General features: G+C 45.1%; 48 protein-coding genes (2 of these 48 only partly in view). 38 read left to right on the forward strand and 10 right to left on the reverse strand.

Annotation, left to right across the window (positions count from 1 at the left end; translation table 11 throughout):
- The 8 genes from ACSQ8O_RS10810 to ACSQ8O_RS10845 all read left to right on the forward strand — a co-directional run.
- Positions 1 to 2,537, forward strand: partial view of a DNA polymerase III subunit alpha gene (locus ACSQ8O_RS10810; protein WP_436241564.1) — the 3' portion only. Its footprint begins 1,063 nt before the window's first position; only the last 2,537 of its 3,600 coding nucleotides appear in the window; its start codon lies off the left edge, out of view; it ends in the stop codon at positions 2,535 to 2,537.
- A gap of 121 nt (positions 2,538 to 2,658) precedes the next feature.
- Positions 2,659 to 3,159 (forward strand): phosphatidylglycerophosphatase A family protein, encoded by a 501-nt coding sequence (locus ACSQ8O_RS10815; protein WP_056624067.1) that lies wholly within the window; start codon positions 2,659 to 2,661, stop codon positions 3,157 to 3,159.
- 263 nt (positions 3,160 to 3,422) lie between these two features.
- On the forward strand, positions 3,423 to 3,611 hold the full coding sequence (locus tag ACSQ8O_RS10820) for a hypothetical protein (protein WP_028554922.1): 189 nt from the start codon (positions 3,423 to 3,425) through the stop codon (positions 3,609 to 3,611).
- Between the two features lie 66 nt (positions 3,612 to 3,677).
- Complete coding sequence (gene accD, locus ACSQ8O_RS10825; protein ID WP_056624064.1) at positions 3,678 to 4,544, forward strand: acetyl-CoA carboxylase, carboxyltransferase subunit beta; 867 nt, start codon at positions 3,678 to 3,680, stop codon at positions 4,542 to 4,544.
- A complete protein-coding gene (locus ACSQ8O_RS10830) occupies positions 4,534 to 5,514 on the forward strand; it encodes an acetyl-CoA carboxylase carboxyltransferase subunit alpha (RefSeq protein WP_056624060.1) in 981 nt (326 codons plus the stop codon). The genes accD and ACSQ8O_RS10830 overlap by 11 nt, the downstream gene beginning before the upstream one ends.
- Positions 5,507 to 7,261, forward strand: a complete 1,755-nt coding sequence (gene pyk / locus ACSQ8O_RS10835; RefSeq protein ID WP_436241565.1) for a pyruvate kinase — start codon at positions 5,507 to 5,509, stop codon at positions 7,259 to 7,261. Before ACSQ8O_RS10830 ends, pyk begins: the two co-directional genes overlap by 8 nt.
- Before the next feature lie 220 nt (positions 7,262 to 7,481).
- The gene (locus ACSQ8O_RS10840; RefSeq protein WP_436241566.1) at positions 7,482 to 7,925 is read left to right on the forward strand and encodes an acyl-CoA thioesterase; all 444 of its coding nucleotides are present in this window, start codon (positions 7,482 to 7,484) and stop codon (positions 7,923 to 7,925) included.
- Between the two features lie 4 nt (positions 7,926 to 7,929).
- Positions 7,930 to 8,325: an FxsA family protein gene (locus tag ACSQ8O_RS10845; protein ID WP_056624051.1), complete on the forward strand. Its 396-nt coding sequence runs from the start codon at positions 7,930 to 7,932 to the stop codon at positions 8,323 to 8,325.
- Positions 8,326 to 8,357: 32 nt separating this feature from the next.
- Here ACSQ8O_RS10845 and ytvI read toward each other — a convergent pair whose 3' ends face one another.
- Entirely contained in the window at positions 8,358 to 9,494 is a 1,137-nt protein-coding gene (gene ytvI, locus ACSQ8O_RS10850; protein WP_436241567.1) for a sporulation integral membrane protein YtvI, read from the reverse strand.
- 186 nt (positions 9,495 to 9,680) lie between these two features.
- On the opposite strand from ytvI, the gene ACSQ8O_RS10855 reads away from it, so the two are divergent.
- The gene (locus ACSQ8O_RS10855) at positions 9,681 to 11,822 is read left to right on the forward strand and encodes an RNA degradosome polyphosphate kinase (RefSeq protein ID WP_436241568.1); all 2,142 of its coding nucleotides are present in this window, start codon (positions 9,681 to 9,683) and stop codon (positions 11,820 to 11,822) included.
- Here the strand turns inward: ACSQ8O_RS10855 and ACSQ8O_RS10860 are convergent.
- Entirely contained in the window at positions 11,788 to 13,329 is a 1,542-nt protein-coding gene (locus ACSQ8O_RS10860; protein ID WP_436241570.1) for a Ppx/GppA phosphatase family protein, read from the reverse strand. The two genes, ACSQ8O_RS10855 and ACSQ8O_RS10860, sit on opposite strands and share 35 nt — an antisense overlap.
- A 299-nt stretch (positions 13,330 to 13,628) precedes the next feature.
- Here ACSQ8O_RS10860 and citZ point away from each other — a divergent pair, with 299 nt between their 5' ends.
- The 7 genes from citZ to ACSQ8O_RS10895 all read left to right on the forward strand — a co-directional run bounded on the left by citZ (position 13,629) and on the right by ACSQ8O_RS10895 (position 21,144).
- The gene (gene citZ / locus ACSQ8O_RS10865; RefSeq protein ID WP_436241571.1) at positions 13,629 to 14,741 is read left to right on the forward strand and encodes a citrate synthase; all 1,113 of its coding nucleotides are present in this window, start codon (positions 13,629 to 13,631) and stop codon (positions 14,739 to 14,741) included.
- Positions 14,742 to 14,898: 157 nt separating this feature from the next.
- Positions 14,899 to 16,197: an NADP-dependent isocitrate dehydrogenase gene (gene icd / locus ACSQ8O_RS10870; RefSeq protein ID WP_056624036.1), complete on the forward strand. Its 1,299-nt coding sequence runs from the start codon at positions 14,899 to 14,901 to the stop codon at positions 16,195 to 16,197.
- Positions 16,198 to 16,248: 51 nt separating this feature from the next.
- Complete coding sequence (mdh, locus tag ACSQ8O_RS10875) at positions 16,249 to 17,190, forward strand: malate dehydrogenase (RefSeq protein WP_236286046.1); 942 nt, start codon at positions 16,249 to 16,251, stop codon at positions 17,188 to 17,190.
- A 177-nt stretch (positions 17,191 to 17,367) separates the two neighbouring features.
- Complete coding sequence (locus tag ACSQ8O_RS10880) at positions 17,368 to 18,942, forward strand: DNA-binding protein (protein WP_436241572.1); 1,575 nt, start codon at positions 17,368 to 17,370, stop codon at positions 18,940 to 18,942.
- Between the two features lie 272 nt (positions 18,943 to 19,214).
- Positions 19,215 to 19,655, forward strand: a complete 441-nt coding sequence (locus tag ACSQ8O_RS10885) for a hypothetical protein (protein ID WP_436241573.1) — start codon at positions 19,215 to 19,217, stop codon at positions 19,653 to 19,655.
- A gap of 287 nt (positions 19,656 to 19,942) precedes the next feature.
- Positions 19,943 to 20,269, forward strand: a complete 327-nt coding sequence (locus ACSQ8O_RS10890) for a transposase (RefSeq protein ID WP_436241574.1) — start codon at positions 19,943 to 19,945, stop codon at positions 20,267 to 20,269.
- 11 nt (positions 20,270 to 20,280) lie between these two features.
- Positions 20,281 to 21,144: an IS3 family transposase gene (locus ACSQ8O_RS10895; RefSeq protein WP_436241980.1), complete on the forward strand. Its 864-nt coding sequence runs from the start codon at positions 20,281 to 20,283 to the stop codon at positions 21,142 to 21,144.
- A gap of 139 nt (positions 21,145 to 21,283) precedes the next feature.
- On the opposite strand, the gene yfbR is transcribed toward ACSQ8O_RS10895, so the two are convergent.
- Both yfbR and ACSQ8O_RS10905 read right to left on the reverse strand, forming a co-directional pair.
- Positions 21,284 to 21,880, reverse strand: a complete 597-nt coding sequence (gene yfbR, locus ACSQ8O_RS10900) for a 5'-deoxynucleotidase (protein ID WP_056624026.1) — start codon at positions 21,878 to 21,880, stop codon at positions 21,284 to 21,286.
- Between the two features lie 52 nt (positions 21,881 to 21,932).
- A complete protein-coding gene (locus tag ACSQ8O_RS10905; protein ID WP_436241575.1) occupies positions 21,933 to 23,075 on the reverse strand; it encodes a polysaccharide deacetylase family protein in 1,143 nt (380 codons plus the stop codon).
- A gap of 117 nt (positions 23,076 to 23,192) precedes the next feature.
- Between ACSQ8O_RS10905 and ACSQ8O_RS10910 the strand changes: the two genes are divergently transcribed.
- From ACSQ8O_RS10910 to ACSQ8O_RS10925, 4 genes are all read left to right on the forward strand, one after another.
- Positions 23,193 to 24,743 (forward strand): fumarate hydratase, encoded by a 1,551-nt coding sequence (locus ACSQ8O_RS10910; RefSeq protein ID WP_056624020.1) that lies wholly within the window; start codon positions 23,193 to 23,195, stop codon positions 24,741 to 24,743.
- A gap of 135 nt (positions 24,744 to 24,878) precedes the next feature.
- Entirely contained in the window at positions 24,879 to 26,675 is a 1,797-nt protein-coding gene (gene pnpS / locus ACSQ8O_RS10915; RefSeq protein WP_236286039.1) for a two-component system histidine kinase PnpS, read from the forward strand.
- A 120-nt stretch (positions 26,676 to 26,795) separates the two neighbouring features.
- Entirely contained in the window at positions 26,796 to 27,512 is a 717-nt protein-coding gene (locus ACSQ8O_RS10920; protein WP_236286038.1) for a response regulator transcription factor, read from the forward strand.
- Between the two features lie 190 nt (positions 27,513 to 27,702).
- Positions 27,703 to 28,785 (forward strand): Gfo/Idh/MocA family protein, encoded by a 1,083-nt coding sequence (locus ACSQ8O_RS10925; protein ID WP_436241576.1) that lies wholly within the window; start codon positions 27,703 to 27,705, stop codon positions 28,783 to 28,785.
- Between the two features lie 71 nt (positions 28,786 to 28,856).
- On the opposite strand, the gene ACSQ8O_RS10930 is transcribed toward ACSQ8O_RS10925, so the two are convergent.
- Entirely contained in the window at positions 28,857 to 29,735 is an 879-nt protein-coding gene (locus ACSQ8O_RS10930) for a helix-turn-helix domain-containing protein (RefSeq protein ID WP_436241577.1), read from the reverse strand.
- Between the two features lie 174 nt (positions 29,736 to 29,909).
- Here ACSQ8O_RS10930 and ACSQ8O_RS10935 point away from each other — a divergent pair, with 174 nt between their 5' ends.
- Positions 29,910 to 30,752, forward strand: coding sequence for a phytanoyl-CoA dioxygenase family protein (locus ACSQ8O_RS10935; protein WP_436241578.1), 843 nt, complete (start codon positions 29,910 to 29,912; stop codon positions 30,750 to 30,752).
- Positions 30,753 to 30,849: 97 nt separating this feature from the next.
- Here ACSQ8O_RS10935 and ACSQ8O_RS10940 read toward each other — a convergent pair whose 3' ends face one another.
- On the reverse strand, positions 30,850 to 32,664 hold the full coding sequence (locus ACSQ8O_RS10940; RefSeq protein WP_436241579.1) for a family 43 glycosylhydrolase: 1,815 nt from the start codon (positions 32,662 to 32,664) through the stop codon (positions 30,850 to 30,852).
- A gap of 265 nt (positions 32,665 to 32,929) precedes the next feature.
- On the opposite strand from ACSQ8O_RS10940, the gene ACSQ8O_RS10945 reads away from it, so the two are divergent.
- Complete coding sequence (locus tag ACSQ8O_RS10945; protein ID WP_436241580.1) at positions 32,930 to 34,084, forward strand: family 43 glycosylhydrolase; 1,155 nt, start codon at positions 32,930 to 32,932, stop codon at positions 34,082 to 34,084.
- 48 nt (positions 34,085 to 34,132) lie between these two features.
- On the opposite strand, the gene ACSQ8O_RS10950 is transcribed toward ACSQ8O_RS10945, so the two are convergent.
- Positions 34,133 to 34,918: a helix-turn-helix domain-containing protein gene (locus ACSQ8O_RS10950; RefSeq protein WP_436241581.1), complete on the reverse strand. Its 786-nt coding sequence runs from the start codon at positions 34,916 to 34,918 to the stop codon at positions 34,133 to 34,135.
- A 409-nt stretch (positions 34,919 to 35,327) separates the two neighbouring features.
- Between ACSQ8O_RS10950 and ACSQ8O_RS10955 the strand changes: the two genes are divergently transcribed.
- Both ACSQ8O_RS10955 and ACSQ8O_RS10960 read left to right on the forward strand, forming a co-directional pair.
- Positions 35,328 to 35,795 (forward strand): CBO0543 family protein, encoded by a 468-nt coding sequence (locus ACSQ8O_RS10955; protein WP_436241582.1) that lies wholly within the window; start codon positions 35,328 to 35,330, stop codon positions 35,793 to 35,795.
- Positions 35,796 to 35,943: 148 nt separating this feature from the next.
- Complete coding sequence (locus ACSQ8O_RS10960; RefSeq protein ID WP_436241583.1) at positions 35,944 to 36,444, forward strand: shikimate kinase; 501 nt, start codon at positions 35,944 to 35,946, stop codon at positions 36,442 to 36,444.
- A gap of 112 nt (positions 36,445 to 36,556) precedes the next feature.
- On the opposite strand, the gene ACSQ8O_RS10965 is transcribed toward ACSQ8O_RS10960, so the two are convergent.
- On the reverse strand, positions 36,557 to 37,417 hold the full coding sequence (locus ACSQ8O_RS10965) for an effector binding domain-containing protein (protein WP_436241584.1): 861 nt from the start codon (positions 37,415 to 37,417) through the stop codon (positions 36,557 to 36,559).
- Between the two features lie 742 nt (positions 37,418 to 38,159).
- On the opposite strand from ACSQ8O_RS10965, the gene ACSQ8O_RS10970 reads away from it, so the two are divergent.
- On the forward strand, positions 38,160 to 38,609 hold the full coding sequence (locus ACSQ8O_RS10970; RefSeq protein WP_436241585.1) for a hypothetical protein: 450 nt from the start codon (positions 38,160 to 38,162) through the stop codon (positions 38,607 to 38,609).
- Between the two features lie 371 nt (positions 38,610 to 38,980).
- Here the strand turns inward: ACSQ8O_RS10970 and ACSQ8O_RS10975 are convergent, their stop codons facing one another.
- Positions 38,981 to 39,871: a helix-turn-helix domain-containing protein gene (locus ACSQ8O_RS10975; protein WP_436241586.1), complete on the reverse strand. Its 891-nt coding sequence runs from the start codon at positions 39,869 to 39,871 to the stop codon at positions 38,981 to 38,983.
- A 109-nt stretch (positions 39,872 to 39,980) separates the two neighbouring features.
- Between ACSQ8O_RS10975 and ACSQ8O_RS10980 the strand changes: the two genes are divergently transcribed.
- From ACSQ8O_RS10980 to ACSQ8O_RS11030, 11 genes are all read left to right on the forward strand, one after another.
- Positions 39,981 to 43,322, forward strand: coding sequence for a DUF5107 domain-containing protein (locus tag ACSQ8O_RS10980; protein ID WP_436241991.1), 3,342 nt, complete (start codon positions 39,981 to 39,983; stop codon positions 43,320 to 43,322).
- Positions 43,323 to 43,333: 11 nt separating this feature from the next.
- Positions 43,334 to 44,269: a hypothetical protein gene (locus ACSQ8O_RS10985; RefSeq protein WP_436241587.1), complete on the forward strand. Its 936-nt coding sequence runs from the start codon at positions 43,334 to 43,336 to the stop codon at positions 44,267 to 44,269.
- A 355-nt stretch (positions 44,270 to 44,624) separates the two neighbouring features.
- Entirely contained in the window at positions 44,625 to 45,593 is a 969-nt protein-coding gene (locus ACSQ8O_RS10990) for a lysylphosphatidylglycerol synthase transmembrane domain-containing protein (protein ID WP_436241588.1), read from the forward strand.
- Between the two features lies 1 nt (position 45,594).
- Complete coding sequence (locus tag ACSQ8O_RS10995) at positions 45,595 to 47,055, forward strand: alkaline phosphatase family protein (RefSeq protein WP_436241589.1); 1,461 nt, start codon at positions 45,595 to 45,597, stop codon at positions 47,053 to 47,055.
- On the forward strand, positions 47,048 to 47,797 hold the full coding sequence (locus ACSQ8O_RS11000) for a glycosyltransferase family 2 protein (RefSeq protein WP_436241590.1): 750 nt from the start codon (positions 47,048 to 47,050) through the stop codon (positions 47,795 to 47,797). Before ACSQ8O_RS10995 ends, ACSQ8O_RS11000 begins: the two co-directional genes overlap by 8 nt.
- Positions 47,794 to 49,323, forward strand: coding sequence for a hypothetical protein (locus tag ACSQ8O_RS11005; protein WP_436241591.1), 1,530 nt, complete (start codon positions 47,794 to 47,796; stop codon positions 49,321 to 49,323). Before ACSQ8O_RS11000 ends, ACSQ8O_RS11005 begins: the two co-directional genes overlap by 4 nt.
- 71 nt (positions 49,324 to 49,394) lie before the next feature.
- Positions 49,395 to 50,483, forward strand: coding sequence for a hypothetical protein (locus tag ACSQ8O_RS11010; protein ID WP_436241592.1), 1,089 nt, complete (start codon positions 49,395 to 49,397; stop codon positions 50,481 to 50,483).
- A 53-nt stretch (positions 50,484 to 50,536) separates the two neighbouring features.
- The gene (locus tag ACSQ8O_RS11015) at positions 50,537 to 52,027 is read left to right on the forward strand and encodes a copper amine oxidase N-terminal domain-containing protein (RefSeq protein WP_056623849.1); all 1,491 of its coding nucleotides are present in this window, start codon (positions 50,537 to 50,539) and stop codon (positions 52,025 to 52,027) included.
- Between the two features lie 90 nt (positions 52,028 to 52,117).
- The gene (locus tag ACSQ8O_RS11020) at positions 52,118 to 53,041 is read left to right on the forward strand and encodes an FTR1 family iron permease (protein ID WP_436241593.1); all 924 of its coding nucleotides are present in this window, start codon (positions 52,118 to 52,120) and stop codon (positions 53,039 to 53,041) included.
- Positions 53,042 to 53,095: 54 nt separating this feature from the next.
- Positions 53,096 to 53,860, forward strand: a complete 765-nt coding sequence (locus ACSQ8O_RS11025; RefSeq protein WP_436241594.1) for a hypothetical protein — start codon at positions 53,096 to 53,098, stop codon at positions 53,858 to 53,860.
- Between the two features lie 21 nt (positions 53,861 to 53,881).
- Positions 53,882 to 54,496: a fumarylacetoacetate hydrolase family protein gene (locus ACSQ8O_RS11030; protein WP_436241595.1), complete on the forward strand. Its 615-nt coding sequence runs from the start codon at positions 53,882 to 53,884 to the stop codon at positions 54,494 to 54,496.
- Here ACSQ8O_RS11030 and ACSQ8O_RS11035 read toward each other — a convergent pair.
- A complete protein-coding gene (locus ACSQ8O_RS11035) occupies positions 54,491 to 56,080 on the reverse strand; it encodes a PucR family transcriptional regulator (RefSeq protein WP_436241596.1) in 1,590 nt (529 codons plus the stop codon). The two genes, ACSQ8O_RS11030 and ACSQ8O_RS11035, sit on opposite strands and share 6 nt — an antisense overlap.
- 273 nt (positions 56,081 to 56,353) lie before the next feature.
- Between ACSQ8O_RS11035 and ACSQ8O_RS11040 the strand changes: the two genes are divergently transcribed.
- Complete coding sequence (locus ACSQ8O_RS11040; RefSeq protein WP_436241597.1) at positions 56,354 to 57,232, forward strand: transporter substrate-binding domain-containing protein; 879 nt, start codon at positions 56,354 to 56,356, stop codon at positions 57,230 to 57,232.
- Between the two features lie 30 nt (positions 57,233 to 57,262).
- Positions 57,263 to 57,671 carry the 5' portion of an amino acid ABC transporter permease gene (locus ACSQ8O_RS11045; RefSeq protein WP_056623832.1) on the forward strand. 242 nt of this gene lie beyond the right edge of the window, so the window shows 409 of its 651 coding nt (coding positions 1–409); its start codon is at positions 57,263 to 57,265; its stop codon lies beyond the right edge, outside the window.

Below are 57,671 nucleotides of genomic sequence, written 5' to 3' on the forward strand. Positions count from 1 at the left end.
GATTCGCGCATGAGAAACGGATCATGACAGGGCCAGGGCGGGGATCCTCTGCGGGAAGCTTAGTAGCGTATGTCCTCCGCATCACGAATGTCGATCCGCTGCAATATAAGCTGCTATTCGAACGATTTTTGAATCCGGAACGGATAACGATGCCCGATATTGATATCGATTTTAGCGACGAACGTCGGGATGAAGTTATTGATTATGTCGTTGCCAAATATGGTCATGAACACGTTGCCCAAATTATTACCTTCGGAACGATGGCAGCGAAAGCCGCAGTTCGGGATGTAGGGCGTGTCCTCAATGTGCCCTATGGGGATGTGGATCGTGCAGCTAAAGCAATTCCGAATCAACTTGGGATGACTTTGAAGGAAGCACTTCAGGTTAGCTCAGATTTGAAAGGGATGGTAGCCAGACAACCGAAGACCGCAGAACTATTAGAGATGGCTATGCGAGTTGAGGGGATGCCGCGCCATGCTTCAACGCATGCTGCCGGAGTCGTCATTTCGCGAGAGCCGCTGACTCATTACGTACCTCTACAAGAAGGAACGACACAGACGGCACTCACCCAATATACGATGGAGCATTTAGAGGCCATCGGACTCCTCAAGATGGATTTCTTGGGCTTACGGACGCTATCCATTATTGAACGAACGGTTGATTGGCTTTCCGAAATGGAAGAGGTTCAGATTAACTTCGATCTCCTGAATATGGATTCGGATGATATCACCTATGAGATGCTCAGCAGAGGGGAAACAACAGGCGTATTCCAATTGGAGTCAACAGGCTGTCGCAAGGTCCTCAAGGACTTGAAGCCATCCGAATTCGAAGATATTATTTCCGTCTTAGCCTTGTATCGTCCAGGTCCGATGGAGTTTATTCCCAAATATATTGCCGGTAAGCACGGACAAGTGGAAGTTGTTTATCCGCATCCAACGCTTGAGCCCATTCTTCGGGACACATACGGCATCATCGTGTATCAAGAGCAAATCATGCAAATTGCCTCGTCTATGGCTGGTTTCAGCTTAGGAGAAGCGGATCTATTACGTAGAGCTGTTTCCAAAAAGAAGCGGGAAGTCCTCGATGAAGAGCGTACACATTTCGTTTCGGGAAGTTTACGTCAAGGCTTTAACGCGGATGAGGCGAACCATGTGTACGATATGATCGTGCGTTTTGCCGATTACGGCTTCCCACGAGCGCATGCAACAGCCTATGGCGTCCTTGCTTTCCAAACGGCTTATCTTAAAGCGCATTATCCGATCTACTTCATGGCCTCGATGCTAACCGCCGTTATGGGGAATCATCGCAAGGTCGCTGAGTATGTGGACGAATGCAGACGAGTGAAGTTAGCTGTCCTGCCACCCGATGTGAACGGCAGTGGAACGGTATTTACGCCGGATTCGAGTGCTGGCGCGATCCGATTTGGACTGGCTGCTATCAAAAATGTCGGAACACAAGCCATCGATGCCATTCTTAGTGAGAGAAAGAAAGCTCCGTTTGAGAGCTTGCTTGATTTCTGTCGCAGGGTCGACCTTCGTGTTTGTAATAAAAGGGTGGTTGAATCGCTGATTCAAGGCGGAGCTTTCGATTCGCTTGGCGGTCATCGTGCCCAACATCTCGCTATCCTAGATGAAACCATTGCTTCTGCTACGAAATGGCGCAAGGAACGGGACGATCTGCAGCTTCACCTGTTCGGATTCGTTGAAGAGCCGAACTGGGAGGTGGAGGTGCCGAATATCCCTCCAATGCCGCAATCCAAGCAGCTGGAGCTCGAGAAAGAGCTGCTCGGTATGTATATCTCTGGTCATCCACTGGATGCCTACACGGAACAGCTAGCAGAGCTGGATGCCGTAATGCTGCATCAGTTAACAGAACTTCCAGATCATAGCGATGTTCTGGTTGCGGGGATGATCCTCTCGAACAAGACAATCGTCACCAAAAAGGGTGACCCGATGGCGTTCATGGAGCTGGAGGATCGCATTGATAAGGTCGAGGTGGTCTTGTTCCCCGAGACCTGGAAGAAGTCGGCTCCGCTCGTGCAGAAGGGCAGACTGGTCCTCGTCCGTGCGAAGCTGCAGCTTCAGGACGAGGACCCGCCCAAGCTGCTCGCGGAGCAGCTTGCTGCGCTGGACGACCCGGAGGCCGTCCAGCGGCTTCGCCGGCAGCCAGCGGGCAGACGATCCCCTGACGACGTCAGGGATCGTGCACCGCGCCCGGCTGCCTCACAGAGCGGCGCGCGCAGCGCCGCTCCAGCACCGCAGGCGGCCCCGGCAGCGGGCCGCCCACAGCCTACCGCTGCTGAGGCGAAGCCGCAGCGCGTGTTCGTCAAGATCACGGCTGACTGCGAGCAGCCGGATAAGCTCCTGCAGCTTAAGGCGCTGTTGAAGCTGCATAAGGGTCAGCTTGCGGTTGCGCTATTCTATGAGAGCAGCAACAAGCTCTTGGCCTTGAGCGACCAGTACCGGGTCGATCCGAACAAGGATCTTACGCGCATGATCGAGACGATTATGGGCAAAGATTCCGTCCGAGTAAAATGAGAAAATATTAATCGTTGTTTTTCTCTTGTCGTTCTTGTGGTAAATATGACTTCCTCCGCATATGAATAGGAACCCGGCTTTTCTTATTCATATAAGCATCCCATTGCTAGGAGGAGGATTTATGACCGAACAACACATGATCCAGCTACTCCAGAAACGCGGCGTGTCCGTGGATCAAGTCTCAGAAATTGTATACAAGCTGCAGAAGCCGTATAATGATCAACTCACGATTGAAGAATGTGTAGACAGTGTAATGGCCGTACTTTCTAAGCGTGAAGTGCAATACACCCTCTATACAGGGATTGCACTGGATGAATTAGCCGAGAAGAAACTGCTGCCAGAGCCGCTGCAATCGATTCTTGAGGTGGATGAACCACTCTATGGGGTAGACGAGACTTTAGCTCTAGGAATTGTTCATGTTTATGGGATGATCGGTTTAACCAGCTTCGGCTACTTGGATAAGGAAAAAATTGGAATTATTCGCGCTTTGAATGATGATCGTAGCGCTGTTCATGTGTTTCTAGACGATTTAGTTTGTGGATTAGCGGCAGCAGCCTCAGCCAGAATCGCTCACCAAAATGAGCATGCACCTGATTATAGCTCTAAACACCGTCTGGACTAAGCCTAAATAGTTCAGGCTTTATTTAACATATAGAAATGATATGTTTCACGCGATAAATCTGCTATATTTCTAGATAAACGCTCACGTCCAAAGTGGACTGTGTAGTCGTTTATTTTCGTTTCATCGATGTGCTCTGTTGCGGGCAAAAGTGGAATTATGCTATCATTATTGCATTGTGTGTTCCTATGCGTATAAAGGATGTTATTATCGTCATTGCTTAGTTGCCTTAGTGGTTGTAGTTGCACGTCATAGGAGGTTTATTCATGTGGACGGTGATCTATATAGCTCCTACTGCGAAAATTGCAGAGCGGATTAAACAGAGACTGACGGAAGAAGGTTTTCTAGTTCAGGTACGAGGCATCTCTTTATCCAAAAATCAGTTTGAAATTGTTGTTCCCGAAGGGGAGCTAGAAGAAGTACAAGAAGTGCTCAATTCTATTTTACATAGATAAATAAAGTAGAACTAAGAAACGTGGCTTGTCAGGGAATATAGATCATAGCCAAGTAGAGGTGGAAATGTGCTAAAGGATTTATTTCAAAAGCGAAAATATGCAACGATTCCTTCCGAGAGAACGAAAAGGGATATTCCTGAGGGTTTAATGAATAAATGTCCGAAGTGTGGCACGATTCAAACAAGCAAAGAGCTTGAGAAGAATCTAAAAGTGTGTACGTCTTGCGGTTATCATTATCGTTTAAGCGCATCTGAACGAATCCAACTTACGCTCGATGAAGGTCAATTTGTAGAATTTGATGCGGATATGATCTCCGAAGATCCATTGCAGTTTCCTGATTATGTCGAGAAATTGGACAAAGCCAAGAATGCAACGAAACTTCAAGATGCGATTATGACGGGTCAAGGAACAATTGGCGGTTTTCCGGTTATCGTTGCGGCGATGAGCTTTGATTTTATGGGAGGCTCGCTAGGTTCCGTTGTCGGTGAGAAAATGACGAGAGCCGTCGAAATTGCGATTGAGAAAAAGCTTCCGATTCTCATTTATTCCACATCTGGTGGCGCACGTATGCAAGAAAGTATTCTTAGCCTTATGCAAATGGCCAAAACGAGTGCAGCATTGTCCAAGCTCAGCGAGGATGGCGGATTATTCATATCTATTATTACCGATCCGACATTCGGCGGGGTTTCGGCGAGCTTTGCGATGCTTGGCGATATTATTATTGCAGAACCGGCTGCTTCGTTTGGTTTTACGGGCCGCCGTGTTATCGAGCAAACGATTAAGCAGAAGCTTCCGGATAATTTCCAAACATCTGAATTCAATCTCGAGCATGGTCAGCTCGACAAGGTCGTCTGCCGCAAGGATATGAGACCGACGTTAATTAAGCTGCTCGACATGCATGGAACGAAGGAGGAGGCGACTTATGGCGGGTGAAATGCCGTTTGAACAGCCACTGGCGGAACTAAAAAGCAAAATTGCAGAGCTGCGTAAATTTGGGGCAGAAAAGCAAATCGACTTTTCAGAGGAAATTCGCCGTTTGGAAGAAAGATATGCTCAATTAGAGGATGAACTGTATACAACGATGACGTCTGCGGAGAAAATGCAATTAGCACGTCATCCTCAAAGACCGACGACGATCGATTATATTAACACAATTTTTACGGATTTCATTGAGTTTCATGGTGATCGCTTATATGGTGATGATCTAGCTATCGTTGGTGGACTGGCGAAACTTAACGGGGTACCCGTGACGGTTGTTGGTCACCAAAAAGGGAAAGATACGAAGGACAATATCGCACGTAATTTCGGATGTCCGCACCCTGAAGGGTTCCGTAAAGCGCTGCGTTTGATGCGTCAAGCTAACAAATTTAAGCGTCCCATTGTGACATTTATTGATACCAAAGGGGCATTCCCTGGGAATGCTGCGGAAGAACGCGGTCAAGGAGAAGCGATTGCCAGAAATCTACTGGAAATGGCCTCTTTTCGTGTGCCGATCATTTGTATCGTTATCGGAGAGGGCGGCAGTGGCGGCGCTCTTGCATTAGGTTTAGGTAATAAGGTGTTAATGTTGGAGAACGCGATCTATTCGGTTATTAGTCCCGAAGGCGCGGCTTCGATTCTTTATAAAGATGCTTCTAAAGCATTACACGCGGCAGAAGCTATGAAAATTACGGCTGATCACATCCTTGAACTCGGTGTCATCGATGGAATCATACCGGAGCCCAAGGGCGGCGCTCACCGGGATTTACCAACACAAGCCGAACATATTAAATCAGCGATCTGGGAACAGCTTCAGCAACTGCTAAGTTTGAACGAACAGGAGCTGCTCGAGGACCGTTACCGGAAATTTAGAGATATCGGTCGGTTCACATTCACTCAGGAGGGTAACAGTAACCATGCGTAAAACCAAAATTGTCTGTACGATTGGACCAGCAAGCGAATCACAAGAAAATCTTAAAAAGCTTCTAGAAGCGGGCATGAACGTAGCTCGTCTTAACTTCTCCCACGGAGATTTTGAAGAGCACGGTGCACGTATCCGCAACCTTCGCGCTGCATCCGCCGAGACTGGTAAAGTAGCTGCAATTTTGCTTGATACCAAAGGACCGGAAATCCGTACAGGTAAGTTAAAAGAAGAGCCAATTGAGCTTGTTCAGGACAAGCATATTATTTTGACAACCGAAGAAATTCTTGGGGATACAGACCGTATCTCAGTTACGTATTCGGAGCTGCCGCGTGACGTTAAAGTCGGATCAACGATTCTGATCGATGATGGTTTAATCGGTCTTACGGTTGTTGATATTCGTGGAACTGAGATCGAATGCCGTATCGTCAATGGCGGAACGATCAAGAGTAAAAAAGGTGTTAACGTACCAGGTGTGAAAATCAGTCTTCCAGGTATCACAGAAAAAGATGCGAATGATATCGTGTTCGGTATCGAACAAGGTGTAGATTTCATCGCAGCTTCTTTCGTGCGTAAAGCAAGTGATGTCATGGAAATTCGTGAATTATTGGAGCGTCACAACGCTTCGCATATCCAAATCATCTCCAAAATCGAAAACCAAGAAGGCGTTGACAACCTTGACGAAATTCTTGAAGTTTCCGACGGTTTGATGGTTGCTCGTGGAGATCTTGGTGTTGAAATTCCTGCTGAAGACGTGCCCGTTGTTCAAAAGCAAATGATCAAAAAATGTAACATCGTTGGTAAACCGGTTATTACGGCTACAATGATGCTCGATTCCATGCAACGTAACCCGCGTCCTACACGTGCGGAAGCAAGTGACGTAGCGAATGCGGTATTCGACGGAACAGATGCGGTAATGTTGTCCGGTGAAACAGCTGCTGGGAAATACCCAGTTGAATCCGTTGAAACGATGGCTCGTATTGCTGAGCGTGCAGAAGCGGCTTTGGAATATAAAGAAATTTTCCTTCGTCAAGCACAAGCGCAACAAGTAACTGTAACAGAAGCGATCTCGCAAGCCGTAGCAAACTCCGCATTAGAGCTAGGTGCGAAAGCGATTCTGACGGCAACAGAAAGTGGTTACACAGCGCGTATGGTATCCAAATACCGTCCGAAATCCCCAATTATCGCAGTTACACCAAGTGAGCAAGTGATTCGTCGTTTATCCCTTGTTTGGGGTGTTATTCCGGTGTTGGGTACACAAGCGAAAACAACAGATGAGCTATTTAACCTAGCGGTAGACAGCTCCATCAAAACAGGAATCGTTTCCCTTGGCGATATCGTTGTCATCACAGCAGGCGTGCCAGTAGGACGCTCTGGAACAACGAACCTAATCAAGGTTCATCACGTTGGTGAGATGATTGCCAAAGGGACAGGCATCGGGATGCAAACGGCTACGGGTACTGTTGTAACGGCGCGCACACCTGAAGAAGCTAACGCCAAAATGGTAGACGGCGCTGTGCTGGTAACAGTTTCAACAGATAAAGAGTACATGCCGGCTGTTCAACGAGCATCTGCTTTGATTACCGAAGTGGGCGGCATCACATCTCATGCGGCAGTCGTTGCACTAAGCCTTGGGATTCCAGTCATCGTAGGTGTGGAAAATGCCGTTGAATTAATTAAAGACGGTACAGAAGTTTCCATTTACCCAGAAGTAGGCGTTATCTACTCAGGTCAAGCGAGCGTTCTGTAAGTAAAGAAATAATGAAGAGTGAAGCGAGAGTATTTCTTGCTTCACTCTTTTTTGTATTGTTGGCTTTTTGATTCTTCTAAACATGATTTAGCAATTTTCATGCCGCAGCTACTCCAATGGAAAGCCATCACGGACACCAACGCACCTCACAGCAGCATTTAAGACTCATCCCCTACCTGTGTTATAATGGAATTACAAAGTCAAAGCGGGAGGATGTATCATGACTCAGCAACGGTGGCACCAACAACAGCTGCGTGTTCGATATCAAGAGACGGATCAAATGGGGGTTGTGTATCATGCCAATTATTTGACTTGGTTCGAAATCGGCCGTACAGAGCTTATACGATCCCTAGGTTATCCCTATCGCAAAATAGAGGAAATGGGACTCTTGCTCCCCGTTACAGAAGCGGATCTCAAGTTCAAAAAACCAGCGCGATACGATGATCTCGTGGGTATCTATACATGTGTATCACAAATAAGCAGTGTGCGGATGCAATTTGCGTATGAAATTCGGAGAATAAACGACGATCTCACCGAAGAAATATTGGTGACTGGAACATCTGGTCATGTTTGGGTGAATCCTTCTTGGAGGCCAGTACGTATAGAAAAGGAAGCGCCAGAATTGTGGCAGCTTATTGCGAAGTATTCTGAAGACGGAGGCTAAACCTATGTTTAGATGGATTATCGCTATTTTTATTCTCGTTCCTGCCGTAGAAATTACCATGTTAATCATGCTTGGACATCTAGTCGGAGGTTGGATGACCTTCCTGTTAATCATAGCGAGCGGTTTCTTAGGTGCTTACTTTGCGAAGCGCGAGGGGCGCAAAGTGATAGAGTATGCGAAGTTCGAGTGGTCGCAGGGTCAGCTGCCAGCGCAGCAAATCCTTGATGGTATCTGTATTTTCCTTGGAGGGATTTTGCTCATTACACCGGGGTTCATTACGGATATTCTAGGTTTCCTGCTCGTCTTTCCTTACACAAGACCGATTTTCAAAGTATTACTGCTGGCCATCATTCGCAAGCAAATTGGCAAAGGCAACATGCACATCATCAATCGCAGATAAGTAACGATTAAACGAAAGGCTCGGTCATCCTCCTATTCAGGAGGTGCCGAGCCTTTGTGTATGTAAGCTGCTATATCATGGAAGATTCTTGCCCGATAGAAGGCGGTTATTAGGATAAGGGAGACAGGTCCGACGATGAGTCCCAGCAGCCCGAAAAGTTTTAATCCTACAAACATCGCAATAAGGGTAGCAAGTGGATCTAGGCCGACTGAGGAGGCTAATACCTTGGGCTCCATAATTTGCCGCGCGATCACAATAACGCCATACAGGACACTGAGTCCAATACCAAGCACGATATTACCTTGAGCGAAGAAAACATAGAGGATCCATGGTACCATCACTGCACCTGTTCCCAGATACGGCATCAGGTCTGCTAAACCGGTTAATAAGCCGATGGTAATCGCATAATCAACACGGAGAATAAGCAAACCGATGATCACGACGAGTGCAGTAAGTGAAACGAGAATCAACTGAGCTCTCATATAGCCGAACAAGGCTTTCTGTAGATCCGTTCGGATCAATTTAGTCGTTTTAACAATCATGTCAGAGAAGATGCCCTTATAGCGTTTGATGAGCCCGTACCAGTCTTTACTGATGAAAAAAGTGGCCAGCATCACGATGATCGTGATCGTCGCGATATTAGGTAGAGATGTCAGGAAAGCTTTGAGTGCGGCAAACGTATAGGTGATGACCAATTTACTAACGTCGGCAATAGAGCCGGCAGTCGAGGAGAGATTGGTGTTAACTGTCTCCTGATATTTTGGATTATTTTCAAAAAACTCATTCACGCGTTCAATCCATTGCTGGAAAGTGACTGAATTAATGAAGACATTGAATTCCTCGACCCATCGGTTGATTTGAAGTTGAATCGTATCCGCAAGGGAGCCAAGTTCCACGACAATATTAGCTACAAGCAAAGTGATAACCGTAACCATCGCCCCTAAAAATATGAGCATGGATAACGAGACAGACAACCACCTTGGCAGCTTTAATTTGAATTGAAAGAAATTAACTAGCGGGTTGAGCATAAGTGCGATAATCCAACCAAAAATAAATGGGTAAATGAGTGGAATGATATAGTAAAAGGCAATGGCTACTAAGAAGAGGATTATGGCCACCCATATGCCTCTGAAAATTTGGTGAACCAGTCGCGGATTTAGGATACCCATGGTAGGAATCACTCCTTGTTTCAAGTCATTTATATTGTAACATGAACATGGATAAATACGGAAATATCATGATCTTTACAAAATCTTAATATATTGAAATACAGGGTATTGGATTGTCGCCCCACTAAGCCGCATAGTACAATGGAGATATTAAGTCACTAAAAACGGAAAAATACTGGAGGATTTATGAGTATTGCGCGCGAACCAGAACTAAAGGATGTTAAGGAACTCAAAGAAGTCAAAGAAGTCAAAGAAATTTCAACCAAGTACTTAAATCGTGATTTGAGCTGGATCGAGTTCAATTGGCGTGTGCTTGAGGAAGCGCAGGATGCGAGTACACCACTGCTAGAGCGTGTGAAATTTCTGTCGATCGTATCGAGCAACCTCGATGAATTCATGAGTGTTCGTGTCGCAGGACTCAAGGATCAGATTAAGGCTGGCTACACCAAAAAGGATTTCACCGGCTACACACCGGCAGGCCTCATCAAACGCATTATGAAGCGTACAGCGAAAATGGTGACAGAGCAGTACAAGACATATCGAGAAGTGACGCGGCTTTTGACGAAGGAAGGCATTGTATTTACCGAGTATGAGGATCTAAACACGTCTCAGAAAAAGGCCATGGATGCCTACTATCATGACATTATATTCCCTGTATTGACGCCTATGGCAGTAGATCAAAGCCGTCCTTTTCCACTTGTACATAATCAGTCGTTATATTTGGCCGTTTTACTTGTACGCGAAGGCGAAGATTTGGATGAGGAGCCTTATTTTGCAATCGTCCAAATTCCTAGTAATTTAGCTCGCTGCATACCTGTTCCTACTCGTTCCAATAGTAAAAAGACAGAATTTATTCTGCTTGAGGAACTGATTGAGCATCACATTCAATCGCTATTCAGCGGATATACACCGATTTCTGTGCATGGGTTCCGTGTCACGCGTAATGCGGATCTAACGCTTAACGAAGAAGGCGCGGAGGATTTACTGGAAGAGATCGAAAAGGAGCTTAGACGCAGACGATGGGGCTCACCTGTGAGGTTAGAGGTACAAGAGGGGATTCATCCCTATGCGTTAGCGCAATTACAGGATGAATTTGAGATTGAGGAACAAATATTTGAGATCGATGGCCCTTTGGATATCACTTATTTTATGAAGCTTGCCAACACATTGAATGGGTTCGATAATCTACGTTATCCACGCATTGTTGCTAAATATCCTGTTGAGTTTGAAGACACAGCAGATTCGGCAGACTTTTTTAATATTCTCAAAATGAAAGATGTCCTCGTTCATCATCCATACGAGACCTTTGATGCAGTGACGGACTTTATCGTCCATGCCGCTTATGATCCCCACGTATTGGCCATCAAAATGACCTTATACAGGGCAAGTGGTAAATCACCGATTATTCAGGCATTGGCTAGAGCGGCAGAATCCGGTAAACAAGTGACGGTGGTTGTCGAACTGAAGGCAAGGTTCGATGAAGAGCGGAATATAGCCTGGGCGAGAATGCTGGAGAAATCGGGCTGCCATGTCGTTTACGGGCTAGTAGGACTCAAAACGCATGCCAAAATCACACTTGTTGTTCGTCAGGAAGAACATACGCTTCGACGTTATGTTCATGTCGGAACAGGTAACTACAATGACAGTACGGCGCGGCTCTATACAGATGTAGGATTATTCACGTCCAACAGTGTGATTGGAGAAGATGCTTCTGCACTTTTCAACGAAATTACGGGCTATTCCGCCCCTCATGATTGGCAATCCTTTGCCGTCGCGCCAACGGACTTGAAAGATAAGTTATTTGAGCTCATCGCACGTGAATCGGAGCATGCAAAAGCCGGTCGTCCAGCTCGAATTATTGCGAAAATGAACTCGCTATCGAATCAAGAAATGGTGGATGCGTTATACGCAGCGTCACAAGCTGGCGTGAAGATCGAACTCATCATTCGAGGTGTCTGCTGCTTGAGGCCAGGTGTGCCTGGTCTAAGTGAGAATATTACCGTTCGGAGTATTGTAGACCGATTCCTGGAACATTCACGGATTTACTATTTCGAAAATGGGGGATATGTCGATGTCTATCTATCTTCAGCAGATTGGATGACGCGTAATTTAACTCGGCGAATTGAGTTGATGTGCCCGGTTTTGGACCGAGATATGAAGAAAATGATGATTCAAATTCTAAACGTGACACTCCATGATAATGTCAAAGCGCGAGAACTCATGCCCAATGGCATGTATACGCGCATAAAAAATGAACTGACCCCTTATCGGAGCCAGTTCGAGGCGATGCGGATTACTTCATGGAAAAAACTTCGGTTTGAATCATAAGCTTAATGCCCCAGATTTTATCGAAATCTTTGGTGAATGTGTTCAGCTCCTTGAGTTCCAAGAAAGGGTTGTGCGCACAACGCAGATTAAGATTCAGGGAAGTATCATTGCGCTGGATATGGATGTCCGCATGAATGGGTTGTGTCTCGCTGGCATCCATGGCCATGGCAAGCTTAAGGATCGCACCAAGCTTAATGATTAAGGTAACATCGGATTCCAGTAATAGGTCCTTGTATACAAGTGCCTGCTGCTGGGTCCGATTTTTTGTTTTGAATGTTGCGATCATAGAGGCAATGACAATCTCACGATGACTGAGGCCGTCAATATGCGCTTCTTGAATCATATATTCGGAGTGCTTCAAGTATTGGTAGTAATGGACACTCACACCAATTCGGTACAAAAGAGCAGCTGTGTGCAGCATCTGCCTGCCCCGTGCTTCCAGATCTGTCGATGGCGCCAGCGCATCGTACAGTTGCATCGCAAAGGTATCGATATGCCGGACATGCGTGGCAGCTGCATTTGGGTGGAGTGCCAGTATATTCTGAATGCTGGCTTCCAATACGTCAGCTTTTACGGGTTGCTTCGGATTATAGGTTGCAAAGAAAAGTCCGTCGCGTAGGCCAGATCCGCTGATGAGACAAGATGAGGATTTCGCGGCATCGAAAATGGTCTCTAGAATAAGCAGGCCAGGCACCATGATATCGGCTCGTTCCTTGGCGAGTCCATCGATTTTCTTCCTTTTTTCAATAGTCAATGTAGATAAAAGTAACGAAAATTCTTGAAGCTCACCTGGCTTCATGACGTAATTGTGAGCCAGTTGAAGCGGGTATTTATTGCGCTTGCGGCTCATTTTGCCAAGTGTTCGGATCGTCCCGCCTAGTCCGACCATAGGAAGATTGGGGGACTTCATAATCCATGGCTGTGAAGCTATGGCGTCATGCACCATTTTGCGAATATCGTCCATCTCTTGATCCGTTAGATTAACGCCCTTCATAAATTGACGTGTGGTATTTACAGCTCCGAAAGGAAAAGAGACACTTTGTACTAACTCCCGATCCTTTACTAAAGAGACCTCCGTGCTTCCGCCACCGATATCAATAATCATGCCATTGCGGATATCCATGGAGTTAATGACGCCTAAATAACCGTACCGAGCCTCCTCAAAGCCGCTCAGAACCTCAATCGTGAGCCCTGTTTGTTCCTCGAGAATACGTACGATTTCTGATGTGTTGGTAGCGTTCCGAACTGCGGCAGTAGCAACGGCTCGAACGGTTGTAACAAATTGAGACTGGCATAACCTGGCATAGTGGGTTAAGATAGGAACGATTGAAATAATTTCTTTGTTATGTAAGATGCCATCAGGACCCATGCGTTCGCTAAGTCTTGCGGAATCTTTATGCTCACTTACAACGCGATAAGCTCCATGGGCATTTATTTCATAAATGACAAGTCGGATGGAGTTGGATCCGATATCGATGATGCCAATCCTAGTTGCAAGGTTGCTCATTGTGTCGCTCCTTTTTAACTCAATTCACGGATTCATTCCTTACATTGTATCAATCTCGCACAAGGTCTACAAATTTTTCCCCGCACACTGCATAATTCGAGGAAATTAACAAAAACTTGTATCGTGTGTTTAGAACCTGTGTACGAAAAATGGTGTGAAAATTCCGCCAAAAAGAATTTCTATGGTAGTGATAATTTACTTCTATGACCTCTTTTGTTCACTTACCAAGTAAAATACTTTATTATTAAGAGAAGAAAACAGCAATATTATGCTAATAGAGTAGCTAAGGAGAGATTCCCATGTCTGCAACCAAAGGTTTAGAAGGAATTGTAGCCACAACCTCGTCGATCAGCTCCATTGTAGATGGTGTGCTAACGTATCGCGGGATTGATATTGATGACCTCGCAGAAAATGCGACATTTGAAGAAGTTATTTACTTACTTTGGTTCGGTAAATTGCCTACTCAAGCTGAGCTTGAGAAATTGCAAAGCGACCTGAACGCATACAGCAAAGTACCAGACGCGGTAATTGATCTTATTCGTGCCTTCCCGAAAGATGTGAATTCCATGGCTGCGCTTCGTACAGCAGTGTCAGCACTTGCCCTGTATGATGCCGAAGCAAATGATTCAAGTTCGGAATCCAATGTACGTAAAGCCATCAAATTGCAAGCGCAAATCCCTGCTATTATCGCGGCTTTCGGCCGTATTCGTGAAGGCAAAGAGCCAGTAGCTTCTCCAGGATATTCTTCTGTAGCTGCTAACTTCTTGTTCCAACTGACTGGTAATGAGCCGGATAAAGTTGCAATCGAAGCGTTGGACAAAGCATTAGTACTTCATGCTGACCACGAGTTGAATGCATCCACATTCGCTGCGCGTGTAACAGTAGCAACATTGACAGATATCTACTCTGGTATTACTTCCGCAATCGGCACACTTAAAGGACCTCTTCACGGTGGTGCTAACGAAGCGGTAATGGTTATGCTTGAAGAGATTGGTACTGTTGAGAACGTTGTTCCTTACATTAACGGTAAATTAGAGCGCAAAGACAAAATCATGGGCTTCGGTCATCGCGTTTACAAAAACGGCGATCCTCGTGCAAAGCACTTGCAAAAAATGTCCTATGAGCTTGGTAAATTGACGGGCAACCTGAAATGGTACGAAATGTCCATTAAAGCAGACGAGTTGGTAACAGGTCTTAAAGGTTTGAAACCGAACGTTGACTTCTACTCGGCATCCGTATACACGACGCTAGAAATCCCACGTGACTTGTTCACGCCGATCTTCGCGATCAGCCGTACTTCCGGTTGGGCAGCTCATATTCTTGAGCAGTACGAGAACAACCGCTTGATCCGTCCTCGCGCTGAGTACACAGGTCCAGTTAACCAAAAATATATCCCAATTGGCCAACGCTAATTGTTCATGCATTAAGCTCAAGGTGCGGGCAGTTCGGTACCCATCCCTAGTTCATCTGGGGGAGTACTGCGACTCCCGTCACTTTTTGTGTGCCTAGCTATGCACAACATATAGAAAAGAAATCATTTTCATACAAATTTGAGGAGGAACTATTCACATGCCACAATTCGAAAACTACGAGCTACCAACAGAAGGACAAAAAATCACCATCGAAAACGGTGTACTTCAAGTCCCTAACAACCCAATCATCCCTTTCATCGAGGGTGACGGTACAGGTCCTGACATCTGGGCAGCTTCCGTTCGTGTTCTAGATGCTGCTGTTGAGAAAGCATACAAAGGCGAAAAGAAAATCGCTTGGTACGAAGTATACGCTGGTGAGAAAGCTTTCAATAAATTCAACAGCTGGTTGCCGAATGATACTTTAACTGCAATGAAAGAATACATCGTGTCCATCAAAGGACCACTTACTACACCAATCGGTGGCGGTATTCGTTCCTTGAACGTGGCACTTCGTCAAGAGCTTGATCTTTACGTATGTTCCCGTCCAGTTCGTTACTTCGACGGCGTTCCATCCCCAGTTAAACGTCCTGAGTTGGTTGACATGGTTATTTTCCGTGAAAACACAGAAGATATCTACGCAGGTATCGAGTGGGAAGCTGGATCTGAAGCAGTTAAGAAAGTAATCTCCTTCTTGCAAAACGAAATGGGCGTTAACAAAATCCGTTTCCCAGAAACTTCAGGTATCGGTGTTAAACCAGTATCCTCCGAAGGTACAGAGCGTTTGGTTCGCGCAGCTATCGAGTACGCAATCAAACATGGCCGCAAAACGTTAACATTGGTTCACAAAGGTAACATCATGAAGTTCACAGAAGGCGCGTTCAAAAACTGGGGTTATGAGTTGGCTGAGCGTGAATATGCTGATAAAACATTTACATGGGCACAATACGATCGTATTAAAGAAGCAGAAGGCGCAGAAGCTGCAAACAAAGCACAAAAAGATGCAGAAGCTGCTGGCAAAATCATCGTAAAAGATGCTATCGCTGACATCGCGCTACAACAAGTATTGACACGTCCAACTGATTTCGACGTAATTGCTACATTGAACTTGAACGGTGACTACCTGTCTGATGCACTTGCTGCACAAGTTGGTGGTATCGGTATCGCTCCAGGAGCTAACATCAACTACTTGACTGGTCATGCAATCTTCGAAGCAACTCACGGTACAGCTCCTAAATATGCTGGTCTTGATGTTGTTAACCCAGGTTCCGTAATCCTTTCCGGCGTTATGTTGCTTGAGCACCTTGGTTGGTTGGAAGCTGCTGAGCTGATCTACAAAGGCTTGGAAACATCCATCAACAACAAAACAGTTACTTATGACTTCGCACGTTTGATGGAAGGCGCGAAAGAAATCAAGTGCTCCGAGTTCGCGAACGAAATCATCAAAAACATGGCTTAATTCGTACCTATCGTTGAGTTAGACAACAGATTATGAGGAGGTATATTTTAAATGGCTATTCGTCGTAATAAAATTACCGTTGTTGGCGCGGGCTTCACAGGTGCTACTACTGCTCTAATGCTAGCTCAAAAAGAACTTGGTGACGTTGTTCTACTCGATATTCCGCAATTAGAAAACCCCACAAAGGGGAAAGCACTAGACATGCTTGAAGCAGGTCCTGTGCAAGGATTTGATGCTCAAATCACAGGTACATCCAGTTATGCGGATGCAGCTGGTTCTGACATTGTCATCATCACGGCAGGGATTGCTCGGAAGCCAGGGATGAGCCGCGACGATCTTGTTAACACAAATGCGGGTATCGTGAAATCCGTATGTGAGAATGTGAAGGAAGTTGCTCCTGATTCCATCGTGATCATTTTGAGTAACCCTGTTGATGCGATGACTTACGTCGCTTACCAGGCGCTAGGTTTCCCGAAAAATCGCGTTATCGGTCAATCCGGTGTACTTGATACAGCCCGTTATCTGACGTTTATCTCGCAAGAGTTGAACGTATCCGTTGAGGATGTGAAGGGGGTTGTTATCGGTGGACATGGCGATGACATGGTACCACTCGTGCGTTACACATACGCTGGCGGGGTGCCTATTGAGAAGCTGATTGCAGCTGATCGCATCGAAGCCATCGTTCAACGTACACGTACTGGCGGCGGCGAAATCGTTAACCTGCTTGGTAACGGTAGTGCATACTACGCACCAGCGGCTTCTCTTGTGCAAATGACGGAAGCCATCCTGAAAGATAAGAAGCGAATCATTCCAACAATCGCGCTGCTTGAAGGCGAGTACGGCTATAACAACCTGTTCATGGGTGTTCTCACGGTTCTGGGTGCTAACGGCATTGAGAAAATTATGGACATCGAATTGACAGACGCTGAACGATCAGCTTTGGACAAAACAGCTGAATCCGTACGTAACGTCATTAAAGTAGTCGCAGGTTAATAAATGAGAGGCCAGTCTCCTAGGTTTTAGGGGGGCTGGCCTTTTTTTGTAATGATGCACAAAAAGTTGTTGTTTTTGTAAATTAATTTCCAGAATCTATCCCATGAGCATGGCCTATGATACGATATGTATAGCCGAATTACATTGGTTAATTATTCCATAGGATGGTGGGAATTAATGTTGAGAAGAAGTTGGTTTAGCAAGAAAGGCTTGCGAAGATTGTGGGTTACCGCGGCAATATTTAGTACATTGGTAAGCGTCGTACCGCAAGCATGGGCGGAAGGACCAAATGATCCAGCACCATCGATTACGCCTGCATCCCCCAATGGAAAAAAGGTCTTGTTTGATAATACCCATGGTCAAACGGCAGGAGCGGCAGATTGGGTAATCGATGGGGCTTTCTCTGATTTCGCAAATGCGCTAGGAAACGCCGGTTACTATGTGAAGGAATTACGCAAAAGCACAGCAATTACACTTTCGGACTTATCTGCTTACGATGTATTCGTTATAGGGGAAGCTAATATTCCATATAAAACCACAGAACAAAGCGCTATGCTGCAGTACGTGCAAGCAGGCGGCAGCATTTTCTTCATTGGCGATCATTACAATGCAGATCGGAATAAGAACCGCTGGGACGCTTCAGAGGTATTCAATGGCTATCGTCGAGGTGCTTGGACGAATCCTGCCTTAGGGATGAGTACCGAAGAGGCAACCTCGGCAGCGATGTCAGGCGTTGCAAGCTCAGACTGGTTATCGACGAACTTCGGTGTACGTTTCCGATACAATGCGCTAGGTGATATCACGGCGAACAATATGGTGAGCGGTGCGCAGGGGTTTGGCATAACAAGTGGAGTTTCCACCGTGGCTATGCATGCAGGTTCTACCTTAGCGATTACCGACCCTAACAAAGCGAAGGGAATTGTATATTTGCCGGCCACGACGACGAAATGGGCGAGTGCGGTAGATCAAGGGGTATACAATGGCGGAGGCGTAGCGGAAGGGCCGTATGTGGCCGTTTCCAAAGTCAGCGCTGGTAAAGCGGGCTTCATCGGTGATTCATCGCCTGTTGAGGATGCAACGCCGAAATATAAGCGAGAGGAAACAGGCGGTACGAAAACGACATATGCCGGTTTCCAGGAGCAGAATGACGCAACCTTGCTCGTCAATATGGTCAATTGGTTAGCCACCAAAGAGAGCTACACGAGTTTGACTCAGGTGTCTGGATTGACTTTAGACACGGCGACCACACTATTCACATGGGAACAGCCGGCTAACACGACGGAGCCGCAAGCGGAGCCGTGGGCAGCACCAGCAGCAGGGTATAAGTGGTATGATCCGACGACCTTTAAAGTAGGATCGTATGGAGTTGCTTCCTCTACGAATACAACGGACCCATTTGCTTTCGTTCATCAATCTCAGCTGCCGAATCATTACGTATTCCAAGTAAAGATTATTATGAACGGTTTAGCTGCGAACTCGACCACCACTGGCTATAATATAGGTATTTACAACAGCTCTGGAACGCAAGTGGCGAAGGTACAGAATAGTGATGGCTCATGGCCAGCTGCGTATGGATATAGCACGAGCTTCTCGATGACAGCGAATGCGAGTGGACATGCAGAGAAGATTGTAAATGTGCAAATCAATACGACCGCATCTGGAGCAGCGAGCATGCGGATTAGACAAAATACAACGAATAAGTTCACAGAATCGGTTACGATTGCGAATGTAGCAGCAGAGCCGCTGCCATAAGCTCATAAGATTTACACGAGGGTAGAACAACGCCAGCTTCCTGTACGGAAGCCTTCGGATGAATGGACAATAGAGGGATCGAAAGGTCATTCCATGTCACTGTTCGAAGGCTTCCGCAGGGAGATCAGGGGTTGTTTTCTACTTATTTAGTCACAGTTTTATGGAGATATGGTGAATTTGTAGGAATTTTGACATCGCTTTCTTGTTACCCACATTCCGATTCTGTATACTAAAAGAGAACGATTCTAATTAAAATTGCGGAGGTTGACTTAATGCCAGAATCAGTGCAACATGTTATGCTTTTTTTACACGTAATTAGTGCTTTATTGCTTGGATCTTATGTTGTTTTCCCTTTCATTGTAGGACGAGCTGCTAGCTTATCCGGCTCAGGGCAAGAAAGCTTCATGGGATTACTATCTACGCTTAACCGAATTGGTCAGTTTTCTTTGATTGTTACCTTCATCTCTGGAGGAGCAATGGTTAGCGAAGGTAGTTTCTCTGGTTTATGGATGGCACTCGCTATCATTTTACTCGTAATTGTGGGGGCAGTTACAGGAATGATTGGTGGCCGCATCAAGAAATTGAGAGCGAACAGTGCAGCAGGTAAAAGTACAGCGGCGGATGCCGCAAAAATCAAAACATTCAGCTGGATCGGTTCTATCGCGGTTATCCTAGCTATTGTGATTATGACAAATCCTCAGATTTTGGCATAGTCTTAGAGATGTAAAGAACCTCCTTTCCAAGTGGAAAGGAGGTTCTTTTGTGTGTTTGTTCGATGGACACCAAAGCCCAGCTAGTGGCTGGATCTGCAGAATAGATGGATTATATACAGCTAATTGTGCAGTATTTGAGAAGTTTCTTGATATAGATGGATTTAGTACAGCTAATTTCACGCATATAGGCCTTATGGCTGAACAATGAGCAAATTAGCTTCATGAATGGAACTAGAATAAAAAGTAGACACCTTGTTAAGAGATGAGGATAATAATCTTATCAGGAGGTGTTCATTTTGGGTGAACAGCGGCAACGGTATAATGATGAATTTAAACAACAGACGGTAAAATTTATTCAAGAACAAACGAAGTCGGTAACGCAGATAGCCGAGGAATTGAACATTCCGGCAGGAACACTGCACCAATGGGTAGCGAAATATCGACAGTTTGAAAGTGAGTCAATTGCAACACCAGAAAGACTCCGCCAGTTAGAACAGCTTTTGAAAGAGAAAGACCGCGAACTTGCAGATAAAGATCGCCTCATTGCAGATGCTCAAGAAGAACTTGCGATCGTAAAAAAGGCCGTACACATCTTCAGCAAACCAAAGAACTAAGGTTCCAGTTCATTGAAAAGCATCGTTCCGAATTTTCAATGGAGAAGATGTGTCAAACGCTTGAGGTTTCCCGGAGCGGTTACTATAAATGGTTACTTGGAAAAGAGGCGGTGAATAGCTACCAGAAGCGCAGAACTGCGCTCTTAGCTCGAATCACGTTCATATTTCATGACCATTTTGGTAGGTATGGCAGCCCTAAAATCACAGAGACACTCGTGCGTGAAGGCTGGACGGTATCTGAACGACTAGTTGGTTCACTAATGAAAGCCAATGGGCTTCGTTCCTGCGTTTCTAAGAAGTTTCGAGTGAACACGACGGATTCAAACCACGATTCACCGATTGCACCTAACTTGCTAAATCAAAATTTTCAAACAACCGCACCTAACAAAGTCTGGGTCACTGACATTACCTATATTCCGTGCCGTGAAGGCCGGTTGTATTTAGCTAGTGTTTTAGATCTTTACACGCGCAAAATTGTAGGTTGGAAGCTCGGAGACCGCATGACAACAGAGTTAGTCCTGGCTGCACTAGACCAAGCTTATGTGGCGCAGCAACCCCCAGTAGGGCTTGTGCATCACTCAGATCGAGGCTCACAATATGCCTCGGAAGATTACCGCGAAAGACTTGAAACCTACAAAATGAAAGCAAGTATGAGCCGAAAAGGCAACTGCTACGATAATGCCTGCATCGAATCCTTCCACAGCGTATTAAAGAAGGAGTTTGTTTACTGTACGAAATTTTGGACAAAGGCACAGGCTCAACAGGACATGTTCGAGTACATTGAACTCTTTTACAACCGTAAAAGAATCCATGGTTCTTTGGGCTATGTCTCGCCTGATCGATTTGAAGAACTATATTACAAAAGCGTTAGTTAATTTCTCTTAGTAGGTGTCTACTTTCTTGACAGAGGTCCAGAAATCCATCTAAATCAGATTTTATTCTGGATATTGAGAATATAGCTGGAGGTTTTCCAGTTATTCGAGTATGAGGTTGAGATTGAGATTGAGATTGAGATTAGCTAGGATCCGCGATATCCAACGTAATTTCATCCAGCGTTTTCTCGAAGGAGGCGCTCATATGCTCCAAGAAGTAATCGACTTCCGGCATGTTCATCTTTTTCAAGCTGTCGAGCACTTGCTGCTTGGCAACAACAAACTCGCGGTTGCCGGTAGAAAGCTCTGTTAAGCATTTGATATAGGCTTCGATTAGATCAGCGGCCTTTACCCAACGGTAGAGCTCAGGGTCAGGATCTTGAATGAGGCCACGATAGATGTTGCTGAGCGCTGGTGGGATTGTGCCTATCAGCCGTTCTACGGCGACGTCTTCAATCTCGCGGAAATTCCGCAGAATTTGCTCATTGTTGTGTTTCACGGGCTGAGGGATGTCACCCGTCAGCACCTCGGAGGCATCGTGGAACAATGCGATGGAGACGACTCGGTCGGTAGGGACATTCCCACCGTAGACTTCGTTGGAGATGGTACACAGCATATGCGCGATCGAAGCTACGTAGAAGGAATGCTCGGCTACGTTCTCGCGGCGCATGTTCCACATGAGGCTCCAGCGGTCGATATATTTGAGTCGATATAAGTAAGCGAAAAAGTGATGATTCATGGGGTGAACTCCTTCATGTTCGGATGTGCGGGAGGCGCGCTCCCGCCAAGGGCTATTTCACGCTCGGCGCCACCCGTACATCCACCTTACCGGTGGCTGGGGTGTAGACGAGCGACTGCCCGATCAGAGCTTGCAGATCGTCAAGCGCGATCGTGACCTGCCCGTGCTCACGCAGCACGGGCTCCCGCAACCGGACGCGCGCGTCGTCGCCGCGCGTTGCGGTCTTGGCATTCACCCCCAGGGTGAATGCCTGTTGTCCGAGGCGGAGGCGAAGCTCTCCGCCTTCAGCCGTGGCGTTGCCGCCGAGCTGCGCGATGGCAGCGGCGGCGTCCAAGCGCAGCGGCGCGCTGTCACGCTGCGCCTGGACACGGCGCTGGATCGAGCGCAGCAGCAGCTCCGGCGTGATATTCGGGCTGCCCGCGTTGATCCGCGGGATCAACATGTGATCGGCGCTGCGAGTCGCCATCTCGGGCGAGATCGTGAAGGCGTAGCGGATGCCCGCCTTCTTCACTTGTTCCGTCGCCCCAGGCGACGTGATGCCGTACGGATACGCCATCGCGTCGAGCGGCTTGTTATCCGTGAGCGGTGCAAGTTTGCCGATGCAGGCTTGCGCATCCGAGAACACGCGCTGCTGGTAAGCATCCGCGTTCTCTCCATCAAGTCTGCCTACAAGCGCGGCTTCTCCACTCGGGAGCTTGTGGTGAAGGTTGTCCGTGTGGCAGCCGATGTCGATGAAATTCGTCGTATGCGTCATTTCGCTGATTTGCTCCTTGGACATCGACGGAATATAGGAGGCCAAGGGGTTCGCTAAATCCGTTGTGATGACGAAGTTGACAGCGGGTATGCGTAAGCTTTTGAGAATCGGATAAGCTCCTGTAAAGAAGCTTTGATACCCATCATCAAAAGTGACCAGCACCGCGTTCGATGGAACCGTTGCGCCTGCCAAATACATTTTAAACTCATCTAATGAAATAAAATGATAGCCTTTGCTGAGCAGAGTTGTTAACTGATTCTGAAATAGGGCACTTGTGATTGTACTTGAGCTTGTATCGGTGTCATGGATGTGGTGATACATCAGGACGGCAACCTGATCTTGGTAGTAAATGGTCTCGGACCGTTCAGCCTGCAAGGGGGTTAGCAAAAGCGTAAGCCCCAGTAGACTAACGAGAATCGAAATCGCAATCCGTTTATACATGTCAGTGAATCTCCTTGTTTTGCTCACAAGAACCGTCGAACTGTTCCTATGAGGTATGGTATAATGGTTTATATTCTTTACGATTATGCGGGTAATTGAGAGGAGCTAGAAAGCGTTATGCAACATTTTTATCAAAGTGTGTATGATTTAATTGTAGAAACATCCACGAATCTTCCTGGTGATGTTCGTCGTGCGGTACAAGCTGCACAAATTAAAGAGGACAATGGCACGCGTTCCGCGTTGTCGCTATCCCGAATTGCTGATAACATTCATATGGCGGAAACGAATGTATCCCCGATTTGTCAGGATACAGGAATGCCAACGTTTATTATACACTGTCCAGTTGGGGCAAACCAAATTGTTATGAAGAAACATATCCTTGAAGCCGTTGCGAATGCGACGAAAGCTTCCAAACTTCGGACGAATTCCGTAGATTCGCTTACGGGTGCTAATAGCGGGGATAACCTCGGACCAGGAACACCAGTTATTCATTTTGAGCAATGGGAACGCGACGATGTGGAAGTGAAACTCATTCTCAAAGGCGGCGGCTGCGAGAACAAAAATATTCAATACAGCCTCCCAGCTGATCTGGAAGGTGTAGGCAAAGCAGGTCGTGACCTCGACGGGATTCGCAAGTGCGTTATGCACGCGGTGTATCAAGCACAAGGTCAAGGTTGCAGCGCAGGCTTTATTGGTGTTGGCATCGGTGGCGATCGGACAAGCGGTTACGAGCTTGCGAAGCATCAATTGTTCCGCCATGTTGACGATGTAAACCCACATCCAGACCTTCGTAAGGTCGAAGAGTACGTGATGGAGCATGCGAACACGCTTGGGATTGGTACGATGGGCTTTGGCGGTCAAGTCACTTTGCTTGGTTGTAAAGTCGGCGTGATGAACCGTTTGCCAGCTAGCTTCTTCGTATCTGTGGCGTATAACTGTTGGGCATTCCGTCGCCAAGGTGTGATCTTAAATGCTGAAACAGGGGAAATCAATGGCTGGTCTTATCCACGAGGTGTTGAAGTTTCTTTCCAAGAGGCTTTCGAAGCAAGTGCGGAAGAAGCTAGAAACACGCCACAAGAGGAGCGTCGAGAGATCGTGTTGACGACGCCAATTTCGGAAGAGCAAATTCGCAGCTTGAAGGTCGGTGATGTCGTTGTTATTAATGGGACGATGCACACTGGACGCGATGCGCTGCACAAATATTTGATGGATCACGATGCACCAATCGATCTGAATGGCGCAGCTATTTATCACTGCGGCCCGGTTATGGCTAAGGATGATGCGGGTGAGTGGCACGTGAAGGCGGCTGGACCGACAACGAGTATTCGTGAGGAGCCTTACCAAGGCGATATTATTAAAAAGTTCGGTATTCGCGCGGTTATTGGTAAAGGCGGCATGGGGCCGAAAACGCTAGCGGCGTTGAAAGATCACGGCGGTGTATACTTGAATGCCATTGGTGGTGCTGCACAGTACTACGCACAATGCTTCAAAAAGGTTGAAGGCGTTGATTATCTAGAATTCGGTATTCCAGAAGCGATGTGGCATCTGGAAACAGAAGGCTTCGCTGCGATCGTGACGATGGATTCACATGGCAACAGTCTGCATGCAGATGTAGAGAAGAACTCGTTAGAAAAACTAGCTGCTCTGAAAGAGCCCGTCTTCAAATAATAAATGGCTCGAGATCACCTTTACAAAAAAAATACTGGATTAGCTGTAGAAATTAGGGTTACTATTTAGAGTAGCCCTTTTTCTATATGTTATAGACTACATCGGCACACAACCCTGTTGGAGGTTCATGCATCCATGACGAAATTTCGTGCAAAGTTAACCCTGATTTTAATCTTATTAATTGGATGCTCGATGTTGGTTGCCGGTATTTTCATGGCAAAGGTTCTCGAGAGTTCACATGTGAATTCATTACAAGAAAATATGGAGCGAGAGCTTCATGTGATTGCTTCCAGTGGTGTATGGGATTATCAAGGGACGGACGCGGAGTTGATTAAGTATTATACGGCGCAGGCCCACCGGCTCAAAGACGCGACAACGGAGCGATTGACGTATGTTCGTGCTGACGGCAAAGTTCTCGGTGACTCCGACCAACTGCCAGAACAGATGGACAATCATTTAACAAGACCGGAAATCGCGGCAGCGGCTAAAGATGGCATTGGTTATACGACACGGTATAGTGACACGCTAAAGGAGAACATGCTGTATGCCGCTATTCCGGTTAAAAATGAAGCCAAAGTGACAATGGGGTATTTACGCATTTCGTTGAGCTTAGCTCAAGTAGATAAATCCATTCGCAGTCTCTGGTATTTCCTTGTTTCAGGACTCGCGATCCTCTTTGTTATTGCAGGTATTGTCAGTTATCGAATTGCTAAAGGAATTACACGCCCGATTGAGCGGATGACGAAAGTAGCGCAGCAAATCACGAATTTGAATTATGAATCTCGTGTCCCTGCTTATCGGAATGATGAGGTAGGGCAGCTTGGGCAGGCTATTAATCGTATGTCTGAAAGCTTGCAAGGACAAATGGCGCGCATCCAAGAAAATGAACGCAGACTGCAAGGCGTCATGGAAAATATGATGAGCGGCATTATGATGATTGACCGCGAAGAGCGGATTATGCTGCTCAATCCTTCGGCTGAAGCTATTCTAGGATTCTCTTCTCAAGAGCTACTAGGGAAGAAATATAATGAAGCAAAGCAGCAATATGATTTTACCAAGATGATTCAAGAATGCATTGAGCTTCAGGAACCGATTTCGGACGAGATGATGTTCTATTACCCAGCTGAGCGTATCTTGGATATCCATTTGAGTCCAATTGCACATGAAGATGAAGAATGGTCAGGCGTGCTTATCGTCCTGCACGATATCACGGCGGTTCGCAGATTAGAGCGAATGCGCAGTGAATTCGTGGCGAATGTTTCCCATGAGCTGAAGACGCCGATTGCGGCAGTAAAGGGCTTTGCGGAGACCCTGCTGGCAGGCGCGTTGAACGATAAGGAAACGGCGGTATCGTTTCTGCAAATCATTTTTGATGAGAGTGAACGGTTGAACCGATTGATTGGGGATATTCTAGAACTTTCGAAGATTGAATCGAAGCGAATTCCGATGAATTTCTCTCCTGTTTATTTGCCTGAATTTGTAGATAGATCGCTTAGTGTATTGCGAAAAGAAGCCGAGAAGAAGCATATCGAGCTCAGTATGACAGTTGAGGATGATATGTATATTGAAGCGGACGAGGATCGGTTGCGACAAATTATCATCAATTTGCTGTCCAATGGTATTGCCTATACGCAAGATGGCGGGAAAGTCAGGCTTCGTGTAGAACCACTGGAGACCAATGCTGACGGGGATTATGAGCGACTGCGCATTATTGTCTCGGATACGGGGATGGGGATACCGAAGAAGGATTTGCCGCGGATTTTTGAACGGTTTTATCGAGTAGATAAAGCGCGATCCCGAAGTTCAGGCGGTACAGGACTAGGGTTATCCATCGTTAAGCATTTAGTGGAAATGCATAAAGGCACGATTCGCGTTGAGAGTGAAGTTGGCGTAGGTACGAAATTTATTATTGAATTGCCTGTGATTCATTAAAATAGTTCGATAATAAGTTGCGGATTTACACCGCGATGACGAAGGCTTTACAATGCCTTTACATTTCTGTGATACACTCAAGTTGTGCATTGTTAATAAACTGTAAATGCGGGGGATCCCATGGCACAAAAGATATTAGTAATTGAAGATGAGCCGACATTGGCTCGGTTGTTATCTTATAATCTTTCGCAGGAAGCCTATGATACGAAGGTCATTGATCATGGTGGAGATGGCCTGCAGGAGGCGCTTCAGCAGTCGTATGATTTGATTATTTTGGATATTATGCTGCCAGGTCTTAGTGGCTTTGAGGTGTTGGCGAAGCTTAGGCAGAAAGGAAATCGAACGCCTGTCATTATCCTGACGGCTCGCAACGCAGAAGATGAAGTCGTACAAGGCTTGAAGCATGGGGCAGATGATTATATCACGAAGCCATTTGGGGTAGCCGAGCTGCTTGCGCGTGTGGCTGCTGTCTTGCGTCGTACACAATCGGATGAAGCGGCTGCAGATATAGCCAAATCAAATGAGAAAGTGATTCAGGCTGGTGAGCTTCGTATTTATCCGGAGAAATATGAAGTTGTGCTGGGTGGCGAGTCGATTCCGTTGCGTCCTAAGGAGTTTGAGGTTCTGTTATATCTGGTTCAGCGACCAGGCGTCGTTGTTACACGAGATGATCTTATGAATATCGTGTGGGGCTTCGACTATATTGGGGGCCAGCGTACGGTTGATGTGCATGTGAGCTCTCTGCGTAAGAAGTTGGAAATGAATCAGCAGTCGGTTCAGATTGATTCAATACGCGGCGTGGGGTACAAGCTTGTAGCCACGATGATTAAAAAGTAAGTAGCATGGATGCTGATTAGTCAGTGGCCGTGCTTTTTTTCTGTTGTGGGACTTAGAGGCGATAACACAATTGCATACAATATTCGCAAAATCGGGAATTTTATTAACGGTGGTATTGGGTATAATTAAGATATACATATGAGTACTGTCATTATATGAATTTGCAGGATCATTATAGAGGAGGAACATCATGTCAACGACGTATCGGATCGCGATTATTGGGTGTGGAGGGATTGCCAATGGCAAACACATGCCTAGTCTGAGCAAATTGGACAATGTAGAAATGGTAGCATTTTGTGATATCATTTCGGAGAAAGCGCAGGAAGCTGCTGCGAAGTTTGGCAAGGGAGAAGCTCGCGTTTATGAAGATTATCGTGAGGTGTTGAAAGACAGCTCCATCGATATCGTACATGTGTGTACGCCGAATGATTCACACGCGGAAATTACGATTGCTGCTTTGGAAGCAGGCAAGCACGTCATGTCAGAGAAACCTATGGCGAAAACAGCAGCTGACGCAAGACGTATGGTGGAAGCAGCAAAACGTACTGGCAAAAAGTTAACCGTTGGCTACAACAATCGCTTCCGTGGCGATAGCCAACATTTACATAAGCTTTGTTCCGAAGGTGAGCTTGGTGACATTTATTTTGCTAAGGCCCATGCAATTCGTCGCCGCGCTGTACCTACATGGGGTGTATTCCTCGATGAAGAGAAACAAGGTGGAGGCCCGTTGATCGATATCGGTACGCATGCTTTGGATTTGACGTTGTGGATGATGAACAACTATGAGCCAGCGGTTGTTTTGGGGACTTCCTATCACAAGCTTTCCCAGCGTGAGAACGCGGCGAATGCTTGGGGCCCTTGGGATCCAGCTAAGTTTACGGTGGAGGATTCCGCATTCGGCATGATTACAATGAAAAATGGTGCCACAATTATTCTTGAATCGAGCTGGGCGTTGAATACGCTTGAGGTTGACGAAGCGAAATGTACACTTTCCGGAACGGAAGGCGGCGCTGATATGAAAGGCGGCCTTCGCATCAACGGTGAGAAGCACAGTCGTTTGTTCACGACAGAAGTGGAATTGCAAGCGGGCGGAGTTGCTTTTTATGATGGAAAGGCAGAAGTTGCCTCAGATCTAGAAATGAGATTATGGATTCAAGCGATAGAGAATGACACTGATCCCGTTGTTACACCAGAGCAAGCTTGTGTGGTATCTGAGATTTTGGAAGCCATTTATGAGTCTGCGAAAACAGGTAAGGCAGTTTATTTCGACTAGTCCGATAACATCCTATTCCTATTTCCTGGGAAATAGTTAATGACATGAAAAATCCCTTCTTCCGATAGCGATTATCGGTTGGAGGGATTTTTTGTTGATTTTCGATGCTCACCAGGTGACGCGCCAGTGCGTTGTTTGAATATTTTAGAAAAATGATGCAAATCAGCAAAGCCACAATATTCGGAGATGGATTCAAGACTGAGCTCTGTGTTAAAAAGTAATTCCTTGGCATGGTGAATGCGCATCTGCAGTAAGTATTGATGAGGAGAAGTACCGTAACGTTGCTTGAAGAGAAAACTGAACCTAGAAACAGATAAATTGGCGCGATCCGCCATATCCTGAACTGAAAGGGGATCACTCAAGTGATTTGAGAAATAGGAGGTGATCCAGTTTAGGGATGGCGTAGGTGAAGGAACCTCGCGTTGATACGATTCTAATAGAGTTAGGATGATTTCTAGCATAACTTGCTGAGCTCTTAGTTGGTTAAGCGGATTAGGCAAATGGACAAGCTCAATGGTTTGCAGCAGTTTTTCTTTGAGCAGAAGGGGATCTTGTGGTTGGACGTGTACGGGAACTCGAATATTGAATAGTTCTTGAAGAGTTGGTTGCATCAGATGGCTATAGGCAGATAGGTCAATTTGCCCTGGTCGTGTGGGAAAGCTATCTTCTCTTTCGTGATTATAGGCGATGTCAAAGTGGAGAAAAGGTGTGACCGTGTTCGTTAGTCCCTCTAACGAAAGCAGGCTGCCTGGTTGGACGAGACAGAATTGACCTGGATTGAATATGTACTTCTGGTGATCGACCCAGAAACAGCATGTACCTTCCTGGATGTATACCAATAAATAGTCGAGGAGTCTTCGCTCTGGGTAATTCCATGGTTTGCGAACGGCAAAGTCACATTCTCTGATATAAGGGACAATCGGAGGGGATTTCAACAATTCTTGTAGCATGGCTGGGCCTCTCTTTCTGTTGCCGGCATTTTCACAACCACTTCTTATTGTAGTATAAGATGATAGGTCTAATCCAGTTGTTTTTGACAAATCAATAACCCTGTTTGACAAAGATTATAAAGCAGTTGGGTCCTATAATAAAGCTATAAATAGACAAATAGAGGTGCATAGCGTATGAGTAATCTAGAGGCGAATCAAGTCCACGCATTGCCAGTTTTAGAAGACAGTTACGCGTTGTCGCAAGAGCAGCAGGAAAGCTACCAGCGAGATGGCCATATCGTTCTTCACGGAGTAGCGAGCGAAGCCGAGATCAATATCTATGAACCGATTATCTCCGACTTGGTGAAAATGTTGAACAACCAAGATAAACCGCTGGATCAACGTGATACGTATGGGAAGGCGTTTATCCAAATTTCGAATTTATGGGAACAAAGTGAAGCGATTCAACGTTTCGTGTTTGCTAAGCGTTTTGCCAAAATTGCCGCTGACTTAATGGGCGTTGATGGTGTTCGTATGTATCATGATCAGGCTTTGTATAAGGAACCGCACGGCGGTCATACCCCTTGGCATCAAGATCAAATTTATTGGCCGCTGGATACAGATAAGACGATTACGATGTGGATGCCGCTTGTACCGATTTCTGAAGCAGTGGGTTCGATGACTTTCGCATCACAATCCCATCTCATAGGCTACATTAATAAGATGGTTATTTCCGATGAATCCCATCGTACGCTGGCAGGCTATATCGAGGGGAAAGGGTTCGAAACCAAATCTCACGGTGCGATGGCTGCAGGAGATGCAACGTTCCATGCTGGATGGACGCTGCATAGCGCGCCAGGCAATCCGACGGATACGATGCGTAAAGTCATGACGATTATTTATTATGCAGATGGCTTGCGAATTGCTGAACCGGATAGTAAAGCGCGTGAAAGTGATTTGAAAAGGTGGTTTCCTGGCTTGCAGCCGGGGGAGCTAGCTGCTTCTGAGCTGAATCCATTGTTATATAGCCGCAAATAAATAAAGCCATCGCTTGCCCACTTAGTGAGCATTAAGAATGACAAATCGCCGATCAACACCCCTTTGAAACAAGGTGTTGATCGGCGATTCGTTGTTTCTACAGCTTCACAGGTTGCATAAAACCGTCTTCCCCAAATGTGAGTGAATCTATGCAAGTTTCCCGATGAAAGCCTTTGCCTTGCTTAAACCTGGTCGTGGGAGTGACAAACCTGTGATAGGCAATCCAATATTGATCCGTGCCGGGCTCTTGGAGTATGGAATGATGAGCAGTGCCGAGCATATCTTTTTCTTTATTTTTGACTAGAACGGGGTAATGGAAAGTGACTGGACCGTACAACTGCTCAGCGGTGCCATAGTTGACGTGATAGTCTTCGCTGCCAGTATCGTCACATGACCATGTAAAATGGTACAACCCTCCTCGTTTGAGCACGGTCACAGCCTCTCGGAAGTCGTGTAGGCCGTCCACATTTCTCATCGTATCCTCCGCTACGCTAATCATATCGTCGCTGAGGCGTACGATCGTAGGGTTCCCATTTCCGAACAACAAGTAAGCGGTGCCGTCGTCCTCTACATAAATGGATGGGTCAATAGTCAGGCTCATGGGAATCCCCAAACGCTTCATTTGCTCCATCGAGATAAGTGGCTCAGGTTGTGCGCGAAATGGGCCCACAGGTGTCTTTGCAACCGCAACGCCGATTGCGTGGCTTCCGCTTTTCGTTTTGCCGCAGAAGTAGTAATAATAGTTGTCATTCCTGAAAGCAATCGCAGGCGCCCACGCGGAACCGACGGTCCAGGGGACATCCTCCGTAGCAAGATCCAAAATGATTCCCTCATCCCGCCAAATCTTTAAGTCATTCGAGGAAAAAGCGCGAAATTGCGTGCCAGACCAGCCATCAAAGCCATCGGTGGTAGGATAGAGGTAATAACGATCACCGAATTTCACAAGATCCGGGTCGGCAAATTGTCCAGGCAGCACCTGATGGCCGTCGCCGAATGCCGCGAGTAGACGGCAACTCTCTTCAAAAGTAATCGGTAAGACGCCGCCATGACGTTTCTTGGATGTTCCCAAGTCGAACTCGCCATCCTCCAGAACTCGAAACTTGCCGCTTTCCAGATCTGAGGTGAGAAGCGGGAGGTAACCTTTTCCTTCTGCGAAGCGGTCCACGATGAGGCACCATTCTTCTCGGTCGTTAAACTTATAGATTTGAGGGCCTTCCACGCCTAACAAGGCTTCTAATGCCGGGGCAATCAGTGGGGTGAAAGCGTCTCTTTCTAACGATGTGCCTTTTTCGACTCGAATATTTTTGGTCGTTTCATCTTTGGAATAACGGTAATAGTAACCGTTATGCGCAATCAATGTCGTATCGATGACATGGTTATCCCGCTCAATGTACGTTTCGGCCTCTGTGAAACTGCGGAAATCTTTGGTTCGTGCACAGTAGATCTTTTGTTTCCGCTCTTCTTCATGCGGTTCCTGCGTGGCTGAGGCCCAAAATACAAGGAAATTGCCGGAGACTTCGTCATAAATGGATTCCGGTGCCCAAACACAGCCAGCATCAGGCACACCAACCGTAACGGACCAAGGGGAGGACCAGTGCACCAAGTCGGACGATTCCCATACGATAATGTCGCGACTTCCGGCATTAACAGCTGTATGCCATCCTTTTCCACTTGCAATACGGAGATCCGTGGCGATCAGATAAAATTTGTTCTCCTTGGGTGACCGTACGATAAAGGGATCCCGCACGCCTTTTTCCCCCAACTCGGAACATAGTACTGGCTGACCGGCGTTAAGGTCCTTCCAATGTAAACCGTCCTCGCTATAGGAGAAATAGACTTGTTCACCGTCTGGCTTTTCCCCGATAAAATGTACTAAAAGATAGCCCGTATAGGCTTGATTCAACAATGACACGTGAAACACTCCTTACCTGCGAAAGTGATCGCTGAATTTTAGTGATCATAGTCAAAGTATAGGAGACTCCTATGGACGGATCAATAGACTATCATGGTATTCAACTGACTTATTGTCCTTATTTTCAGATAAAGGAAGTGTAATAGATCAGTTATTAGGCAGAATCAGTTATTGTCCCGAACGGATGGATAACTCTATACTAAATAGAGTGAAATTTAAACGATTTGATAACTAATCATGAAATCGCCATAAAGGAGTGCCCACCATGAGCCATGCCGTGTCAGCCGAGATTCAAATTTCCGTTCCTGTTAACCAAATCCCAGAAATGCCTGCCCAAGTTGAGATCGAATTCATTGAAGGGTTACGCGCTGCAGTGAATGTAAAATGGGAAGCTGTTAAACTAGAAGTAAAGGGACAACCCTGTACATTTCAGATAAAAGGGACAGCACATGAGATCACCTATCTGGATCCTTGGATATTCCAGCGGGCGGATCCCCATGTGCTGAAGCATACGGACGGTTATTATTACTTTACAGCTTCAGTTCCGGAATATGATCGGATTATTCTTCGAAAGGCGCAAACGCTTAGTGGGTTAAGGGAAGCCCATGAAGCAGTGATTTGGGTGAAGCATGAGACGGGGGAGATGGGCAACCATATCTGGGCTCCAGAGATTCATTTCATCCATGGCAAATGGTATATCTATTTTGCAGCAGGAACGGCTGAAGATAGATGGGCTATTCGCCCCTATGTCCTGGAGTGTTCTGATGCGGACCCCATGATCGGTCAGTGGATTGAAAAAGGAAAGATCTTTTTGGATTTTGAAAGCTTTTCCTTAGATGCCACGACATTCCACCATCGGGGGGAGCAATATCTAATCTGGGCTCAATATCAGGAAAAGGACAGCAATTTGTATATCGCCAAGATGGCTAATCCGTGGACGATCTCGGGTCCACAAGTATTAATAGCGAAGCCTGAGCATCATTGGGAAATTCAAGGATTCCGTGTGAATGAGGGACCTGCTGTGCTGATGCGTGATGGAAGGATTTTTGTTACCTATTCCGCTAGCGCTACAGATCACAACTATTGTATGGGATTACTGGAAGCTTCTTTGGAAGATGATTTGTTGGATGCCCGTTCATGGCGTAAACAGCCATCACCGGTATTTCAGACCAACGAGGAGACTAGTAGTTACGGTCCTGGACATAATTGTTTTACTGTGTCTGAAGATGGCACCTTAGATCTTATCGTATTCCATGCACGACCTTACCGAGATCTTATCGGCAGCCCATTGACAGACCCGAATCGTCATGCTCACGTACAAGTCATTTCATGGAATGAAGATGGAACTCCTTGTCTAGGAACTCCGGGTAGAACGGCTATCGATGTTACTGTGGTTGCACAGATGCTAGTTCAGTCCTAATCTAGGATACCTAGGCTGTCGAGATCTTCTCGACAGCCTTTCATGTATTCAATTTGGCCCTCCAGCTTTATATTGACTGGGAGTAACACCCACAAATTTTTTGAACTGTCGCATAAAGTGAGTGTCATTCTCATACCCGCACATTCTCGATATAATACTTATGGATGTGCTGCTGTTCATGAGAAGATATTTGGCGTATTCCAGTCTGGCTTTAATGAGATCCGTTATGATGGAGCACCCGAACAATTCTTTATATAAGTGTTGGAAATAAGATTTGCTTAAATTTACGCTGGAAGCAAGCATATCTACTGTATATGTGGCGTTAGGAGCACTATATAGTTGGTTTCGCAGTTGTGTGAATGGCAGGAGATATCGGCTCTTATGCTCATAAACAGCCGTCTGTTTGTGTAGGGTGACCAGTTTCATTAAGAGCGCTTTAAGCTCACAATCCAGAATTCTCTCCATTAAGGGGGAATCCTGTCTAACAAGATTGCTCATTTCCATAATACATTTGGAGATTAACATCGTATCTTCAGCGCGTACTGGCGTATCCAATGGAAAATCGATTTCGGTCAGGAACGCGTCTATGCCGTTACTGGAACAATGAAACCAGTCATTGATAAACGGCTTTTCATAATGTCCGTAGAGGTGCGGAGTATGAGGATTCAAAAATATATAGGTATTCTTCTCGATTGACATTAATTTACCTTGAAGCGCTAGTTTTGTGTTGCTCTTAAATAACACAAAAGCATAATCGCCTGAGCCTTTCGGCCGATCAATGACAATGCCATCTTCGTGTATAAAATTATAACCACAAGCAAGCAGTTGTATCATCACGTATCACCTTAAGATCATGTATCATGAGATTTTTTTTATCTTCCAGAACGTAAAAAAGTTAAGGGATAAATCAATTTATTATAGCACAATAAATCAGTATATTGCTGTGCATCCAAATGGTTATGTATCATATTCGCACTAGCTGTTCTTGCACCATGGTCTACTTTTCTAAATCCATCAATCGCTTCGGCATCTTTCGAAAACCTCTTTAGCGAAAGGGCTGAACACATTAATATGCTGTCGGTTTTAAACCAATGAATTGTTTTGTCGCGTATGGATAAACTACCCATAATAATATTGGATTAAGGGTGGATTAGGTGTCAACAGGGATGAATTGCTTGATGAAATAGTACATGTTCACTAGGAACTGACGGAACTCAGGCAACAATATTGGCTGCATTATGATTTGTTCACACTACAGTGGTGGCTGCTTATTGCTCTTATATTAATTCCATGGGTTGTATGGTGGAGACTAGTTGATAAAAATAGGTTTAAAGATATCATTTTGTTCGGTGTTTCAATGAGTTTTCTCATCTCAATTTTAGACCACATAGGTTATGAATTAAATCTTTGGATATACCCGCATAAACTATTTCAATTTATACCAGAGTCTTCAGCTTTTGATTTGGGAATACTTCCTGTTTTGCATATGTTACTATTTCAGTATTTTACAAGGTGGCGTTCATTTCTATTTGCAAATACATTGATGGCCCTAGTTTTCGTATTTCTATGTGAACCGATTAGTGTTTGGATTGGACTGTACAAAATACTACATTGGAAATACATTTATTCATTTCCGCTTTATATTCTAAAAGCAGTAATGATAAAAGGAATCTTCGAAATAGTAAAGAGAAAACAAAATTCTTTAATCTAACGGGTAATGATAGTGAGGGGCATGCTTCGCGGCAGCTCCTCTTTTGTTTATTAAAGTAACGGGCGTTTAATGACTTCTGAAGGATATTTATGATGATTGCCGAATGATTTAACGAAACCAATATCAATTAGCAATAGTGAGGAAGAATATGAATATAGTTCTTATAGGTATGTCAGGAGCTGGTAAGAGCACATTAGGTGTTTTGCTTGCCAAAGCTTTAGGAATGGACTTCGTGGATACAGATATTGTTATACAACAACATGAAGGTAGGCTGTTACAAGATATAATTGATAATGAAGGTATCGAACAATTCTTGGAAATCGAAGAAAGAACTGTGTCTGAATTGCAACTGAAAAATTGCATAATTTCTACAGGTGGAAGTGTTATATATTCAGAAAAGGCTATGAATCTCCTTAAACAGGATGGTCAGATTATTTATTTACATGTCCCCTATGAAGAAATTCAGAGAAGACTAATAAATGTAACAACCAGAGGCATTGTTATAAAGAAGGGAAATAGTCTTAAGGATGTTTACGAGGAAAGAGTCCCTTTATACAATAAATACAGTGATCATGCTCTTGATTGCTCAAATAAGAATATAGAACAATGTGTTAGCGAGATTCTGGAGAAAGTACAAGAATGTCATTGATTATTCAACTAACGAAAGAACGTTTGTGCAATAAGAAACCTTTAAGAGGTTGCCGACATCAATCGACAGCCTCTTAAAGTAACTGGCAGATAGTTCAATCGTGTTGCTTGTTCTAAGATCCAAGCATTTTAACGATTGGGATCCAAATTTCCGTTTCATACATGTTGTTTCCCCGATCGTAAACCATTTCAAACTCGGGGGCATTTACGAGCTCGTAATTACAAGTTGGAAACCATTCTCCCCAAATACGTTTCCACAAATCAAGAATACCACTCTGTCCGTCTGGGTTAATACCAGTTGAGAAAATTGCGTAGGTTTGAGGTGAGATATGAAGCTTTTCAAACCCTCCCTGCAGGTCACTCTGCGGTGAAAAATAACCGATCATATAGGAAAAATTCTTGCCTTTGTTGTATTTCACCCCATGAATTTGACCATTTTCACCCAATTCCGCTGCAGTACGAATTCGATCAACGGATCCATCGGAAACACATTTAGCCCAAAATGCGGGTATTTCAATAAACCCATCGACACTGACCACAGTTGATACGCCGAACATTTCAAAAGCTTGTTTTTCCTCGATTTTGTAATTCATCTCCACATCTCCTCGAATCGAAATATGAAAGGATAACCGAGGATAGGCCTTTAGTGCCACACCTTTGTCACGCGCTGACTTTGGCATCGCACCATGCATTTTTCTGAACGCTCTAGAAAATGCCTCTGGCGAATCGTAACCATACTTCAAAGCGAGATCGATGACCTTTACATCGCATTGTTGAAGTTCAAATGCGGCAAGAGTCAGCCGTCTGCGCCTAATATACTCTGAAAGAGGCACACTGGCTATGAACGAAAACATCCGCTGAAAATGGTAAGTTGAGCAACAAGCAATTCTAGCCACTTGGTCGTAATGAATTTCTTCAGACAGGTGTGTTTCTATATATTCCATAGCGCTATTCATGCGATCCAGCCAATCCATACAGACCATCCTTTCAAGATTAACTATAGGGGATAAAGAAAATTGTAACCTTGCAATCCATGCACCGAAATATCATGTTCGAGATTATATTAATAAATCCTCTGTTGTTAGGAATGTAGGATGGAACTAAATGGAAAATTGCCAGAATTGCTGATGAAGTAGTCCACCTTAAAGAATCGTTCCTTACTCATTGGCAGTAGAGTTTTGAACCCATTGAGACTAAACTAACGAGAAACTATAGTTCAATAGCACAGCGCCAGTCTAAGACTTTATATTCGAGTCCTAGCCTGTCGCTGTTTCATTTTAGACGTTCAGCGTCAGTGGTGTGGTTTGAGGTGGGGTTAGATGCCCCAGCTCGTAAGAGCACTAGGGAGGTGCATGTCTATTCAGGCATTCAGTTCCTTTTGTTCATACGGCTATCTAGGGCAAGAAAAATGATAACAGTCTGCTTATCTGGAAGAATACAGACGAATGACAAGCTGCTAACGCAGCTTTTTCTTTTTTATTATGGCTCTGTTAATCTTTGCTGTTGATTTCATTGAGGTTACGGGTAGCATAGCTGAATAAACATCAAAAAAGGATGCTGACACCAAGGTTTCAGTACCTTCTCAGCTAAAAGTGCACTAACGAATGAACTTAAACACTTTCAACGAGAGAGGTAAAAGTTGTTGACAGAATACCCAATCAGATAAAAACCATGCTCATACCCTGAATCATAAGAAATTAAGGAGGGAGTCACGAAATGAAAATCATTCGAAAAATTTGTGGAAAATGCCCCATTCCCGTTAATCTGACATTAAAACAACGTCTCACCCAGCAAATCGGATTTGGTTCAGATCCTGTTTTTACAACTACAAATGGAAGGTCAATTAACGGAGTCATTCGAAAAGTGGGAAACAAAGCCTTCGCACTAAGGGAACTGGATACTAATCGGCTAAGGATAATTCCGTTCACAAGATTGGCTGATTACAGATTTGAAATAACAACAGGAGTTCCGCCGATAAAAAATGTCGCGGTTATTCATGCGAAACAAGCGAGTTTTCTTGCTTTTAACGTAAAAAAGGGAAAAGACTATGTTGAATTTGTTCAAATAATAGCGGAGCATCCACAACAAGTAATTACCGTTTTTAATCACATTATCCCAATAAGTCAAATTGTAAGCCTCGAATGCTTACGATTGAAAAGGCGATAACTATGGACGAAAAACACTTATTTTATATAGTTTGTTATAGTCTTATTACATGCGAGAGTTTGTAAATGAGACAATTTTGCTGAAAATCCACTTCAAAACTTTATTTGTCATTATGCTTTCACCAAAAAAGCCGGGAACCCTTGGGTTCACTGGCTTTCCGCAGTTTAGTACATAAATCCGATTAAGGGGTTCATTATGCTACATGGTTTATTCCGACTTTCAAAAGTGAAAAAATTACGGGTTTTCCCAAGCTAATAAAGCCATCAAAGTTACTAGAATTAATAAGACCTTAATGTAATAATCAAATTTTTTTTGACAGTTGAAACAGGCGATAATACACACTTCAATGATTCAAGATCATTTCCTCCATGTTATCCTTTCGGAACGTTTCGAAAAGCACTAGGGGCAGAACCCATCATTTTCTTAAATAATCGCGAGAAATAATAGGGATCAGTAATCCCAATGCTTGCGCCAACTTCTTTGATAGACAGAGGTGTTAAACTGAGCATTTGGGCTGCTTTTTGAATTTTCATGCGTAAAAAGTATTCAATCGGCGGAAATCCTGTTTCTTCGTTAAATAATAAAATTAAATGCTGTCTAGATAAGCCTGTGTGTTTGGCCAACTCTGGGAGCTTAATGGTAGTTTCTATACGATCATTCATGTATTGGATGGCAACTTCTAGATATTGCTCCCTCTTTTTGACTTTGGCTGTACCACCTACACGGATCCCAATGCTGCTAATCAGTTGGCGGATGGACTGGGAAACATGCGTGTGGATGGGTAATGAATAGGTTTTATCGGATAGCAAGTAATAACATTTATCAAAAACCTCTTTGTACTCGGTCATAGTGCCGATGGGTAAATGTAGCGGTCCCGTATCCATTCCGTACAATTGAATAAAAGCCGCTGTATGGTCGCCTTGGAGATGAAACCAGTAAATACTCCATGGTGTATGGGTAGAAGCTCCATATCGATGTGGTGTATGTGCAGGAATGACTGCCAAGTGATTTTGAGTCAGGGTAATTGCAGGTTGTTGACCTAATTGGATCCAACCTTCGCCTTCGGAGCAAAAGATGAAAATATGAGAGTTGCTGCCCTCAGGACGTTCGCGATAATGCTGGCGAGCATGCGGGAAGAAGCCAATATCACTTACGAATAAATCACGCGTCAGCTCGGAGCGGGATAGTTCGGTCTGCATATATTCAGGAAGGATGAACAATTTCTCCTCTTCAAACCCTTCAGGTTTTCCAATTATATCCAATTATAGACCCCCCTCTAATAATAAGAATATAATCCATTATATTAAGCATTTTGTCAATTGGCTGTTGCCAGCATCCGAGGTAAAGTAGAGACAATCAGATAAGGGAGTGATGATGTTGAGTCAGAAGGTTCGCATTTGGGAAGAAGTAAAGTCGATTCCGACTTACGGTATTGGTGAGCCGGATCGCAATCCGATGTTCTTAGAGAAACGTGTATATCAAGGAAGCTCTGGTAAGGTATATCCCCATCCAGTTATCGATAAAATTGAAGATGAGAAGAAGCCCCATTCTTATCGTATGGTGATATTAGAAAATGAATTTGTTCGTATCGAGATTATGCCTGAGCTTGGCGGACGCATTTACCGTGCGTTGGATAAAACGAATGACTACGACTTCGTTTATTATAATCAAGTCATTAAACCAGCACTGGTTGGCCTAGCCGGTCCATGGATTTCCGGTGGCATCGAATTCAACTGGCCGCAGCATCACCGTCCAAATACGTATGGTCCGGTTGAATACAAGCTCACTGAACAAGAAGACGGAAGCGCTACCGTTTGGGTGAGTGAGATCGACCGTATGTACGGCACGAAAGTGACGGCGGGATTCACGCTGTATCCAGGCAAAGCCTATCTAGAAATTTCTGCACAGCTATATAATCGAACACCGGAACCACAAACGTTCTTGTGGTGGGCGAACCCTGCAGTTGCGGTAAATGAGCATACGCAATCTGTATTTCCACCAGATGTTACAGCCGTCTTTGATCACGGGAAGCGTGATGTGTCTAGGTTTCCAATTGCAACAGGAACATACTACAAAATGGATTATTCTGCAGGCGTTGATATCTCACGCTACAAGAACATTCCCGTTCCTACATCGTATATGGCTTATAAATCTGATTACAACTTCGTTGGCGGTTATGATCATGGCGTGCAAGCAGGCTTGTTGCACGTGGCGAACCATCATGTGTCTCCTGGTAAGAAGCAATGGACGTGGGGGAACGGTGAGTTTGGGCAGGCTTGGGATCGCAATCTGACAGATGAAGATGGCCCATATATCGAGCTCATGACTGGCGTTTACACAGATAACCAACCGGATTTCACGTGGTTACAACCCTATGAAGAAAAATCATTCAAGCAATATTTCATGCCTTACAAAAATATCGGAGTCGTTAAAAATGCCTCCATCGATGCTGCAGTCAACTTAGAAATTGATGAAAAGACACGTGAAGCTGTTGTTCTTGCTTATGCGACTTCCTTGTTTAATGGCGCTGTTGTTGAGTTACAAGGCCGTAGCCGAACATATTTGAAGGAAATTGTGGAGCTATCTCCAACACAAACGTTCAAATCAGTCCTTACACTGGATGAAAACGATCAAGCACACGATTTGAAACTGACTGTAAGGGATGCAAAGGGGACGCTTCTCATTGCTTACCAGCCTGCGAAGCCTTCGATTGAGCAAGTGCCAGATGCAGCTAAGCCACTGCTGGAACCAGCGGAATTGAAAACGAATGAGCAGCTGTATTTAGCCGGACTGCATTTAGAGCAATATCGCCATGCAACGTTCGAGCCTGAAGATTACTATTTGGAAGGCTTAAAGCGCGACCCGGACGATAGCCGTATAAATGTAGCTTACGGCACACTCTTGCTGCGTCGCGGGCTGTATGGCAAAGCGGAAGTTCACTTCCGGACGGCTATAAAGTCTCTGACTTGGCGGAATCCGAACCCTTATGACAGTGAAGCTCTCTATCAATTAGGCGTAGCGCTTAAGGAACAGGGACGTAAAGAAGAGGCATTCGCAGCACTATACAAATCGACATGGTCCGCGAACTGGCAAGATGCTGGCTTTTTCACACTGGCACAAATTGCTTGTGAGAAAGGTTCGTACAGTGAGGCGTTGGAATTGGTTGAGCGTTCACAAGTGCGCAATTCCCGCAATTACAAAGCTCGTCACTTGAAAGCTGCGCTTCTGCGGAAGCTGGGACATCTGCAGGAAGCACTAGTCTTCTCGCAGGAGACACTGCTACTGGATATAGCGGATTTCGGATCAGCCAACGAACGATATCTTACGCTTTCAAGCCAAGGCGAGCAGGCGATTGCAAATGAAGTGAAGATGGAGCTTGTGCGACTCATGCGTGGGGATGCACATAATTATTTGAACTTGGCGGCGGATTATGCGAATTGTGGCTTATATGAGGAAGCCATTGAATTGCTAGGACGAATTGTTCAAGATCACGATTCTTCAGAAGTGAACCCGATGATTCATTACACACTTAGTTTTTTACATGATAAAGCAGGATATCCTGACAAGGCTGGGCGCCATAGAAAAGCTGGAAACGCGGCAAATTCAGATTACTGTTTCCCTAATAATTTATTTGATTTGCAAGTGCTGACAAGCGTTATTGCTGTGGATACTGAGGAGGATGATAAAGCTCACTATTATCTTGGAAATTGGTTTTATGATAAAAAAAGATACGAAGATGCGATAACGCATTGGGAAGCATCACGTACCATCCGAGAAGATTTCGCGACCGTGCATCGTAATTTGTCACTCGCTTATTTCAACAAACGGGGGGACAGAGCATCGGCTCTGATTTCCATGGAGAAAGCCTTTGCATGCAGGCAGGATGATGCACGGGTTTTCTATGAACTGGATCAATTGTATAAGAAGCTTAGTTACACCGCAGCTACTCGTAGCGCTAAGCTAGAGGAACACCAAGCTTTAGTTAACAAACGCGACGATCTTTACGTGGAGTATGTTACTCTCCTTAATACGCAAGGTTATCATGACAAAGCCATTCAAGCTATACAAGCACGCAATTTCCACCCTTGGGAAGGTGGCGAGGGTAAAGTCACGGGTCAGCATGTATTTGCCCACGTTGAGCTTGCGAAAAAAGCTTTAGCCGAAAATCAATTTGAAGAGGCTGTATCATTTTTACAACAAGCACTTATTTATCCGGATAATTTAGGTGAAGGTAAGCTATCGGGTGCGCAAGAAAATAATGTGTATTATTATCTTGGACTTGCTCATGAAGGTTTAAAGCAAACGAAGCAAGCACAGGAATGTTTCGAAATGGCTTCACAGGGACTAGATGAGCCAGCTAGTGCCATGTATTACAATGACCAACCGCCTGATATGATCTACTATCAAGGAATGGCATGGCTTGCTCTGGGCATTGAGAAGGAAGCTAAGCGCCGCTTCAATAAGCTGATCGATTATGCAGAGAAGCATCTGTTCGATGAAGTGAAATTTGATTACTTCGCAGTTTCCTTGCCAGACTTCCTAGTATTCGAGGACAATTTGAATGTTCGAAATGAAGTTCACTGTCGATATATGATGGGTCTGGGGTATCTCGGTCTGGGTAACATGGAAAAGGCGAGGGAACAGTTTGAAAATGCACTAGGTCTGGAAACGAATCATTCAGGCGCACGAATTCATTTGAGTATGTGCAAATGATGTCTGAGCGTATGAGCAACATAACAATTGGAATTTATAAAGGCTTCTTATCGATCACCATTGAAAATGAACAAATCCGCATGGTGATCGTACCGAGTCTCGGAGCAAAATTGGTTTCACTGATTTATAAGCCAAGTGGTAAGGAGTGGCTGATTGATTCAGGTGAAAGACCGTTTAGACAGCCTGAGTACGGCTCATCCTTTGGCGAATGGGATATGAGCGGTTGGGATGAATGTTTTCCGACGATTAACGAATGTCCATGGGAAATCGATAAGAGCATTAACCTGCCCGATCATGGCGAAATTTGGTCACTTCCTTGGACATATAGAATCGAAGAGAACGAGGTTATTTGTTCGGTAGAAAGCCAGTTGTTATCGTATCAGTTCACAAGAAGCATCTCCTTCTACTCGAGCAATAAGGTAAGGATGAATTACCGTGTGGTAAATAAGAGTGACCAACCCATACCTTTTTTGTGGGTACCTCACCCCCAACTTGCAGTCACTGAACCGACGCGTATACTTCTTCCTGAATCCATGTCGGAAATGCTATGCGTGTACGAAGGTCATAGGCTGAAGAATGGGGAAACGTATGCTTGGGATGATATATCTTTAATTTATCCCGCGGTTACTGGTGATGGAAGAAAGTTTTATTATGAGGGGCAAGTACCTGCAAGTTGGTCTGGCCTATACGGTCAGGAAAGTGAAAACTTTCTAATCGTATCTGTTCCAAAAGATAGGGTTCCTTATCTAGGAGTTTGGATGGATGAAGGGATGTTCAACGATCGAGTTACTTGTGCATTAGAGCCTAGTATTGGTTATTATGATTCACTTAATATGGCTGTAAGTAATGGGACTGCACAGACAATACCAGTACATGACTCTTTTGAATGGTATGTAGATATAGACCTCGGTGCAGGAGATTGGCATTATGTGATTGACAATTTATAAGGATATGCATTATGAAAAGAGGATGCACTTAGGTGTGTCCTCATTCGACGATAGACCACTCCAAGTATTTAATCTCTTCTTTCTTAGAAAGACGAGCATACTGTTAAGTGTCTTCATCTATAAGTTAGTGTTTTCGGAACAGCTGCAAGTAAAGGTATTTCACGAGAGCCGATAAGTAGTTATTGTTTTGGATAAAATAGACAGTTCAAGAAACCTGAGGGATTGCTGCCCTCAGGTTTTTTTATACATTCTGGTAAATCTTCGATTGACGTAAAGGTGTAAACCGCCTATACTGACCATGATTCTCATTCTCATGCTTGTATTTAACTTCATTCCTAAGAAGGTCTCAACAAATATGCTGACAAAGAAACGAATGATCCAATCTATAGCGATCTTTCTGGTTGTTTGCTCCATTGTTATCACATGGCAATGGTTCGATTCGAAGGAATGGCTTCGCGATGTAGGGCTGCTCTTCCACCGGCCCAAATGGTTTGCCTTCATGGTAATCGCCTACTTAGCTTCCTTTCTTCTCAAAGCGGCAGCTTGGCGAATTTACGCGGGACAAGATGTCAAATTCTCGGTCTATTTTCATGCGATTAGCTACAGTTTGCTCGTAAATCATGTGCTGCCGATCAAGGTGGGAGATGGGGTTCGAACCGGTTTATTAATGAAAAATGGCAGAAAGTCATGGGAGGATGCACTCCATTCCGTAGCGGTTATGCGCCTGTTGGATATGCTTGTGCTGGGGGTCATTGGAGGCATTGGTATCGTCCGCATGGGTCTGCCTTCTTCTTGGATGTGGGTGACGCTGCTGGCCTCAGGCACAGCGATTCTCGCAACGGCTCATTATTTACCTATGATTCGCAAATTCCCATTTGTCGTCAAACATTCTGCCTATTTTCATCTTAAAATGCTTTCGGGCAAAGGGCTCGCCATTCTAGGCTTAATCACATTCAGTTGGGTGCTAGAAGCGGGGGTCATTTTCGCAGTCTCCCAAATTATTAATGTGCAATTAGGAAGCATTTCGCTCGTATGGGCCAATAGCATGACGATTGCTGGGCAAATTTTTCATATTACACCTGGGGGCATTGGCACCTATGAAAGTACGATGAGCGGCTCACTTGCCTTATTGGGTGTAGATGGGAAAGACGCCTATCGAGCGGCGCTATTGTCACATACGTTTAAATTTCTATTTGCCTATGCAATAGGTGGCTATTCTTTGTTGCGGATGCCCCTGCACTTTAGAGAAATGAAAGCTTGGATTAGCCGAGTCACAAGTCAAACTAAATCACGATCCTATAACAAAGTGCGGAAGGAAGATTAATATGAAAAAGGCCTCATCCTTTGAAATCGTTGCAGCACGCTGCTGGAACCTATTAAATGAGGGAAAACCGTTTACACCCATCTTCGTTGTTGGCGTTTTCTTACTGTACCATATCGGGATATGGGCAGATCCTAGCTTTTGGAGTGCGGCAGGTTTAGGTTTGCTCGTCACACTTCCGTTATTTGTCATCTATTATTGCTTCGATTTCCCGCTTTTTTTACGCAATTATTTATGGATGCCAGTGATTGCTGCACTTCTCATTTGGGAACGAAATGATTTCTCGCTATATGTGCTGGCACTAGGGCTGTTTTTCTTCTTTACGATATATTTCTGGGGCACGTTTTACTACCATTTGCGTATTGGTACGACGTGGTGGAATTTCACACGCTTTTGGAAGCTTGTCTTGAAAAATAGTGACTCAACGAGCGGCAACGCTCAGGAGCAGATGCCTAAGTTTTTGCTGCTCCTGTTCGTATGGAGTCATTATTACCGTCAGTTTGAAGCAGATGTATCTGCGGATGTAGGAACTGGGTTCCTTTTTGCAGGTGGCTTGTTAATTTACGCGTTTATTCTTCATCGGTACCTATTTGACTGGAAGCCAGTAGAAATTCCTACGTATACGCGGGACTCAAGTGCAGTAAAGATTGGTGGAGAAGCTCTCAGCGAGAAGGTTATCGTAATCGTTGTTGACGGCATGCGCAAAGAAAGATTTGAGGAAGCCAATGCACCATTCATGAAGAAGCTACGAGCAGAAGGTACCGAATACGCTCAAATGGAAACCGTATATCCGGCTCGTACCGTGGTTTGTTTCTCCTCGATGTTTACAGGTACCTATCCGCGCGAGCATGGTATTCGCTCCAATATGGTGTGGAGGTTGGGTATTCGGGTCGAGAGTATATTTGACTCACTGCGCAAAGTTGGGAAAAAAGGACGGTTGCTAGGAATCGCACACTTAATTGACTCTATGGGAGACGACGTTGAGAGCGTGACGGCTGTCATGCACAACGATGTGGCGGATCGTAATATTATTGAAAGAGCCAAGAAAATAATGGCGGAACAGAATCCGGATTTGCTTGTTGCTCAATTGATCGGGGTTGACCAGACAGGGCACAGCCGAGGGGTTCTCTACGATGATTACACGCAGAAAATTGCCGAGGCAGATCAACTTATTGAAGAGTTCGTCGGTTGGCTTGAAGAGCGCGGCATGATGGCGAATACAACGCTGATCATCTGTGCGGATCACGGACAAGCAGACGGTATTGGCGGGCATGGGCATCTCGACGAAGGCGAGCGTTATGTGCCTTTCTTCCTGCACGGTCCGACTATTGAAGCGGGCCGCCGTATTGATGAGAAACATTCCCTCGTATCCATGGCACCGACACTAGCTTATTTATTGGGTGCTCCACTCCCAAGTCATAGTCGCGGACCTGTTCTAACGGAGGCTATTAAACATCATGACTAAGAAAAAAATCATCGTTTTCATGCCTGCACATAATGAAGAAGAGAACATCAGTGGGGTCATTGCCCGCGTTCCGAGAGATTTCCACCCGCAGTATGTGGTGGAAGTGCTTGTGATCGACGATGGGTCGAAGGACCGCACCGTCCAAGCAGCGCGCGATGCGGGGGCCGACCACATTGTGTCGTTCCCGCACAATCGAGGGCTCGGTGCCGCCGTTCGCGAAGGGCTGAAGCAATGCTGCCTGCTTGGTGGCGACATTGGCATTATGATCGATGCGGATAATGAGTATCCGCCGGAACAAATCCCTGACGTCCTTACGCCCATTATTAGCGGGCGTGCAGACTACACCTTTGGCTCACGCTTCAAAGGCCACATTCAAGGGATGAAGTTGCATCGCCGCTTAGGCAACTATACGTTTACGCTGCTGCAGGCTATCTTGCTGCGCAGATGGATTTATGACGGCCAGTCAGGCATGCGCGGATTCTCGCGCGATGCGATGGAGAACGCCGTCATTATCCATGACTACAATTACGCCCAGGTGCTCACGATTAATCTGGTTCGTCAGGGCTACCGTTTAGAGGAGATTCCGATCTCGTACCAAGTACGGACCAAGGGTCAATCCTTCATCAAGTTCAGACAGTATGTGTCTTCCGTAATTCCGGCGATTTACAAAGAAATGAGACGTCCCGTCTCCCGTAAGCGCAAGGCCACTGTCCAAATGCATCGAGATGAACCGAGCTTATGACACGTAACGCGTTAGTAATGGCGCTTTTTGCTGCTTCAGTTATAGCCAGTGTGATCTGCCTTAGTCTGCTATATGCGAGTCCTTATGTGCGTACATGGGACGAGGTGGACTTCACACTCGCACTGCATCGGTATGATTTACTGGCCATGCAGCCTCATTTTCCTGGATATCCCTACTTTATTCTGGGTGGTTGGTTTATTAACCGATGGATGAATAATCCCGCTATAGCCTTATCCGTCTTCAATACCTTAGCGGCATTAAGCTCCGCGATTCCTATGTTTTTATTAGCACATCGTCTGACGGGTAGCGGCATCAAGAGCCTTTTGCTGCCCGCACTCGTTTTAAGCAGCCCCTACATTTGGCTCATGTCCTCACGTCCCATGTCGGAATGCGCAGGCATGGCCATGCTGTGGTGGTTTCTTTGGAGTATCCGCTTTGCGATGGATCGTCCGCACGCTGTGCTGCGTCATGGGCTAGCGCTGCTGATGTTCAGCTTCTTAATGGGGATACGCTTATCTTTCTTTCCTTATGGTTTAGCCTTGGTCCCCCTCTGGTATTCGCTTTGGCAGCAGGGGGCTACCCGTTGGAGGAGATGGCTCCGAGTAGGAGGTTCAGCTCTGGCAGCAGGGCTGTTTCAATTGATTTGGGTAGCCGGCTTGGTACTTTCCGAAGGAAATGTGGCTGGCTTCTGGAAGTTGTCCCTAGCTTTTGTAGAGGGGCATTTCTCTGAGTGGGGCGGTGGAGTGATCTCAACACCGATGCCCATGGGGGACCGAATCATCCAGCTATTCGGGCATAATTTGCTAGGTTCTGCCCTTTTCGGTGGTTCCATTCTTATTGGCACGAGTCTCGCGATTTTGGCTGTCATAACGTTGGTCGTGCGAGGATTCGTCGCATCGATAGAGCAGCTTAATAAAGAGAACAGGAATTACTTACTTTGGTTGGTCGGTTGTGCTGTTCTTTATTCCATATGGGCGTTAATAGGTCAAAATATCGAAAAACCTCGACATATTGTTCCGGTCGTTTCGCCAATTTTATGCTTCCTGTTTGTCTATATCATTCGAACGGCAGATGCTGTGAAGGCCTCAGATCCTAAGTCGCGTCTGTTGAGACTAGCACCAAAGTTACTGTACACGCTCTTCATTAGTTTCATTGTCGTACAGGTTTTCTATGGCTCGCAGCTATTAAAAAGGCAGGCTTTGGACGAACCAGCGATCTATCAGCTGCATGACTATCTGAGTAGCTTGCATGAGCCACTCATTCTGTTTACATGGGAAGAAACGAGAGTCTTGCAGTACTTACAAGCAGATTACGAACATGAGCGCATCTATACGTATGGGTATTTTCAATCATTGGCAGGAGCCAATTTGGATCGACGCGTTTTTCTAACCGATCATGTTGTGCAAGGTTTTGCGGCTCAGCGGAAATCGGTAGGATCGCATGTAAAACAGATTGCCGAGTTTACATCCGATACGCTGTTTGACCCTGCCTATGGACACGTGACTTTATTTGAATGGGTTCGTTAGTTACCATTATGAACGGACTATGAACAATGTGTGATCAAGTTGTAAAATAAAGGTTGACATAAAAATGGACAATGATTATCATTATCAATGACATTGAGAATCAAATTCATAGCAGAGGTGAAGATATGAAAAGATGGCTACTAGCCGGATTGACTCTTGTGTTTGCGGCATTACTCATACTGCCGACTTCCGCGCTGGCCTATTCTTACGGTGACGCGAATACCGAAGATGTCGCTGAAACTTTTAAACTGGTGCAAACCAGTATTGGTGATGGTGCGAATGACTGGGGAGCAGCAGAAGGTGCCTACAAAGAGCGAAGAGCTGAAATTATAGCACACTTTGGTGAAGAGGTCGGAACTACGTTAGATGCTAATTTCAAAGCAAAGGATAATAAATTAGTTATTGCGAATTTCAAAGCTGTACTTGTCATGAACTTAGATCGTCGTTTTAACTATGCTGAACAGGGTATTGATGACTATGCGGGTGCAAAGCTGCTATTGGCCAAAGCCAAGGCAACCTATGATACCCTAGAGCCTTACATAGGATCGGGCAAAGCGGAAATTGATAAGTCATTTGACGCTGCTCTTGATGCATTAGGTAATCCAGGATTGTTCGGCGTTGGGAAGAAGCCAGTGCAGCCTGCTGTATTTAAGGAGAAGGTTGATTTTATCTTTGGTAAGGTAAAGCCGCTATTTCCTTATAAAGCTTACAGTGCACCAGCACCAGCTGCCACAAGTACGCCGACGCCTACCGTTAAACCGGTAGAGACGACAAAGACAGAGCCCGTTGTGAAGGTGGAAGTTAGTCCTAAGCAAGAACAGCCTGCTGCAACGACGGAGGCCAAACCGGCAGAGACGAAGGCGCCAGACGCAGCTGCGACGGTTGCGACAAGTTCTCCTGAGCCGTCTGCATCAGCATCAGCAAGTCCAACACCGACGACTGAAGCGGCTAAGCCTACTGCAACAGTAGAAGTACCCGCTAAAGCTACGGAGACAACTAGCACAGCCGTGAAAGCTGAGCCTGTGAAAGAAGCAGCCGCTCATGCACCGATGCAACGCTCAGACAAAACGAATCCATGGGTCAGTGTAGGTGTCATTGGTGGTGTCATCATTGTATTAGGCGGGGCCGTATGGTTCGCTCGCAAAAGAAAGTGGATTTAACTGTAACCGTTAGGTCAACCAAAAAATTGAGATGAATAGAGGAGAAACTTATCATGCGTAAATTTTTATCAGTAGTATTAAGTGCTTCAATCGCTCTATCAAGCGTTGTTACAGTAACATCCGTTGCTTTTGCAGAAACTAAATTCCAAATCAAAGAAGATCAAACGATCTCCGCTAGCCTTAAATCGTTCACAGATATTAAAGCACTTTTCACAGATAAAACAGATAAAGCCGTCCTTGCTGATATTAAGAAATTATATGTTGATAAGTTCCAAACAGATGTTAAACGACTGGATGTCAACATCAAAGCAGATGACCCTAAAATGGATGCCAATATCTTACTTATTTTGGATGCTGCCATTAAAGGTGATTTGCCAGTTGGTCCAGCGAAAGAAGCAATCGATAAAGGATTGCAATGGTATTACTTCTTCGCACTTCGTGATTTGATGAGTAACCAAGTACGTCCTGCGTTGACCAAGGGTGACATCGCTGGCGCGACGGCTGCTTTCGATAAAGTCGTTCAAATTTATGAAGGTGCTTTACAAGCTAACGTTGTAAAACGTGATACGAAGTATAGCTTGAACATGGTACCACTTTTGAAAACAACAATTGAGCTAATTCAAAAAGATATCAAAGATAACAATTTGAATGACTTTAACTTCCACCGTCAAATTCTTGACAAAACATTGATTAAAAACTATGCGCTTGCAACATATACATACGCAGAAAACGTTGGATTGGCTGCGGCAGCTGACCAATCAAAAGCGATCACAGAAGGTTACTTCCTGTTTATGCCTGTATACACTTACCTTAAAGGCGGAAGCCCTGCTGACGCTGATTTCGTTAAGAATGCCTTTGCTTCTGGCGATGCTAGCAAAATCAAACAAGCTGAAATTGGCGATGCACTTCAACGTACGATGATCGGTAAAGTATCTGAATACCTTAACCAAATTCTAGTTAAACAAGAAGCTGGAGACCTACAAGGTGCACGCGGATATGTTGCTGAAGGTACGATGTTCCTTGCTAGCCAAGAAGTGTTCTTGGGTAAAGAGAAATTTGCAGCTGCAAGTGTTGCAGCTACGAAATTAAATGAAGCTGTTGATAAATCCGATGCAGCCGCTACGAACGCAGCTATCTTTGACATCGTAAAATTCCTCGTTGACAAAGATGGTTCCAGCTTAAAAGTGAACGACAAAGGATATAAAGTAAATGGCGCTGCTTTCACAGCTGAGAATGCTCCGTTCGTTAATCAAGAAAGCGGCCGTACGTTAGTGCCGGTTCGAGTTATTGCTCAAGCGATTAATGCGCAAGTTGAATGGGTTGAAGCAACGCAAACGATCGTGATCACGAAAGATGGCAAGAAAACAGAAATCAAAGCTGGTTCCGATCAAGTTGTTGAGAATGGTAAAGTAAACGAGAAAGTTAAATTGGATCAGCCGGTTGTTCTTCAAAACGGCAGTTCATTCATCCCATTGCGTGCAGTAGCTGAGTTGTTCAGTTATGGCGTATTCTATCAAAATGGTGAGATCATCATTCTTCGTTAATCATCTCGTTCAGAAGGGAGACACTTGTGCTGTATAAGCACAAGTGTTTTTCGATGTTCAGATGCAAGGAAAGAGAACAGGAGGCAGATCATGGATTTACAGGCATTTCTCATTACGTTTCGCGAAGCACTGGAAGCCATTCTCATTGTAGGTGTCATCCTTACTTATTTGACTCGAATTGATGCGATCCATTGGCATAAATGGGTATGGGTTGGCGTGTTTTTCGCCATAGTTGTCAGTTACGGCTTGGCTCTTGCTTTCCAGGTTTTATTAACTGGTTTTGCAAGTATGGGTAGTCAGAATTATTTGAAGATCGGGATTATGCTCGTCTCATCTGGTTTATTGACACATATGATTATGTTCATGGGGAAGCAAAGCAGTGAGATGCAAGGCAAGGTTCAGAGCAAGGTTGCTCATATATTGACCATTGGCGGCGCCATTAATATGGTTGTTCATTCCTTCTTGGTTGTTGTGCGCGAAGGCGTGGAGACGGTATTCTTCTTCGCTGCTATTACGGGTGGCGACATTCAGAAAGCGCTTGAAAGCTGGGGAGCTTTATTCGGTCTGGTGCTAGCCGCAGTGGTGGGCCTTCTCTTTTTCAAAGGTACGAAGAAAATACGTTTAAGTACTTTCTTCCGCATAACTGCAGTGTTCCTGATGATGATTTCGGCTGGGCTGTTTGTTCAGGCGATTGGGATTATGCAGGATTTAGGAATTATAGGCAGCCTATATCGAACAGCAGGACACCAGATAGCTGAAATTTATAATATTACGGCCTTTATGCCAGAACACCCTATTGACGGTGTGCAATATCTGCGTGATTATGGAAAAGAGCCGCTTATTAACGGCCAAGTCGGTATTTTCTTTAAAGCTTTCCTTGGTTATACGCAGAATCCTTCACTGGAAGAGTTCGTGGGTTACTGGGGATATTACTTCTTAGTATTCATTCTTCTAGCTGTTCAGAAGAAGCGTCAGGAACAGCAACAGATCCAAGAAGATAAAGTGGCAGCGTAATACATAGGGGAATCGACTATAAATTGATTATCAACATGAGGAGCGAGGATAACGATGAAGATAGGAATTGTTGGATATGGCCATGTAGGCAAAGCGATTCATGCTTTATTTCCCAAGGCTGTTATATATGATGGACCTCTACAGAAGGGCAGCCAAGATGAGGTGAACGCTTGTGACATGGTGTTTGTTTGTGTTCCGACGCCCTCGCTTCCGAATGGTAAATGCGATACATCTATTGTGGAAGAAGTTATTGTGTGGCTGACATCTGAAGTGATTGTTATTCGTTCGACCGTGCCAGTTGGCTTTACGGATGAGATGAAGGAACGCACAAGGAAGAGAATCGTTTTCCAGCCTGAATATTACGGGGAAACGGTGGATCATCATTTTGCAGACTTGCGTCACCGTACGTGGCTTACGCTGGGAGGCGCATCTGCTGATGCTAGCCTTGTAATCCGTGCGTATCAGCAGGTGTATAATGCGGAAGTGAGAATACGGTTGACAGATGCTCGTACAGCCGAAATGGCGAAGTACATGGAGAATTGCTTCCTTGCGCTGAAGGTGTCATTTTGCAACGAGTTTTATGATGTCGCTGGTGCTTACGGCATTGATTACAATGAATTGCGTGAAGTTTGGCTCGAGGACCCTCGAATCGGGCGAAGTCATACATTTGTCTATGAGGATGATCGCGGTTATGGCGGCAAATGCCTGCCCAAAGATGTTAACGCACTCATCAGCTTCGCTGAGGATAAGGATGTTAACGTCGATTTAATGCGATCTGTTCAGCAAAAAAACGACCGACTTCGGGATTTAAAGGATTAGAGAAATAAAGGGGAGCTTCTCATGAATATCCAAGCGTACTTGAAAGAAACACGCAAAATCATTGGTGTGGGACCGAATTTTAAAGCTTTTCGCGCTCAAAAAGGGATCACCCATGAGGAGGATCCCTTTCTCTTTATCAAGTCTCCGCAAAGCTTAACAGTAGAGAACGATATTTATTTGCCACCACAGCTTACGGAGTTCATCTGCGAGGTGGAAATGGCGGTCATTATCGGTCAAGAAGCCAGAAATATTGCGGAAGAGGATGTAGCCTCCATTGTCGCGGGATATGCAATTGCTAATGATATTACGGCGAGCGCGCATTTTGATACGGGAAGATTCAAGATGTTTGATCAGATGACCCCGATTGGCCAGATGGTTTCTATTGCAGATCCACATCAGGTTGATCTCGAAATGTGGGTGAATGGCAATCTTATTCAGAAAGATCATACAGTGAACCTGCTATTCTCTTCGAACTGGTTGATCTCGCATATTTCACGCATGACAACCTTATGTAAGGGGGATATCATCTTAACAGGGACACCGTCGAATCCAATGACTTGTCAAATTGGCGATGTCGTTGAGATGAAGAGTCCGCAGTTAGGCAATCATCACTTTACGATTCACAAGGAACTATGAGCCCATCATAGTTCCTTTTTTTGTGGAAAAAGCGAATACTTTTACCGCCATTTGCAATTGGAAACGAATATCAGGGTCTTTCAAATCAACCCCTAATAAGTTTTGAACTTTTTCTAGTCGATAGACAATGGAGTTGTAATGGCAGTAAGAAGCCTTTGCGGTTTCCTTAATGTTGCCGCCGAATTGCAAGTAAGTATTTAACGTATCAACAAGCTTAGCGTTATTCTCTTTATCGAACGTGTATAGGGGCTGAATATACTGAAATAGCTGTTTTTTGATGGATTCTTGATCAGAAAGTACATGAACAATCGAGTACATACCGAGTTGGTCGTAGTAACATAGCGTTTCATGGGGCTGAATGAAGTCCCAGAGTTCTAGTGCGGTTACGGTTTCTTTGTATCCCTCGTGTATGTCGGACAGTCCCTTCATACTGCTGATGCCAAGACGAATGCCAGGTTGTTTCAAATATTTATGGAGCTCTGATTGGAGCTTCTGATAGGCGTTTTTCTGATTAGCCAACGGCTTTGGAATAAGGAAAACCCATTCATTCCCCATAGAAAGTAAGACAATGCCTTGAAGAATACAGTAAGCTTTCACATTCATGAGTTCTCTTGATGAAAAAGGTGGGAGCGGTGAGGTTAGACAAACATTGTAGCTAGTTTGCAGCTGAAGTCCGCATGATGCAGCCTGCAGCGCTATGGCCTGTGGATCAGTAATTTCACCTAGGATCCAGGTTTTGAGAAAAAGATCTTTCTGATTATCCTCTAAACTGCGCAGCGAATGTTGTTTGCTGAGGTGCAGGGTTAGTAAGTTAACCGTATGCTGAAGCAGGAACTGCAACGGCTCCCATTCCCCGTCCTTACAACCCCAACAGACAAAGTAAGCCATCGTTTCGTTATTTTTCTCAATCGGCAAATAAATTGTGGTTGTGTCATCGTCGAGCCAATAAGAAGGCAGCGCTGTGGTAGATGAATGCGGTGCAACGGGCCGAAGGTGTCTGGCATCAGGCCATTCCTTCCTAAACGCGGGATCAGTGGCATACATGTCAGATTCATAGGTAATCAGGGCAGCTTGCAAACCTGTACTCTTGGAAAATGTCTCAATGAAGGTTTTGCTGTTCTCGCCCATAATTAGCGTACTGGTAAGCAACTGTATCTTATGATGCTGTTCCATGAGCCAGTTCGTTTTCTGGTTGAGAATTTCCTCAAGCACTTCCGAAATGGTCTGGGAATAGCCGATTTGATAGGCCAGCTCCAAGATGGGCAGCCCATATTCATTAGAAAGAGTAACCATTTCTTCTGGAACTGTTTCGAGATACCGCTTGGTTTTGATACCGATAGCGGCTATTCCTGTTGCAGCAAGTTTGGGAATCAGCTCATTCTGAGCATTGGGGTTATCTTTAATGGAGTATGCGGTGGTGAGGAGGAGATCGCCATGCCTTACCCAGTTGAAAACATCCGGTACTTCCATCACATTCACATTGGTAATGCGACGGTTTAAGCCCTTGGCGCCACTTATGATAGGATCTTCTCCAAATAGGAAAGGTTTATGAGCGATTAATTCATTCACACTGATTCCATTCATGGCCTAACCTCCTCAATTGTTATGTTAATAAAGCTAACATAAAATGAAGGCGGAGGAAAGAACAAACTTAGTAGAAATTACTAAAAAAATCTTTCGTATATAGAGGGAAAGTAGAATGAATCGTTGAATATTACCGTAATGAGAGCAGAATCTTTGTGAATGGTTCACAATGGAATCATGATAGATTTGTGAAGCAACTCTAGTGTAAACCTAATTGTTGTGATATATAATCTAACATATAAAGACAATATACATTACGGGGAGCTGAGGAAAATGAAACATGGTAAATGGATGAGTAAGGGCTTGGTTATTGCATCGCTTTTGTTAGTTACCGCTTGTGGAAGTAAGGCAACGACAACAGGTACATCTGCTAAACCTACAGATCAAGCAGCAGCATCACCTACACCCGCAGTGGCAGCCACAAGCGCGCCAGCAACTTCTCAAACGGTTCAACAAATTAAAAAGAATGGCAAGCTCGTGATTGGAACAAGCGGAAACTTCCGTCCAATGACCTTCATGAATGAACAAAGCCAGATCACAGGACTAGATATCGACATCGGTACAATGATTGCAGAGAAACTTGGCGTCAAGATTGAGTTTGTGCCAGGAAATATCGCAGGCTTAATCCCAGGTCTCGTAGCAGGGAAATTCGATCTCGTGATGTCAGCTCTTTCGGAGACGGATGAGAGAAAGAAGAGTATTGATTTCTCCATTCCTTATGGCAAAGACGGCACGGTAGCTGTGACGTTGAAGGATACGACCAAAGTAGAGGATGTAACAAAGCTGAGTGGTCTGATTACAGGCGTAATTGGCGGTTCAGCAACACATACCGTGATTAAGGAATTCGGTGGTTTCAAAGAGCTGAAGGAATACCCAGGGAACGCGGAAGCATTCACAGATCTAAAAGCAGGTCGAATCGACCTTTACGCAGTTGGCAACATTGCAGCGAATGATTACATCAAGAATGATAAGAGCGATAAGCCACTTAAGTTGGTTGGTAATGTTGCAGCAGTGAAAAACATGGGAGTAGGTATGCGTAAAAATGAACCCGAATTGAAGGCAATTATTGATAGTCTGATTGATGAGAAGATGAAGGACGGAACTATCGATAAACTCGCTACCAAATGGGTAGGGGCACCGCTTCCGAAGTAACCTAAAATAAACAGAAAATGAGTGATTGGCATGGACTGGGAAATTGTATCCAATTATATGCCCCTCTATTTAGAGGGGGCGCTGACGACTTTCAAAATCTCCATACTAGCCATCTTGTGCGCAACAATACTTGGCTACTTTATTGCTCTTATGAGGCTTTCCAGTATCAGTGTAGTTCGCGGCATTGCCTTCGTTTATGTATGGGTATTTCGAGGAACCCCGTTAATGCTTACGCTATTCTGGTTGTATTATGCCACACCATTCGGTCTCAAGCTTCCTGCGTTTGTCGCAGGGCTTGCGGCCATGTCGATCAATTCCGCTTCCTTTAAGTCAGAGATCATTCGAGCAGGCATCATGTCCGTGGATCGAGGTCAATTAGAGGCAGCGGATTCGATCGGGATGAACCCTTTTCAGAAGATGATTCGCATCACCATTCCGC

The organism is Paenibacillus sp. LjRoot56, from assembly GCF_964253335.1.
Classification (GTDB): domain Bacteria; phylum Bacillota; class Bacilli; order Paenibacillales; family NBRC-103111; genus Paenibacillus_E; species Paenibacillus_E allorhizoplanae.

What these genes read in the sequence shown, in the direction of transcription:
- ACSQ8O_RS10845 (WP_056624051.1), top strand. Translation starts at nt 7,930, where the DNA reads ATGTTTAGATGGATTATCGCTATTTTTATTCTCGTTCCTGCCGTAGAA.
- ACSQ8O_RS10980 (WP_436241991.1), top strand. Translation starts at nt 39,981, where the DNA reads ATGATGTTGAGTCAGAAGGTTCGCATTTGGGAAGAAGTAAAGTCGATT.
- ACSQ8O_RS10820 (WP_028554922.1), top strand. Translation starts at nt 3,423, where the DNA reads ATGTGGACGGTGATCTATATAGCTCCTACTGCGAAAATTGCAGAGCGG.
- pnpS (WP_236286039.1), top strand. Translation starts at nt 24,879, where the DNA reads ATGACGAAATTTCGTGCAAAGTTAACCCTGATTTTAATCTTATTAATT.
- yfbR (WP_056624026.1), bottom strand. Translation starts at nt 21,880, where the DNA reads ATGAATCATCACTTTTTCGCTTACTTATATCGACTCAAATATATCGAC.
- ytvI (WP_436241567.1), bottom strand. Translation starts at nt 9,494, where the DNA reads ATGGGTATCCTAAATCCGCGACTGGTTCACCAAATTTTCAGAGGCATA.
- ACSQ8O_RS10960 (WP_436241583.1), top strand. Translation starts at nt 35,944, where the DNA reads ATGAATATAGTTCTTATAGGTATGTCAGGAGCTGGTAAGAGCACATTA.
- ACSQ8O_RS10970 (WP_436241585.1), top strand. Translation starts at nt 38,160, where the DNA reads ATGAAAATCATTCGAAAAATTTGTGGAAAATGCCCCATTCCCGTTAAT.
- ACSQ8O_RS10910 (WP_056624020.1), top strand. Translation starts at nt 23,193, where the DNA reads ATGCAACATTTTTATCAAAGTGTGTATGATTTAATTGTAGAAACATCC.
- ACSQ8O_RS11030 (WP_436241595.1), top strand. Translation starts at nt 53,882, where the DNA reads ATGAATATCCAAGCGTACTTGAAAGAAACACGCAAAATCATTGGTGTG.
- ACSQ8O_RS10990 (WP_436241588.1), top strand. Translation starts at nt 44,625, where the DNA reads ATGCTGACAAAGAAACGAATGATCCAATCTATAGCGATCTTTCTGGTT.
- ACSQ8O_RS11000 (WP_436241590.1), top strand. Translation starts at nt 47,048, where the DNA reads ATGACTAAGAAAAAAATCATCGTTTTCATGCCTGCACATAATGAAGAA.
- ACSQ8O_RS10840 (WP_436241566.1), top strand. Translation starts at nt 7,482, where the DNA reads ATGACTCAGCAACGGTGGCACCAACAACAGCTGCGTGTTCGATATCAA.
- ACSQ8O_RS10885 (WP_436241573.1), top strand. Translation starts at nt 19,215, where the DNA reads ATGCCAGAATCAGTGCAACATGTTATGCTTTTTTTACACGTAATTAGT.
- ACSQ8O_RS11005 (WP_436241591.1), top strand. Translation starts at nt 47,794, where the DNA reads ATGACACGTAACGCGTTAGTAATGGCGCTTTTTGCTGCTTCAGTTATA.
- ACSQ8O_RS10950 (WP_436241581.1), bottom strand. Translation starts at nt 34,918, where the DNA reads ATGATACAACTGCTTGCTTGTGGTTATAATTTTATACACGAAGATGGC.
- ACSQ8O_RS10985 (WP_436241587.1), top strand. Translation starts at nt 43,334, where the DNA reads ATGAGCAACATAACAATTGGAATTTATAAAGGCTTCTTATCGATCACC.
- ACSQ8O_RS10920 (WP_236286038.1), top strand. Translation starts at nt 26,796, where the DNA reads ATGGCACAAAAGATATTAGTAATTGAAGATGAGCCGACATTGGCTCGG.
- ACSQ8O_RS11035 (WP_436241596.1), bottom strand. Translation starts at nt 56,080, where the DNA reads ATGAATGGAATCAGTGTGAATGAATTAATCGCTCATAAACCTTTCCTA.
- ACSQ8O_RS10880 (WP_436241572.1), top strand. Translation starts at nt 17,368, where the DNA reads ATGTTGAGAAGAAGTTGGTTTAGCAAGAAAGGCTTGCGAAGATTGTGG.
- ACSQ8O_RS10855 (WP_436241568.1), top strand. Translation starts at nt 9,681, where the DNA reads ATGAGTATTGCGCGCGAACCAGAACTAAAGGATGTTAAGGAACTCAAA.
- ACSQ8O_RS11040 (WP_436241597.1), top strand. Translation starts at nt 56,354, where the DNA reads ATGAAACATGGTAAATGGATGAGTAAGGGCTTGGTTATTGCATCGCTT.
- ACSQ8O_RS10935 (WP_436241578.1), top strand. Translation starts at nt 29,910, where the DNA reads ATGAGTAATCTAGAGGCGAATCAAGTCCACGCATTGCCAGTTTTAGAA.
- ACSQ8O_RS11010 (WP_436241592.1), top strand. Translation starts at nt 49,395, where the DNA reads ATGATTATCATTATCAATGACATTGAGAATCAAATTCATAGCAGAGGT.
- ACSQ8O_RS10830 (WP_056624060.1), top strand. Translation starts at nt 4,534, where the DNA reads ATGGCGGGTGAAATGCCGTTTGAACAGCCACTGGCGGAACTAAAAAGC.
- ACSQ8O_RS11025 (WP_436241594.1), top strand. Translation starts at nt 53,096, where the DNA reads ATGAAGATAGGAATTGTTGGATATGGCCATGTAGGCAAAGCGATTCAT.
- ACSQ8O_RS11015 (WP_056623849.1), top strand. Translation starts at nt 50,537, where the DNA reads ATGCGTAAATTTTTATCAGTAGTATTAAGTGCTTCAATCGCTCTATCA.
- citZ (WP_436241571.1), top strand. Translation starts at nt 13,629, where the DNA reads ATGTCTGCAACCAAAGGTTTAGAAGGAATTGTAGCCACAACCTCGTCG.
- pyk (WP_436241565.1), top strand. Translation starts at nt 5,507, where the DNA reads ATGCGTAAAACCAAAATTGTCTGTACGATTGGACCAGCAAGCGAATCA.
- ACSQ8O_RS10995 (WP_436241589.1), top strand. Translation starts at nt 45,595, where the DNA reads ATGAAAAAGGCCTCATCCTTTGAAATCGTTGCAGCACGCTGCTGGAAC.
- mdh (WP_236286046.1), top strand. Translation starts at nt 16,249, where the DNA reads ATGGCTATTCGTCGTAATAAAATTACCGTTGTTGGCGCGGGCTTCACA.
- ACSQ8O_RS10965 (WP_436241584.1), bottom strand. Translation starts at nt 37,417, where the DNA reads ATGGATTGGCTGGATCGCATGAATAGCGCTATGGAATATATAGAAACA.
- ACSQ8O_RS10860 (WP_436241570.1), bottom strand. Translation starts at nt 13,329, where the DNA reads ATGAGCAACCTTGCAACTAGGATTGGCATCATCGATATCGGATCCAAC.
- icd (WP_056624036.1), top strand. Translation starts at nt 14,899, where the DNA reads ATGCCACAATTCGAAAACTACGAGCTACCAACAGAAGGACAAAAAATC.
- ACSQ8O_RS10905 (WP_436241575.1), bottom strand. Translation starts at nt 23,075, where the DNA reads ATGTATAAACGGATTGCGATTTCGATTCTCGTTAGTCTACTGGGGCTT.
- ACSQ8O_RS10815 (WP_056624067.1), top strand. Translation starts at nt 2,659, where the DNA reads ATGACCGAACAACACATGATCCAGCTACTCCAGAAACGCGGCGTGTCC.
- ACSQ8O_RS10930 (WP_436241577.1), bottom strand. Translation starts at nt 29,735, where the DNA reads ATGCTACAAGAATTGTTGAAATCCCCTCCGATTGTCCCTTATATCAGA.
- ACSQ8O_RS11020 (WP_436241593.1), top strand. Translation starts at nt 52,118, where the DNA reads ATGGATTTACAGGCATTTCTCATTACGTTTCGCGAAGCACTGGAAGCC.
- ACSQ8O_RS10925 (WP_436241576.1), top strand. Translation starts at nt 27,703, where the DNA reads ATGTCAACGACGTATCGGATCGCGATTATTGGGTGTGGAGGGATTGCC.
- ACSQ8O_RS10945 (WP_436241580.1), top strand. Translation starts at nt 32,930, where the DNA reads ATGAGCCATGCCGTGTCAGCCGAGATTCAAATTTCCGTTCCTGTTAAC.